This is a genomic window from Streptomyces sp. NPDC050416 (assembly GCF_044458845.1).
In the GTDB taxonomy this organism is placed as follows: domain Bacteria; phylum Actinomycetota; class Actinomycetes; order Streptomycetales; family Streptomycetaceae; genus Streptomyces.
On sequence record NZ_JBITII010000010.1, the window covers coordinates 286,849 to 344,519 of the forward strand.

Annotated in this window: 46 protein-coding genes (2 of these 46 only partly in view); 26 read left to right on the forward strand and 20 right to left on the reverse strand. The window is 70.5% G+C overall.

Features of this window, described 5'->3' with window-relative positions:
* Positions 1–1,900: the 5' portion of a TIM-barrel domain-containing protein gene (locus ACIBL4_RS29320; protein ID WP_399414796.1), read on the reverse strand. The gene continues 143 nt to the left of window position 1, outside the view; the window shows 1,900 of its 2,043 coding nt (coding positions 1–1,900); its start codon is at positions 1,898–1,900; its stop codon lies beyond the left edge, outside the window.
* A gap of 103 nt (positions 1,901–2,003) precedes the next feature.
* A complete protein-coding gene (locus tag ACIBL4_RS29325) occupies positions 2,004–3,017 on the reverse strand; it encodes a LacI family DNA-binding transcriptional regulator (protein ID WP_399414797.1) in 1,014 nt (337 codons plus the stop codon).
* A gap of 343 nt (positions 3,018–3,360) precedes the next feature.
* Between ACIBL4_RS29325 and ACIBL4_RS29330 the strand changes: the two genes are divergently transcribed.
* The 8 genes from ACIBL4_RS29330 (at position 3,361) to ACIBL4_RS29365 (ending at position 12,887) form a co-directional block, all read left to right on the forward strand.
* Positions 3,361–5,301 carry an acyl-CoA dehydrogenase family protein gene (locus ACIBL4_RS29330; RefSeq protein ID WP_399414798.1) on the forward strand — a complete coding sequence of 647 codons (1,941 nt, stop codon included), beginning with the start codon at positions 3,361–3,363 and terminating at the stop codon, positions 5,299–5,301.
* Between the two features lie 91 nt (positions 5,302–5,392).
* Complete coding sequence (locus tag ACIBL4_RS29335; RefSeq protein ID WP_399414799.1) at positions 5,393–5,536, forward strand: helix-turn-helix domain-containing protein; 144 nt, start codon at positions 5,393–5,395, stop codon at positions 5,534–5,536.
* A 106-nt stretch (positions 5,537–5,642) separates the two neighbouring features.
* Positions 5,643–6,899, forward strand: a complete 1,257-nt coding sequence (gene dxr / locus ACIBL4_RS29340; RefSeq protein WP_399414800.1) for a 1-deoxy-D-xylulose-5-phosphate reductoisomerase — start codon at positions 5,643–5,645, stop codon at positions 6,897–6,899.
* Between the two features lie 8 nt (positions 6,900–6,907).
* Positions 6,908–8,200, forward strand: a complete 1,293-nt coding sequence (locus tag ACIBL4_RS29345; RefSeq protein ID WP_399414853.1) for a M50 family metallopeptidase — start codon at positions 6,908–6,910, stop codon at positions 8,198–8,200.
* 168 nt (positions 8,201–8,368) lie between these two features.
* Positions 8,369–9,526 (forward strand): flavodoxin-dependent (E)-4-hydroxy-3-methylbut-2-enyl-diphosphate synthase, encoded by a 1,158-nt coding sequence (ispG, locus tag ACIBL4_RS29350; protein ID WP_399414801.1) that lies wholly within the window; start codon positions 8,369–8,371, stop codon positions 9,524–9,526.
* 181 nt (positions 9,527–9,707) lie between these two features.
* Complete coding sequence (locus ACIBL4_RS29355) at positions 9,708–10,556, forward strand: GNAT family N-acetyltransferase (RefSeq protein WP_399414802.1); 849 nt, start codon at positions 9,708–9,710, stop codon at positions 10,554–10,556.
* 30 nt (positions 10,557–10,586) lie between these two features.
* Entirely contained in the window at positions 10,587–11,117 is a 531-nt protein-coding gene (locus ACIBL4_RS29360) for a GNAT family N-acetyltransferase (RefSeq protein WP_399414803.1), read from the forward strand.
* A gap of 69 nt (positions 11,118–11,186) precedes the next feature.
* Positions 11,187–12,887, forward strand: coding sequence for a proline--tRNA ligase (locus tag ACIBL4_RS29365; protein ID WP_399414804.1), 1,701 nt, complete (start codon positions 11,187–11,189; stop codon positions 12,885–12,887).
* A gap of 39 nt (positions 12,888–12,926) precedes the next feature.
* Here ACIBL4_RS29365 and ACIBL4_RS29370 read toward each other — a convergent pair whose 3' ends face one another.
* Genes ACIBL4_RS29370 through ACIBL4_RS29380 form a run of 3 tightly spaced genes read right to left on the reverse strand, consistent with a single transcriptional unit; the run spans position 12,927 to position 14,842 of the window.
* Positions 12,927–13,826: an aminoglycoside phosphotransferase family protein gene (locus ACIBL4_RS29370; protein ID WP_399414805.1), complete on the reverse strand. Its 900-nt coding sequence runs from the start codon at positions 13,824–13,826 to the stop codon at positions 12,927–12,929.
* Between the two features lie 48 nt (positions 13,827–13,874).
* Positions 13,875–14,339, reverse strand: a complete 465-nt coding sequence (locus ACIBL4_RS29375; protein ID WP_399414806.1) for a ferritin-like domain-containing protein — start codon at positions 14,337–14,339, stop codon at positions 13,875–13,877.
* Positions 14,336–14,842 carry a hypothetical protein gene (locus tag ACIBL4_RS29380; RefSeq protein WP_399414807.1) on the reverse strand — a complete coding sequence of 169 codons (507 nt, stop codon included), beginning with the start codon at positions 14,840–14,842 and terminating at the stop codon, positions 14,336–14,338. Before ACIBL4_RS29380 ends, ACIBL4_RS29375 begins: the two co-directional genes overlap by 4 nt.
* Before the next feature lie 206 nt (positions 14,843–15,048).
* Between ACIBL4_RS29380 and rimP the strand changes: the two genes are divergently transcribed.
* The 9 genes from rimP to ACIBL4_RS29425 all read left to right on the forward strand — a co-directional run bounded on the left by rimP (position 15,049) and on the right by ACIBL4_RS29425 (position 27,072).
* Entirely contained in the window at positions 15,049–15,549 is a 501-nt protein-coding gene (gene rimP / locus ACIBL4_RS29385; RefSeq protein WP_399414808.1) for a ribosome maturation factor RimP, read from the forward strand.
* 2 nt (positions 15,550–15,551) lie between these two features.
* Positions 15,552–16,553 (forward strand): transcription termination factor NusA, encoded by a 1,002-nt coding sequence (gene nusA / locus ACIBL4_RS29390; RefSeq protein ID WP_356925800.1) that lies wholly within the window; start codon positions 15,552–15,554, stop codon positions 16,551–16,553.
* Between the two features lie 101 nt (positions 16,554–16,654).
* The gene (locus tag ACIBL4_RS29395; RefSeq protein ID WP_399414809.1) at positions 16,655–16,951 is read left to right on the forward strand and encodes a YlxR family protein; all 297 of its coding nucleotides are present in this window, start codon (positions 16,655–16,657) and stop codon (positions 16,949–16,951) included.
* A 148-nt stretch (positions 16,952–17,099) separates the two neighbouring features.
* The gene (gene infB, locus ACIBL4_RS29400; protein WP_399414810.1) at positions 17,100–20,198 is read left to right on the forward strand and encodes a translation initiation factor IF-2; all 3,099 of its coding nucleotides are present in this window, start codon (positions 17,100–17,102) and stop codon (positions 20,196–20,198) included.
* A 315-nt stretch (positions 20,199–20,513) separates the two neighbouring features.
* Positions 20,514–20,807 (forward strand): DUF503 domain-containing protein, encoded by a 294-nt coding sequence (locus ACIBL4_RS29405; protein ID WP_356929477.1) that lies wholly within the window; start codon positions 20,514–20,516, stop codon positions 20,805–20,807.
* A 44-nt stretch (positions 20,808–20,851) separates the two neighbouring features.
* Positions 20,852–21,304, forward strand: coding sequence for a 30S ribosome-binding factor RbfA (rbfA, locus tag ACIBL4_RS29410; RefSeq protein ID WP_351412812.1), 453 nt, complete (start codon positions 20,852–20,854; stop codon positions 21,302–21,304).
* Positions 21,301–22,206 carry a tRNA pseudouridine(55) synthase TruB gene (truB, locus tag ACIBL4_RS29415; RefSeq protein WP_399414811.1) on the forward strand — a complete coding sequence of 302 codons (906 nt, stop codon included), beginning with the start codon at positions 21,301–21,303 and terminating at the stop codon, positions 22,204–22,206. The genes rbfA and truB overlap by 4 nt, the downstream gene beginning before the upstream one ends.
* A gap of 256 nt (positions 22,207–22,462) precedes the next feature.
* Positions 22,463–25,948 carry a trypsin-like peptidase domain-containing protein gene (locus tag ACIBL4_RS29420; RefSeq protein ID WP_399414812.1) on the forward strand — a complete coding sequence of 1,162 codons (3,486 nt, stop codon included), beginning with the start codon at positions 22,463–22,465 and terminating at the stop codon, positions 25,946–25,948.
* A 167-nt stretch (positions 25,949–26,115) separates the two neighbouring features.
* The gene (locus ACIBL4_RS29425) at positions 26,116–27,072 is read left to right on the forward strand and encodes a bifunctional riboflavin kinase/FAD synthetase (protein ID WP_399414813.1); all 957 of its coding nucleotides are present in this window, start codon (positions 26,116–26,118) and stop codon (positions 27,070–27,072) included.
* 25 nt (positions 27,073–27,097) lie between these two features.
* Here ACIBL4_RS29425 and ACIBL4_RS29430 read toward each other — a convergent pair whose 3' ends face one another.
* Complete coding sequence (locus ACIBL4_RS29430) at positions 27,098–27,703, reverse strand: TetR/AcrR family transcriptional regulator C-terminal domain-containing protein (protein ID WP_399414854.1); 606 nt, start codon at positions 27,701–27,703, stop codon at positions 27,098–27,100.
* A 185-nt stretch (positions 27,704–27,888) separates the two neighbouring features.
* On the opposite strand from ACIBL4_RS29430, the gene ACIBL4_RS29435 reads away from it, so the two are divergent.
* The gene (locus tag ACIBL4_RS29435; RefSeq protein ID WP_399414814.1) at positions 27,889–28,605 is read left to right on the forward strand and encodes an NAD(P)-dependent oxidoreductase; all 717 of its coding nucleotides are present in this window, start codon (positions 27,889–27,891) and stop codon (positions 28,603–28,605) included.
* Positions 28,606–29,127: 522 nt separating this feature from the next.
* Here ACIBL4_RS29435 and ACIBL4_RS29440 read toward each other — a convergent pair.
* The 8 genes from ACIBL4_RS29440 to eccE all read right to left on the reverse strand — a co-directional run bounded on the left by ACIBL4_RS29440 (position 29,128) and on the right by eccE (position 41,396).
* The gene (locus ACIBL4_RS29440) at positions 29,128–30,129 is read right to left on the reverse strand and encodes an oligopeptide/dipeptide ABC transporter ATP-binding protein (RefSeq protein ID WP_399414815.1); all 1,002 of its coding nucleotides are present in this window, start codon (positions 30,127–30,129) and stop codon (positions 29,128–29,130) included.
* Positions 30,126–31,196 (reverse strand): ABC transporter ATP-binding protein, encoded by a 1,071-nt coding sequence (locus ACIBL4_RS29445; protein WP_399414816.1) that lies wholly within the window; start codon positions 31,194–31,196, stop codon positions 30,126–30,128. Before ACIBL4_RS29445 ends, ACIBL4_RS29440 begins: the two co-directional genes overlap by 4 nt.
* Entirely contained in the window at positions 31,142–32,056 is a 915-nt protein-coding gene (locus tag ACIBL4_RS29450; protein WP_399414817.1) for an ABC transporter permease, read from the reverse strand. Before ACIBL4_RS29450 ends, ACIBL4_RS29445 begins: the two co-directional genes overlap by 55 nt.
* Entirely contained in the window at positions 32,053–33,099 is a 1,047-nt protein-coding gene (locus tag ACIBL4_RS29455; protein WP_399414818.1) for an ABC transporter permease, read from the reverse strand. The genes ACIBL4_RS29450 and ACIBL4_RS29455 overlap by 4 nt, the downstream gene beginning before the upstream one ends.
* A gap of 19 nt (positions 33,100–33,118) precedes the next feature.
* Positions 33,119–34,972 carry an ABC transporter substrate-binding protein gene (locus ACIBL4_RS29460; protein ID WP_399414819.1) on the reverse strand — a complete coding sequence of 618 codons (1,854 nt, stop codon included), beginning with the start codon at positions 34,970–34,972 and terminating at the stop codon, positions 33,119–33,121.
* Between the two features lie 295 nt (positions 34,973–35,267).
* Complete coding sequence (locus tag ACIBL4_RS29465) at positions 35,268–38,993, reverse strand: SCO5717 family growth-regulating ATPase (protein WP_399414820.1); 3,726 nt, start codon at positions 38,991–38,993, stop codon at positions 35,268–35,270.
* A gap of 301 nt (positions 38,994–39,294) precedes the next feature.
* Positions 39,295–40,083: a hypothetical protein gene (locus tag ACIBL4_RS29470; RefSeq protein WP_399414821.1), complete on the reverse strand. Its 789-nt coding sequence runs from the start codon at positions 40,081–40,083 to the stop codon at positions 39,295–39,297.
* Positions 40,080–41,396 carry a type VII secretion protein EccE gene (gene eccE, locus ACIBL4_RS29475; protein ID WP_399414822.1) on the reverse strand — a complete coding sequence of 439 codons (1,317 nt, stop codon included), beginning with the start codon at positions 41,394–41,396 and terminating at the stop codon, positions 40,080–40,082. Before eccE ends, ACIBL4_RS29470 begins: the two co-directional genes overlap by 4 nt.
* 200 nt (positions 41,397–41,596) lie before the next feature.
* Here eccE and eccB point away from each other — a divergent pair, with 200 nt between their 5' ends.
* From eccB to ACIBL4_RS29515, 8 genes are all read left to right on the forward strand, one after another.
* Positions 41,597–43,123 carry a type VII secretion protein EccB gene (eccB, locus tag ACIBL4_RS29480; RefSeq protein ID WP_399414823.1) on the forward strand — a complete coding sequence of 509 codons (1,527 nt, stop codon included), beginning with the start codon at positions 41,597–41,599 and terminating at the stop codon, positions 43,121–43,123.
* 10 nt (positions 43,124–43,133) lie between these two features.
* Positions 43,134–44,405 (forward strand): type VII secretion-associated serine protease mycosin, encoded by a 1,272-nt coding sequence (gene mycP, locus ACIBL4_RS29485; RefSeq protein ID WP_399414824.1) that lies wholly within the window; start codon positions 43,134–43,136, stop codon positions 44,403–44,405.
* Positions 44,393–45,004 (forward strand): hypothetical protein, encoded by a 612-nt coding sequence (locus ACIBL4_RS29490; protein ID WP_399414825.1) that lies wholly within the window; start codon positions 44,393–44,395, stop codon positions 45,002–45,004. Before mycP ends, ACIBL4_RS29490 begins: the two co-directional genes overlap by 13 nt.
* Positions 45,005–45,167: 163 nt before the next feature.
* A complete protein-coding gene (locus ACIBL4_RS29495; protein ID WP_399414826.1) occupies positions 45,168–45,614 on the forward strand; it encodes a hypothetical protein in 447 nt (148 codons plus the stop codon).
* Positions 45,614–47,293: a hypothetical protein gene (locus ACIBL4_RS29500; RefSeq protein WP_399414827.1), complete on the forward strand. Its 1,680-nt coding sequence runs from the start codon at positions 45,614–45,616 to the stop codon at positions 47,291–47,293. Before ACIBL4_RS29495 ends, ACIBL4_RS29500 begins: the two co-directional genes overlap by 1 nt.
* A gap of 407 nt (positions 47,294–47,700) precedes the next feature.
* Positions 47,701–48,039, forward strand: coding sequence for a WXG100 family type VII secretion target (locus ACIBL4_RS29505; protein WP_399414828.1), 339 nt, complete (start codon positions 47,701–47,703; stop codon positions 48,037–48,039).
* Between the two features lie 88 nt (positions 48,040–48,127).
* Positions 48,128–48,430, forward strand: coding sequence for a WXG100 family type VII secretion target (locus tag ACIBL4_RS29510; protein WP_399414829.1), 303 nt, complete (start codon positions 48,128–48,130; stop codon positions 48,428–48,430).
* 506 nt (positions 48,431–48,936) lie between these two features.
* Positions 48,937–50,049 (forward strand): S8 family serine peptidase, encoded by a 1,113-nt coding sequence (locus ACIBL4_RS29515; RefSeq protein WP_399414830.1) that lies wholly within the window; start codon positions 48,937–48,939, stop codon positions 50,047–50,049.
* A gap of 865 nt (positions 50,050–50,914) precedes the next feature.
* Here the strand turns inward: ACIBL4_RS29515 and ACIBL4_RS29520 are convergent.
* The 6 genes from ACIBL4_RS29520 to eccCa all read right to left on the reverse strand — a co-directional run.
* Positions 50,915–51,238: a hypothetical protein gene (locus ACIBL4_RS29520; RefSeq protein WP_399414831.1), complete on the reverse strand. Its 324-nt coding sequence runs from the start codon at positions 51,236–51,238 to the stop codon at positions 50,915–50,917.
* 398 nt (positions 51,239–51,636) lie between these two features.
* Positions 51,637–52,254, reverse strand: a complete 618-nt coding sequence (locus tag ACIBL4_RS29525) for a hypothetical protein (protein WP_399414832.1) — start codon at positions 52,252–52,254, stop codon at positions 51,637–51,639.
* 24 nt (positions 52,255–52,278) lie between these two features.
* Positions 52,279–54,579 carry a DUF6571 family protein gene (locus ACIBL4_RS29530; RefSeq protein ID WP_399414833.1) on the reverse strand — a complete coding sequence of 767 codons (2,301 nt, stop codon included), beginning with the start codon at positions 54,577–54,579 and terminating at the stop codon, positions 52,279–52,281.
* Positions 54,579–55,094 carry a hypothetical protein gene (locus tag ACIBL4_RS29535; RefSeq protein WP_399414834.1) on the reverse strand — a complete coding sequence of 172 codons (516 nt, stop codon included), beginning with the start codon at positions 55,092–55,094 and terminating at the stop codon, positions 54,579–54,581. Before ACIBL4_RS29535 ends, ACIBL4_RS29530 begins: the two co-directional genes overlap by 1 nt.
* Before the next feature lie 327 nt (positions 55,095–55,421).
* Entirely contained in the window at positions 55,422–55,652 is a 231-nt protein-coding gene (locus ACIBL4_RS29540; protein WP_399414835.1) for a hypothetical protein, read from the reverse strand.
* A gap of 20 nt (positions 55,653–55,672) precedes the next feature.
* On the reverse strand, positions 55,673–57,671 hold the 3' portion of the coding sequence (eccCa, locus tag ACIBL4_RS29545; protein ID WP_399414855.1) for a type VII secretion protein EccCa. 1,976 nt of this gene lie beyond the right edge of the window; 1,999 of the gene's 3,975 nt are visible here — the last part of the coding sequence; its start codon lies off the right edge, out of view; the stop codon is at positions 55,673–55,675.

The following is a 57,671-nucleotide window of genomic DNA, read 5'->3' on the forward strand; positions in this document are numbered from 1 at the left end:
CCGTACGGGCGGTGGCGCCGGCGGTGAGCACCGGGGCGACCAGCAGGTCCGGGCCGAAGAGGTAGGAGTCGTCGACCGACCAGGCGGCCTGGTCGTCCGGGAACTCCAGGAACAGCGGCCGCATCACCGGCAGGCCCTCCTCGTGCGCCTCCCGCATGACCCGCAGCACGTACGGCTTCAGCCGCTCGCGCAGCCGCAGGTACTTCTCCAGGACGGCCCCGGCCTCCTCGCCGTACGACCACACCTCGTTCGGGCCGCCGGTCATCGCGGGGCCCAGCGGCATGCCCGGGTCGCGGAAGCCGTGCAGGCGCATCAGCGGGGACAGCGCGCCGAACTGGAACCAGCGGACCATCACCTCCCGGTACGCCGGGTCGTCCGGGTCGCCGCCGTGGAAGCCGCCGATGTCGGTGTTCCACCACGGGATGCCCGACAGCGCGGTGTTGAGGCCGGCCGCGATCTGGCGGCGCAGGGTCGGGAAGTCCGTGCCGATGTCACCGGACCACAGGGCGGCGCCGTAACGCTGACTGCCCGCCCAGGCCGAGCGGTTGAGGCTGACGACCTCCTCCTCGCCGGTGGCGACGAGGCCCTCGTAGAACGTGCGGGCGTTCTCGGCCGGGTAGATGTTGCCGACCTCCAGGCCCGGGCCCGCCCAGTAGCGCAGGTTCTCCTGGAAGCCCGGCTTCAGCTCCGGCTCGCAGGCGTCCAGCCAGAACACCGTGATGCCGTACGGGTCGAGGTAGTTCTCCTTCACCTTCGACCACACGAACTCCCGGGCCTCCGGGTTGGTGGCGTCGTAGAAGGCCACCTGGACCGTGGAGGCGACCTCCTTGTCGGGCCAGTCGGCATGCGCCATCGGGCCGTACTGCGTGCCGATGAAGTAGCCGCGCTGCTCCATGACCGGGTGGTTCTCGCTCAGCGGCGACACCGACGGCCAGACGCTCACCACCAGCTTGATGCCGAGCTCCTCCAGCTCGCGCACCATCGCCGCCGGGTCCGGCCACTCCTTCGGGTCGAACTTCCACTCGCCGAGGTGGGTCCAGTGGAAGAAGTCGCACACGATCGCGGAGATCGGCAGGCCCCGCCGCTTGTACTCCCGGGCCACCGCCATGAGTTCGTCCTGCGTGCGGTAGCGCAGCTTGCACTGCCAGAAGCCCGCCGCCCACTCCGGCAGCATCGGCGTCCGGCCGGTCACCGCGCTGTAGCGGCGCTGGGCTGCGGCCGGGTCGCCCGCCGTGATCCAGTAGTCGATCTGCCGGGCCGAGTCGGCGACCCACCGCGTGCCGTTGTGCGCGAGCTCCACGCGGCCGATCGCCGGGTTGTTCCACAGCAGGGTGTAGCCGCGGCTGGAGGTCAGCACCGGGATGCCGACCTCGGCGTTGCGCTGCACCAGGTCCAGGACCAGGCCCTTCTGGTCGAGGCGCCCGTGCTGGTGCTGGCCGAGGCCGTACAGCTTCTCGTCGTCGTACGCGGCGAAGCGCTGCTCCAGGCGGTGGTGGCCGTTGCCGACGGCCGTGTAGAGGCGGGAGCCGGGCCACCAGAAGTGGGCGCGGTCCTCGGCGAGCAGTTCGGCGAAGTCCTCCGTCCGCAGGAAGCGGATGAGGCCCTCGGCGTTCACCTCGACGGTGAGCGTGCCGACGGTCAGCTGCCCGCGCCCGTCCTCGATCTTCACCGTGGACGGGGTCGCGGGGGCCTCGTGGAGGAGGGCGCCCGGGAGCCCTTCGAGCACCGGGCCGCCGAGCCGGGCCCGCACCCGGACCGCGTCCGGGCCCCACGGCTCGATCCGTACGGTCTCCTGGCGGCCGCTCCACTCCAGCGCGCCGCCCCGCTCGCGGAACGTGCCGACGGTGGGGGAGGACTGCGCCAGACTCACCTGGGGCTGGGTTTCAGCAGGCTGATTCACGTGGCGGGCTCCTGTGCTCCTGGGGGAGTGCAGACAGAGGTGTTCAGGCATGACGGTGCCGTGGGAGGACGGCGGTGGTCGGTGAGCGGGAGAAGGGGGTGGGCTACGACCGGGTGGGCGCCGGCCCCGTGCTGCCCCGGACCGTCAGCTCGGGCGCGATCAGCACGACCTCGTCGCTGCCGCGTCCCTCGAACTTGGCGACCAGGTGTTCCACGGCGTTCCGGCCCATCTCCTGCGCGGGGATGGCGACCGACGTGAGCCGTACCGAGGCCTGCGTCGCGACCTGGTCGGGGCAGATCGCCACCACCGACACGTCCTCCGGCACGGCCCGGCCCTGCTGCCGCAGCAGCGCGAGCAGCGGCTCGACCGCCGACTCGTTCTGCACGATGATCCCCGTGGTCCCCGGGCGTTCGTCGAGGATCCGGGCGAGCGTCACGGCCATCGCGTCGTACCCGCCCTCGCACGGCCGGTGCAGCAGCCGCACGCCCAGCTCCCGGGAGCGGGACCGCAGCCCGTCGAGCGTGCGCTCGGCGAAGCCGGTGTGCCGCTCGTAGACGGCCGGGGCCTCGCCGATGACAGCGATGTCCTGGTGCCCCTGCTTGGCCAGGTGCTCCACGCACAGCGCGCCCGTCGCCCGGAAGTCCAGGTCGACGCAGGTCAGCCCGGTGGTGTCGGCGGGCAGCCCGATCAGCACGGACGGCTGGTCCGTCGCGCGCAGCAACGGCAGCCGCTCGTCGTCGAGTTCGACGTCCATCAGGATCATCCCGTCGGCGAGCCCGCTCCCGGCGACGCGGCGCACCGCGTCCGGGCCCTCCTCACCGGTGAGCAGCAGCACGTCGTACCCGTGCGTCCGCGCGGCGGTCGCCACCGCGATGGCGATCTCCATCATCACGGGCACGTACATGTCCGTGCGCAGCGGGATCATCAGCGCGATGATGTTCGACCTGCTGCTGGCCAGGGCGCGGGCCCCGGCGTTCGGGTGGTACCCGAGCTCGCGGATGCTCCGCTCGACCCGCTGCCGGGTGTTCGCGGAGATGGACCGCTTGCCGCTGAGGACATAGCTCACCGTGCTCGCCGAGACTCCGGCGTGCTGGGCGACCTCGGCGAGGGTGACCATCCGCTCTCCAAGCTTTGTGAAGCGCTTCGACAATGCGCGTTGCTGATATGGGGGGTGAGGGTGGTTCGACAGTAGCTCCAGCGGGAGTACGTGTCCATAGGTTGTCGAAGCGCTTCGATACCGAATTCCGGAACGGCACCAGAAGGGTGGGCCGTTCCCGGGAGGACACCTTGATGCAACACCGTCCTCAGGCCCCCGACAAGTCCGGGAGCTTTCCGTCCCCTTCGGCTGAACGGATGCGTGAGGACTGGTGGGAGCGTCCGGTTTCGGGTACCAACGATCCAGTAGCACTGATCGGTAACGTACGGTCCTCAACATCCCTATATGCGGCGAGGTGGCCCTCATGTCCGCTTCCACCACCCCCTCTTCCCGTCCCGCCGTCACCGAGCGGGAGGCCCGTGAGGTGGCGGAGGCCGCCCGGGAACAGCACTGGCGCAAGCCCAGCTTCGCCAAGGAGCTCTTCCTCGGCCGCTTCCGGCTCGACCTCATCCACCCCCACCCCCTTCCGGCCGACGAGGCGGTTCAGCGCGGCGAGGAGTTCCTCGCCAAGCTCCGCGACTTCGTCGAGACGAAGGTCGACGCGGCCCTCATCGAGCGCGAGGCCCGGATCCCCGACGAGGTGATCGACGGGCTGAAGGAGCTCGGCGCCTTCGGCATGAAGATCGACACCAAGTACGGCGGTCTGGGCCTCACCCAGGTGTACTACAACAAGGCGCTCTCCCTGGCCGGCTCCGCCAGCCCCGCCATCGGCGTGCTGCTCTCCGCGCACCAGTCGATCGGCGTGCCGCAGCCGCTGAAACTGTTCGGCACCCAGGAACAGAAGGAGCGCTTCCTGCCCCGCTGCGCCCGCACGGACATCAGCGCCTTCCTGCTCACCGAGCCCGACGTCGGCTCCGACCCGGCCCGCCTCGCCACCACCGCCGTGCCCGACGGGGACGACTACGTCCTCGACGGCGTGAAGCTGTGGACCACCAACGGCGTCGTCGCCGACCTGCTGGTCGTCATGGCCCGGGTTCCGAAGAGCGAGGGCCACAAGGGCGGCATCACGGCCTTCGTCGTGGAGACCAACTCGCCCGGCGTCACCGTGGAGAACCGCAACGCCTTCATGGGCCTGCGGGGCATCGAGAACGGCGTCACCCGCTTCCACCAGGTCCGCGTCCCCGCCGCCAACCGCGTCGGCGCGGAGGGCCAGGGCCTGAAGATCGCCCTGACCACCCTCAACACCGGACGGCTCTCCCTGCCCGCCTCCTGCGTCGCGGCCGGCAAGTGGTGCCTGAAGATCGCCCGGGAGTGGTCGGCGGCCCGCGAGCAGTGGGGCAAGCCCGTCGCGCACCACGAGGCGGTCGGCTCCAAGATCTCCTTCATCGCGGCCACCACCTTCGCCCTGGAGGCCGTGACGGACCTGGCCTCCCAGATGGCCGACGAGGACCGCAACGACATCCGCATCGAAGGCGCCCTCGCCAAGCTGTACGCCTCCGAGATGGCCTGGAAGATGGCCGACGAACTCGTCCAGATCCGCGGCGGGCGCGGCTTCGAGACGGCCGAGTCCCTCCGGGCCCGCGGCGAGCGCGGCGTCCCCGCCGAGCAGCTCCTGCGCGACCTGCGCATCAACCGCATCTTCGAGGGCTCGACGGAGATCATGCACCTCCTCATCGCCCGCGAGGCCGTCGACGCCCACCTCTCGGTCGCCGGCGACCTCATCGACCCCGAGAAGTCCCTGGGGGAGAAGGCCCGAGCGGGCGCCAACGCGGGCGTCTTCTACGCCAAGTGGCTGCCCAAGCTGGTCGCGGGCCCTGGCCAGCTCCCGGCCACCTACGCCGAGTTCAAGCACGGCGTGGACCTCTCCGGGCACCTGCGCTACGTCGAGCGCACGGCCCGCAAGCTCGCCCGCTCCACCTTCTACGCCATGTCCCGCTGGCAGGGCCGGATGGAGTCCAAGCAGGGCTTCCTCGGCCGGATCGTCGACATCGGCGCAGAGCTGTTCGCCATGAGCGCGGCCTGCGTCCGTGCCGAACTGCTCCGCACCCAGGGCGACCACGGCCGCGAGGCCTACCAGCTCGCCGACGTCTTCTGCCGCCAGTCCCGGATCCGGATCGAAGAACTCTTCAACCGCCTGTGGACCAACACCGACGACCTCGACCGCAAGGTCGTCAAGGGCGTCCTGTCGGGCACGTACGAGTGGCTGGAGCGCGGCATCGTCGACCCGTCGGGCGAGGGACCGTGGATCGCGGACGCGACACCGGGACCGAGCCGGAAGGAGAACGTGCACCGGCCGATCCGCTGACCGGCCACTCCGGGGGCGCGTGCCCATGCGGCGCGCGCCCCCCGTGTCGGAAGGAGCCGGTCGAAATGATCAGGCGGAACAGGATGCGCCCATGCGATCCGATGCGCCGCCCGACTGGCTCGGCCGCAGCCGCGTCGACCGGATCGAGCACGGCGCTTACGACACGAGCTTTGACGACCTGCTGCTCATCGAACGCATCCTGGATGTACCGCTCGCAGACCTGGTCGCCGACTGAGGCGGGGAGCTCGCCCGGGGCATGAGCCGCCGGGTCGGCCGGCAACGCGCCCCCGCGAGGGGGATGCGCTGTCCTCACACGCCACGCTTACGGCAACAATGGAGCAATGAGCGACAGTCCAGCCCCCCTCGCCGACCCGCACCTCGTCTACGACCCCGTAGCGGGCGACGGCCCGAAGGACGTGGTGATCCTCGGCTCCACCGGGTCCATCGGCACGCAGGCCATCGACCTCGTGCTGCGCAACCCCGACCGGTTCCGGGTCACCGGCCTGTCCGCCAACGGCGGCCGGGTCGCCCTCCTCGCCGAGCAGGCGTACCGGCTGCGGGCGCGCACGGTCGCGGTCGCCCGCGAGGACGTCGTACCGGCCCTGCGTGAGGCGCTCACCGCGCAGTACGGCACGGGCGAGCCGCTCCCCGAGATCCTCGCCGGCCCGGACGCGGCCACCCAGCTGGCGGCGTCCGACTGCCACACCGTCCTGAACGGCATCACCGGCTCCATCGGCCTCGCCCCGACCCTGGCCGCCCTGGAGGCGGGCCGCACCCTCGCGCTCGCCAACAAGGAGTCGCTCATCGTGGGCGGCCCGCTGGTCAAGGCCCTCGCCAAGCCGGGGCAGATCATCCCGGTCGACTCCGAGCACGCCGCCCTCTTCCAGGCCCTGGCCGCCGGCACCAGAGCGGACGTCCGCAAGCTGATCGTCACCGCCTCCGGCGGCCCGTTCCGCGGCCGTACGAAGGCGGAGCTGGCCCACGTCACCGTCGAGGACGCCCTCGCGCACCCGACCTGGGCCATGGGCCCGGTCATCACGATCAACTCCGCGACCCTCGTCAACAAGGGCCTGGAGGTCATCGAGGCACACCTCCTCTACGACATTCCCTTCGACCGCATTGAGGTGGTCGTGCATCCCCAGTCGTATGTCCACTCGATGGTTGAGTTCACGGATGGATCGACACTGGCCCAGGCGACCCCGCCCGACATGCGCGGGCCCATCGCCATCGGCATCGGCTGGCCCGAGCGGGTCCCCGACGCCGCGCCCACCTTCGACTGGAGCAAGGCCTCGACCTGGGAGTTCTTCCCACTCGACACCGAGGCCTTCCCGTCGGTGAACCTCGCGCGGCACGTCGGCGAGCTCGCGGGCACCGCCCCGGCGGTGTTCAATGCGGCCAACGAGGAGTGCGTGGAGGCGTTCCGCCAGGGCGCACTGCCCTTCAACGGGATCATGGAGACGGTCACCCGGGTCGTCGAGGAGCACGGCACCCCGCGTACGGGAACCTCACTCACCGTGTCGGACGTCCTCGAAGCGGAGACCTGGGCGCGGACCCGGGCCCGGCAACTGGCGGCACAGACGGCGGAGGCCCGTGCATGACGACCCTGATGTTCATCCTCGGCATAGGTCTCTTCGTGGTCGGTCTGCTGTTCTCGATCGCGTGGCACGAGCTGGGGCACCTGTCCACCGCCAAGCTGTTCGGCATCCGCGTGCCGCAGTACATGGTCGGTTTCGGCCCGACGGTCTGGTCGCGCAAGAAGGGCGAGACCGAGTACGGGCTCAAGGCCATCCCCTTCGGCGGCTACATCCGCATGATCGGCATGTTCCCGCCCGGCCCCGACGGCCGGCTGGAGGTCCGCTCCACCTCCCCGTGGCGCGGCATGATCGAGGACGCCCGTTCGGCCGCGTACGAGGAGCTCAGGCCGGGCGACGAGAACCGCATGTTCTACACGCGCGCGCCCTGGAAGCGCGTGATCGTGATGTTCGCGGGCCCCTTCATGAACCTCGTCCTGGCCGTGGCGCTGTTCCTCACCATCCTGATGGGCTTCGGTATCACCCAGCAGACGACCACGGTCAGCTCGGTCTCCCAGTGCGTCATCGCGCAGAGCGAGAACCGCGACAAGTGCGCGAAGGGCGACCCGGCCAGCCCGGCCGCCGCCGCGGGCCTCAAGGCGGGCGACAAGATCGTCTCCTTCAACGGCGTGCCGACCGACGACTGGAACAAGCTGTCCGACCTGATCCGCGCCAACCCCGGCAAGGAGGTGCCGATCGTCGTCGACCGCAAGGGCCAGGACGTCACCCTGCACGCGAAGATCGCCACCAACCAGGTCGCCAAGAAGGACTCCGGCGGACAGATCGTCGAGGGCGAGTACGTCCGGGCCGGATTCCTCGGCTTCAGCGCCGCCACCGGCGTGGTCAAGCAGGACTTCGGCGAGTCCGTGACCTGGATGGGCGACCGGATCGGCGAGGCCGTCGACTCCCTCGCCGACCTCCCCGGCAAGATCCCGGCCCTGTGGAACGCGGCCTTCGACGGCGCCCCGCGCGAGGCCGACTCCCCGATGGGCGTGGTTGGCGCGGCCCGCGTCGGCGGCGAGATCTTCACCCTCGACATCCCGCCGACCCAGCAGCTGGCCATGGCCCTCATGCTGGTCGCCGGCTTCAACCTCTCCCTGTTCCTGTTCAACATGCTCCCGCTGCTGCCGCTCGACGGCGGTCACATCGCGGGCGCCCTGTGGGAGTCGCTGCGCCGCAACACGGCCAAGGTCCTGCGCCGGCCGGACCCGGGCCCCTTCGACGTGGCGAAGCTCATGCCCGTCGCCTACGTGGTCGCCGGGATCTTCATCTGCTTCACGATCCTGGTCCTGATCGCGGACGTGGTTAACCCGGTGAGAATCTCCTAGTCACACGGCGTTCGTGGCGGCTCGGCATACTTTCTGCCGGGCCGCCTCCCATCGAGTGGCAACCCGGGTGGGATGTGCCCGCGCCAAGGCATGTGCCGTAATCTCGAAGCTCGGAGCCCGCTGCTCACGGGACCGGACCTTGATCCACGACTTGGGGTTGCACAGCAGATGACTGCGATTTCTCTCGGCATGCCGTCCGTTCCGATCAAGCTCGCCGAGCGCCGGAAGAGCCGGCAGATCCAGGTCGGATCCGTGGCCGTCGGCGGAGACGCCCCCGTCTCGGTCCAGTCGATGACGACGACGCGTACGTCCGACATCGGCGCGACCCTCCAGCAGATCGCCGAACTCACCGCCTCCGGCTGCCAGATCGTCCGCGTCGCCTGCCCGACCCAGGACGACGCCGACGCCCTCGCCACCATCGCCCGCAAGTCGCAGATCCCGGTCATCGCCGACATCCACTTCCAGCCGAAGTACGTCTTCGCCGCGATCGAGGCCGGCTGCGCGGCGGTCCGCGTCAACCCCGGCAACATCAAGCAGTTCGACGACAAGGTCAAGGAGATCGCCAAGGCGGCCCGGGACCACGGCACCCCCATCCGCATCGGCGTCAACGCGGGCTCCCTCGACAAGCGCCTGCTCCAGAAGTACGGCAAGGCGACCCCCGAGGCCCTGGTCGAGTCGGCCCTGTGGGAGGCGTCCCTCTTCGAGGAGCACGACTTCCGCGACATCAAGATCTCCGTCAAGCACAACGACCCGGTCGTGATGATCGAGGCGTACAAGCAGCTCGCCGAGCAGTGCGACTACCCGCTCCACCTCGGCGTCACGGAGGCCGGGCCCGCCTTCCAGGGCACGATCAAGTCGGCGGTCGCCTTCGGCGCGCTGCTCAGCCAGGGCATCGGCGACACCATCCGCGTCTCCCTGAGCGCGCCCCCGGCCGAGGAAGTGAAGGTCGGCCTCCAGATCCTGGAGTCGCTGGGCCTCAAGGAGCGCGGCCTGGAGATCGTCTCCTGCCCGTCCTGCGGCCGCGCCCAGGTCGACGTCTACAAGCTGGCCGAAGAGGTCACGGCCGGCCTCACCGGCATGGAGGTCCCCCTCCGCGTCGCCGTCATGGGCTGCGTCGTCAACGGCCCCGGCGAGGCCCGCGAGGCCGACCTCGGCGTCGCCTCCGGCAACGGCAAGGGCCAGATCTTCGTCAAGGGCGAGGTCATCAAGACCGTCCCCGAGTCCAAGATCGTCGAGACCCTGATCGAAGAGGCGATGAAGCTCGCCGAGCAGATGGAACAGGACGGCGTCGCCTCGGGCGAACCGTCGGTGGCGGTAGCGGGCTGAGGTTTTCAGAGTCGCCGGGTTTCCCTGCGTCCTGCTTGGGGGCGCGGGGAACTGCGCGACAAGCCACAACGAACCCGCACCCGCCGACAAACCCCCCGCTCCCGAGCTCGAAGGCGCCCCGCCCAAGCAGCGCAGCTATAGTGCGGAGACCAAGCAGACCCGAGTGTGTGAGGCCCCGCCCGTGTTGACGCAGACGACCTCCCGGGTCCTCGAACCGAGCGACCTGGACGCCGCGCTCGCCATACTCGACCGCGAGCCCGTCACGAACGCCTTCGTGACCTCCCGCGTGCAGATCGCCGGCCTCGACCCCTGGCGGCTCGGCGGGGAGATGTGGGGCTGGTACGAGGACGGCATGCTGACGTCCCTGTGCTACGCGGGCGCCAACCTCGTCCCCATCTGCGCCACCCCGCGCGCCGTCCGCGCCTTCGCAGACCGCGCCCGCCGGGCCGGCCGCCGTTGCTCCTCCATCGTCGGCCCGGCGGGCTCCACCGCCGGCCTGTGGCGGCTGCTGGAACCCCAGTGGGGCCCGGCCCGCGACGTCCGCCGCCACCAGCCGCTCATGGTCACCGACCGCCTGCCGGACGGCATCGCCCCGGACCCCTACGTCCGTCGCGTCCGCAAGGACGAGATGGAGAAGATCATGCCGGCGTGCGTGGCGATGTTCACCGAGGAGGTCGGCGTCTCCCCGCTGGCCGGCGACGGCGGCCTCCTCTACCAGGCCCGCGTCGCCGAACTCGTCGGCTCCGGCCGCGCCTTCGCCCGCTTCGACGCGGACGGCAAGGTCGTCTTCAAGGCCGAGATCGGCGCCGCGACCGACCGCGCCTGCCAGATCCAGGGCGTCTGGGTCGCCCCCGAGTACCGGGGCACCGGCCTGGCGGCCCCGGGCATGGCAGCGGTCCTGCGCTATGCCCTGGCCGACGTGGCCCCGGTGGCGAGCCTGTACGTCAACGACTTCAACACGGCAGCCCGCAGGACGTACCAGAGGGTGGGCTTCCAGGAGGTCGGCGCCTTCATGAGCGTGCTGTTCTGACAACTCGAAGCCCCCTGTAGGCTCCCCGCCATGGACCTGGTGATCGGCCCCCTCGACCTCTCCGCCCACGTCGACGAGGCCCTGGAAGTCCAAGCCGTGGCATTCGGGCTGGGCCCCGACGAAGTCGCAGTCCGCCGCCAGATCGTCCTGCGCCACATGACCTACCCGGGCGCCCGCGCCCTCGGCGCGACAGCGGGCGGCAAGCTCGTGGGCTTCGTCTACGGCATGCCCAACGACCGCGCCCACTGGTGGTCCACCGTCGTGGAGCCGTACCTCAGGGCGAACCACCACGACCACTGGCTCGACGACGCCTTCGTGATCACCGAACTGCACGTTCACCCGGCTCACCAGAACCGCGGCATCGGGCGTTCCCTGATCACCACGATCACCGACGACGCCGCGGAACCCCGCTCGATCCTCTCCGCGATCGACACCGAGAGCCCCGCCCGCGCGCTCTACCGCTCCCTCGGCTACCGGGACCTCGCCCGCCAGGTCCTCTTTCCGAGCGCCCCCAAGCCGTACGCGGTGATGGGCGCTCCGCTCCCGCTGCGCCGCCGTTAACCGATTTCCGCCGCCCGGTGCCCCCCGGATAACCTCCTGCCATCACCCACACGCAGCAGGAGCAGATCCATGGCGAACGTACCGGTCCAGCGCATGTCCCAGTTGATGGCGAAGACGTTGCGCGACGACCCGGCGGACGCCGAGGTCCTCAGCCACAAGCTCCTCGTCCGCGCCGGGTACGTGCGTCGCACCGCCGCCGGGATCTGGAGCTGGCTGCCGCTCGGCAAGCGCGTCCTGGCCAACGTGGAGCGCATCGTCCGTGAGGAGATGGACGCCGTCGGCGCCCAGGAGGTGCTGCTCCCCGCCATCCTGCCGCGCGAGCCCTACGAGGCCACCGGCCGCTGGGACGAGTACGGCCCCGAGCTGTTCCGCCTCCAGGACCGCAAGGGCGGCGACTACCTCCTCGGCCCCACGCACGAGGAGATCTTCACCCTGCTGGTGAAGGACCAGGCGTCCTCCTACAAGGACCTGCCGGTGATCCTCTACCAGATCCAGAACAAGTACCGTGACGAGGCCCGGCCCCGCGCCGGCATCCTGCGCGGCCGCGAGTTCCTCATGAAGGACTCCTACTCCTTCGACACCGAGGACGAGGGCCTCGCCCGCTCCTACGCCCTGCACCGCGAGGCCTACCAGAAGATCTTCGCGCGCCTCGGCCTCGACTACCGCATCTGCGCCGCCACCGCCGGCGCGATGGGCGGCTCCAAGTCCGAGGAGTTCCTCGCCCCGGCCGAGGCCGGCGAGGACACCTTCGCCGACTGCCCGAACTGCGACTTCGCAGCCAACACCGAGGCGATCACGTACGAGCTGAAGCCCGTCGACGCCGCGGACGTCCCCGCCGCCGAGGACATCCCGACCCCCGACACCCCGACCATCGAGACCCTCGCCGCCTCCCTCGGTGTCCCGGCCTCGGCCACGCTGAAGAACCTCCTCGTCAAGGTCGACGGCGAGATCGTCGCCGTCGGTGTCCCCGGCGACCGCGAGGTCGACATGGACAAGGTCGAGGCGCACTTCGCCCCCGCGGTCGTCGAACTGGTCACCGAGACGGACTTCGCGGCCCGCCCCGACCTGGTCCGCGGCTACGTCGGACCGCAGAGCCTGGACAAGGTCACGTACATCGCCGACCCGCGCGTCGCCCCGGGCACGTCCTGGATCACCGGCGCCAACAAGCCCGGCACCCACACCAAGAACGTCGTCGCGGGCCGCGACTTCGAGGTCGACCGTTACGTCGACGTCGTGGTCGTGCAGGAGGGCGACCCCTGCCCGAAGTGCGGCACGGGCCTCGTCCTCGACCGCGCCATCGAGATCGGCCACATCTTCCAGCTGGGCCGCAAGTACACCGACGCCCTCAAGCTCGACGTCCTCGGCCAGAACGGCAAGCCGGTCCGCGTCACCATGGGCTCCTACGGCATCGGCGTCTCCCGCGCGGTGGCCGCCATCGCCGAGCAGAGCGCCGACGACAAGGGCCTGTGCTGGCCCAAGGAGGTCGCCCCGGCCGACGTCCACGTGGTCGCCGCCGGCAAGGCCCTCCAGACCGAACTGGCCCTCGACATCTCCCAGAAGCTGGCCGCCGCCGGTGTCCGCGTCCTGGTCGACGACCGCGCCGGCGTCTCCCCGGGCGTCAAGTTCACCGACTCCGAGCTGATGGGCGTACCGCAGATCCTGGTGGCCGGGCGGCGCGCGGGCGACGGTGTGGTGGAGCTGAAGGACCGCCGCACCGGCGAGCGCGAGGAGCTGACGGTCGAGGAGGCCGTCGCCCGGCTCACCGCCTGAGTGCCCCGGCCCTGTGAGCGCTCCGGGCCTGCGGAGCGCTCACAGCCAGCCCGCGAACTCCAGCAGCAGCTCCGCGTCCCGCGGGCGTCCGACCCGCCCCGCCCGCACACCCGACTCCACGGCCCGGAACAGCGTCCAGCCGCGCAGCCGCTCCTGGTCCACGTCCAGCGACTCGGCCAGCCGCTTCACCCGTCTCCGGGTCGTCGCCGCGCCGGACGGCTGGGCGATCAGGTCCTCCACCCGGTCGCGGACCAGCCGGGCCAGATCGAACGCGCACTCGCCGACCACCGGGTCGGGCCCCACTGCCAGCCACGGCATCCGCTCCCCGGCGAGCACCTTGCTCTGCCGGAACGTGCCGTGCAGCAGCCGGTGTTCGGGCGGCGCGGCCAGCAGCTCCGCACGCGCCGCGAGCGCCACGTCGACCAGCGGCGCCACCTCGGGATCGACCCGGGCACGCGCCCGCATCGCCTCGGCCTGCCGCCCGGTCCGCTCGGCCACGGTCTCGAAGGGGAAGCCGGCGGGCGGCTCCACCCACAGCCGCCGCAGCGTCCCCGCCGCCTCCAGCAGCGCCTTAGCCTCCGGCAGCGACCGCACCGACACGTCCGGATGCAGCCGCTCCAGCAGCAGCACGCCCTCGGTCCGACAGGGTTCGAGCAGCTGTACGGCACCCCGCCCGGCCCAGTGCGCGAGCGCGGCCCGCTCCGCCTCCGGGCGGGCCCGGCCCGGCGCCAGCTTCAGCACGGCGGGCGTCCCGTCGGCCGTCCGCACCAGCACGACCAGGCTGCTGCGCCCGCCGGGCACCTGCACCCGCTCCACGGTCAACTCGCGTAGCGCGACGGCCTGCTGCGCCGCCCGGGGCAGCTTCTCCAGCCAGTCGTCACCGTCCGGTGCCGTCTCACCGAGCGCCCTGACCAGACGCTTCGGCGGTTCGAAAACCATGCGCGAGTCGTTCCCTTCGTGCTGTCCGCGGTGCGTGCCCTGCGCGGGTCACGCCGTCGGCGCCGCCAGGGGCGGGGCCGTGCCGGCCCGCTCGGCGAGCCCAGGGAAGGCTACGCTCTCGCCGCGCCAGCGCACCGCCCGCACGGCCGCCTCCCGCAGCGCCTCGGCCGCCAGGGCCCGCCGGGCGCCGCCCGCCGCGCGCACCAGGTCCGAGTACACCCCGGCCACCCGGTCCTCCAGCTCGGCGGCGAGCCGCACGGCCGCCGCCGCGTCCGGCACCGGGAACGGCAGCGCGTACCCGGCGGCCGCCGCCACGGGCCTGCCGCCCAGGTCCTTCACCTCGCGCACCAGCGCGTCCCGGCGCGCCCGGTGCGCGTCGTACGCCGTCCGTGCCTCGGCGCGCTGCCCCTCGCCGATCCGGCCGCCGACCACGCCGTAGCCGTACACCGCCGCGTGCTCGGCAGCCAGCGCCGCCTGCAGGGCCCGCAGCTCCCGGTCCTTCGCCTCGCTCACGCGCCACCCTCCGTCAGCAGATACACGTGCGCCGCCCCGGCCGCCGCCACCGAGGCCATGAGCCGCGCCAGCTCCCCCGGCACGTCGAGCAGCGCCTTGGCCCGCCGGTCGGCGAGCTCCCGCTCCGCGGCGGCGAGCGCGGCGAGCGCGTCCTTGTCGCTGCCCGGCACGGCGGTGGCCGAGGGGGAGGGAGACGTTTTCCGGCCCGGGCCCCCTCCGAAGGCCCGCGCATGCCGCACGGACTCCTCCCGCAGCGGGCGCAGCCGCTCCGCGAGCCCCGGATGGGCGGTGATCACGGCGTCGTACCGCTCCACCAGCCCCTCGCTGTCCCGAGCCGCACGCGCGCGTGCCCTGCGCTCGGCCACCGACGGGCCGCCCTCCGGGGCATCCGGACCGTCGCCCCCGGCGGTGCAGCCCGCCAGGGCGAGAGCCGCCGGGCCGACGGCGAGCAGAGTCCTTCTGCGCGGCCCCGACCGGGCGCGCGGCGATGAGGGGAACGGCACGTCAGACGTCCTCGGGGGGCTCGTACGAGAAAGAAACGACTCCAGGGGCTGAACGCCCGTGATCACGGTACCCGGGCCCCCGCCCGGGACCACTCAGCGGCACCGTTCGTCACCGGGTGGACGGCAACACACCCCGCGACCGGATACCCTTTGACCAGACACGCGACCCATCCCACAACAGCACACGCGGCCGAGGAGTCACCCGGATGAGCACCACCCAGAGCGAGAGGCTGCGAAAACTGCTGGAACCGCTCGTCACATCCCAGGGCCTGGATCTCGAAGAGATCGAAGTGGACTCCGTCGGACGCAAGCGTGTGCTGCGCGTCGTCGTCGACTCGGACACGGGCGCCGACCTGGACCAGATCGCCGATGTGAGCCGCGCGCTCTCGGCGAAGCTCGACGAGACGGACGCGATGGGCGAGGGGGAATACACCCTCGAGGTCGGCACCCCGGGCGCGGAGCGCCTCCTCACGGAACACCGGCACTACGTCCGCGCCACGGACCGCCTGGTGAAGTTCCAGCTGGCCGAGGGCGGCGAGCTGGTCGCCAGGATCCTCAAGGTCGACGACGACGGAATCGACACCGAGGTGCCCGGGATGAAGGGCCGCAAGGCCACCGCGCGCAGACTCGCCTTCGACGACATCGTCCGGGCACGCGTCCAGGTCGAGTTCAGCCGCAAGGACAACAAGAAGGAAGAGGAGGCGTAGCCGTGGACATCGACATGAGTGCCCTGCGGGGCTTGGTTCGGGAGAAGGAGATCTCCTTCGACCTGCTGGTCGAGGCGATCGAATCGGCCCTCCTCATCGCCTACCACCGCACCGAGGGAAGCCGCCGTCACGCGCGCGTGGAGCTCAACCGGGAGACCGGCCATGTGACCGTGTGGGCGAAGGAGGACCCCGACGACCTCGAGGAGGGCCAGGAGCCCCGCGAGTTCGACGACACCCCGTCCGGTTTCGGCCGTATCGCCGCCACCACGGCCAAGCAGGTCATCCTGCAGCGCCTGCGCGACGCCGAGGACGACGCGACGCTCGGCGAGTACGCCGGCCGGGAGGGCGACATCGTCACCGGCGTGGTCCAGCAGGGCCGCGACCCGAAGAACGTGCTCGTCGACATCGGCAGGCTCGAGGCCATCCTGCCGGTCCAGGAACAGGTGCCGGGCGAGACCTACCCGCACGGCATGCGGCTGCGGTCGTACGTCGTCCGGGTGGCCAAGGGCGTCCGCGGCCCGTCCGTGACGCTGTCGCGGACGCACCCCAATCTGGTGAAGAAGCTCTTCGCCCTGGAGGTGCCGGAGATCGCCGACGGTTCCGTGGAGATCTCCGCGATCGCCCGTGAGGCCGGTCACCGCACGAAGATCGCCGTACGGTCCACCCGGTCCGGCCTGAACGCCAAGGGCGCCTGCATCGGCCCCATGGGCGGCCGTGTGCGCAACGTGATGGGCGAGCTGAACGGCGAGAAGATCGACATCGTCGACTGGTCGGAGGACCCGGCCGAGATGGTGGCGAACGCGCTGTCCCCGGCCCGTGTCTCCAAGGTGGAGATCGTGGACATGGCGACCCGGTCGGCCCGGGTGACCGTGCCCGACTACCAGCTGTCCCTGGCCATCGGCAAGGAAGGGCAGAACGCCCGCCTCGCGGCCCGGCTGACCGGCTGGCGGATCGACATCCGGCCGGACACCGAACCGGCCGGGGACGACCGGGCCGGGGAATAGATCCAAGCCGCGGGTCGTTCAGATCACGACAGGTTCGGGCCCGCAACTGTTCGAATCCTGCCCCAAAGGGGTGAGGCGCCTACGGGGAGGTAGACTTAACGGTGTCTGGCCGGACGCGCACCCGAGTATGCCCTGAACGCACTTGTGTGGGATGTCGGGAGCGAGCGGCCAAGGCCGATCTTTTGCGGGTCGTGTTGATCGAGGGTGCATGCACCCCTGATCCACGCGGTACGCTGCCCGGCCGGGGTGCGTATGTGCATCCCACACCGGTCTGTCTGGACCAGGCGGTTCGCCGCCGGGCGTTCACGAGGGCACTGCGCGCCCCGGGAGCGCCCGACACAAAGGCGTTGCGCCGATACGTCGAGCAGACAACAGTTGCCGATCAGGCAACACGGTAAGAACGTGCCGTACGGAACCCCCCGTGCGGTCTAGGTACCTCGCGAGTCGAAAGCAGGTCGAGATTGCGATGAGCACTCGATGAGTACGCGATGAGTACGCCCATGAACTAGCGACGGTCCGGCTTCACCCGGACCTCAAAGGAGCGAAGTGGCTAAGGTCCGGGTCTACGAACTCGCCAAGGAGTTCGGTGTCGAGAGCAAGGTCGTCATGGCCAAGCTCCAGGAGCTCGGTGAATTCGTCCGTTCGGCGTCTTCGACCATCGAAGCGCCCGTTGTACGCAAGCTGACGGACGCCCTCCAGCAGGGCAACGGAGGCGGCAAGCCCGCCCCCGCACGCAAGGCTGCCCCGGCGAAGCCGGCAGCCCCTTCCCCGGCGCAGGCTGCCCGTCCGGCCGCCCCGCGCCCGCCGGCCCCCAAGCCGGCAGCCGCCGAAAAGCCCGCGGCTCCGGCCGCACCGGCCACTCCCGGCCCCCGTCCCACCCCGGGCCCGAAGCCCGCGCCGCGGCCCGCCCCGGCGTCCCCGGCTCCGACCGCGCCCGAGTTCACGGCACCCCCGTCGGCTCCCTCCTCGCAGGGCTCGTCGCAAGGTTCCGGTCCGCGTCCGGGCGCCCCGCGTCCGGCCGGCCAGTCGCCGCGCCCGGGTGCCCCGCGTCCGGGTGGTTCCGGCCAGGGCCGTGGTGACCGCGGCGAGCGCCCCGGCGCCTCGCGTCCGGGTGGCGGCGCCCCGCGTCCCGGTGCCCGTCCGGCGGGTCCCCGCCCGGGCAACAACCCGTTCACCTCTGGTGGTTCCACCGGCATGGCGCGCCCCCAGGCGCCCCGTCCGGGCGGTGCCCCGCGTCCCGGCGGCCCCGGTGCCCCCGGCGGCGCGCCGCGTCCGCAGGGCCAGGGCCAGGGCGGTCCTCGTCCGCAGGGTGCGGGCGGCGGTCCTCGTCCGCAGGCTCCGGGCGGCGCGCGTCCCACTCCGGGCGGCATGCCCCGTCCGCAGGGCGGCGGTCCGCGTCCCGGCGGCGGTCCCGGCGGCGGTCCCGGCGGTCCGCGTCCCAACCCCGGCATGATGCCGCAGCGTCCGGCTGCCGGTCCGCGTCCCGGTGGCGGTGGCCCCGGCGGCCGCGGTCCCGGTGGCGGAGGTCGTCCCGGTGGCGGCGGCGGTCGCCCGGGTGGCGGCGGCTTCGCGGGTCGTCCCGGTGGCGGCGGTGGCGGTTTCGCCGGCCGTCCCGGTGGTCCCGGTGGCGGTGGCGGCGGTTTCGCCGGCCGTCCCGGTGGCGGCGGTGGCCGTCCCGGCTTCGGCGGTCGTCCCGGTGGTCCCGGTGGCCGTGGTGGCACGCAGGGCGCCTTCGGCCGTCCCGGCGGTCCCGCGCGTCGTGGCCGCAAGTCGAAGCGGCAGCGCCGTCAGGAGTACGAGGCCATGCAGGCCCCGTCGGTCGGCGGTGTGATGCTGCCTCGCGGCAACGGCGAGACCGTTCGCCTGTCGCGCGGTGCCTCGCTCACCGACTTCGCGGAGAAGATCAACGCCAACCCGGCGTCGCTCGTCGCGGTCATGATGAACCTCGGCGAGATGGTCACGGCCACGCAGTCCGTCTCCGACGAGACGCTCCAGCTCCTCGCCGACGAGATGAACTACACGGTTCAGATCGTCAGCCCGGAGGAGGAGGACCGCGAGCTCCTCGAGTCCTTCGACATCGAGTTCGGCGAGGACGAGGGCGACGAGGAGGACCTGATGGTCCGCCCGCCGGTCGTCACCGTCATGGGTCACGTCGACCACGGTAAGACCCGGCTCCTCGACGCCATCCGCAAGACGAACGTCATCGCGGGCGAGGCCGGCGGCATCACCCAGCACATCGGTGCCTACCAGGTCGCGACCGAGGTCAACGACGAAGAGCGCAAGATCACCTTCATCGACACCCCGGGTCACGAGGCGTTCACCGCCATGCGTGCCCGTGGTGCGCGGTCGACGGACATCGCGATCCTCGTCGTCGCGGCCAACGACGGCGTCATGCCGCAGACGGTCGAGGCGCTCAACCACGCCAAGGCGGCCGACGTCCCGATCGTCGTCGCGGTCAACAAGATCGACGTCGAGGGTGCGGACCCGACCAAGGTGCGCGGTCAGCTGACCGAGTACGGCCTCGTGGCCGAGGAGTACGGCGGCGACACCATGTTCGTCGACATCTCCGCCAAGCAGGGGCTGAACATCGACTCCCTGCTGGAGGCCGTGGTCCTCACGGCCGATGCCTCGCTCGACCTTCGGGCCAACCCGAACCAGGACGCGCAGGGCATCGCGATCGAGTCCCGTCTCGACCGCGGCCGTGGTGCCGTGTCGACGGTCCTCGTCCAGCGCGGCACGCTGCGGGTCGGCGACACCATGGTGGTCGGCGACGCGTACGGCCGGGTCCGGGCGATGCACGACGACAACGGCAACCTCGTCACCGAGGCCGGCCCGTCGACGCCGGTGCAGGTCCTGGGTCTGACCAACGTCCCGGGTGCCGGCGACAACTTCCTCGTCGTCGACGAGGACCGTACGGCCCGTCAGATCGCGGAGAAGCGTGCGGCGCGCGAGCGCAACGCGGCCTTCGCGAAGCGCACGCGCCGTGTGTCGCTGGAGGACCTGGACAAGGTGCTGAAGGCCGGCGAGGTCCAGCAGCTGAACCTGATCATCAAGGGTGACGCTTCCGGTTCCGTCGAGGCACTCGAGTCCTCCCTGCTCCAGCTGGACGTCGGCGAAGAGGTCGACATCCGCGTCCTGCACCGCGGCGTCGGTGCGGTCACGGAGTCCGACATCGACCTGGCGATGGGCTCGGACGCCATCGTGATCGGCTTCAACGTGCGCGCCGCCGGGCGTGCGCAGCAGATGGCCGAGCGCGAGGGCGTGGACGTCCGGTACTACTCGGTCATCTACCAGGCGATCGAGGAGATCGAGGCGGCCCTCAAGGGCATGCTCAAGCCGGAGTACGAAGAGGTCGAGCTCGGTACGGCGGAGATCCGCGAGGTCTTCAAGTCGTCCAAGCTGGGCAACATCGCGGGTGTTCTCATCCGCTCCGGCGAGGTCAGGCGCAACACCAAGGCCCGCCTCATCCGCGACGGCAAGGTGGTCGCGGAGAACCTCAACATCGAGGGCCTGCGTCGCTTCAAGGACGACGTCACCGAGATCCGCGAAGGGTTCGAGGGCGGTATCAACCTCGGCAACTTCAACGACATCAAGGTCGACGACGTCATCGCGACGTACGAGATGCGCGAGAAGCCGCGGGTGTAACCCACGGTTCCCAGACCGGCCGACGGGGCCCCGCCCCGTCGGCCGGCTGGCCGTTTGTCCCTCCTGCGGAGCTGATCGACGCACACCCGCCCTGGTACGCGGCGCGAAGCTCCGCGAGGGGTGCGGGGGACGCAGTCCCCGCCGGGTTCCGGGGCGGAGCCCCGGGGGCAGCGCCTCCTGGCCGACCGTGTCGGGCGGGTGGGCGGGCAAAGGAAAACCCCGTCGAGCCACCGGACGGTACGCGGTACCGTTCTTGATGTCCCTGCCCCAACCGCAGGGCCATCGATCCCGTACCGGCGGGTCATCCGGATACACATGTACGTGGGGACTCTGTCCTTCGACCTGCTCCTCGGCGACGTACGGTCGCTGAAGGAGAAGCGCTCCGTCGTCCGCCCCATCGTCGCCGAGCTCCAGCGCAAGTACGCGGTGAGCGCGGCCGAGGTGGATCACATGGACCTCCACCGCAGGGCCGTCATCGGCCTCGCGCTGGTGTCCGGCGACGCGGGGCACGTGAGCGAGGTCCTCGACCGGTGCGAACGGCTGGTCGCCGCCCGCCCCGAGGTGGAGCTGCTGTCCGTGAGGCGGCGCTTCCACGGCGAAGACGACTGACGAACCGAGAACGACCCAGACAGGAAAGAACGGGAGACGGACCAGTGGCCGACAACGCGCGGGCCAAGAGGCTGGCGGACCTCATCCGGGAAGTGGTGGCCCAGAAGCTGCAACGTGGGATCAAGGACCCGCGGCTCGGCTCGCACGTCACCATCACGGACACGCGGGTCACGGGCGATCTGCGGGAGGCGACCGTCTTCTACACCGTGTACGGGGACGAAGAGGAGCGGAACGCCGCCGCGGCCGGGCTGGAGAGCGCCAAGGGCGTCCTGCGCTCCGAGGTCGGCCGGGCCGCCGGCGTGAAGTTCACGCCGACCCTGACCTTCGTCATGGACGCCCTCCCGGACACCGCGCGCGCCATCGAGGACCTCCTCGACAAGGCGCGCCAGTCCGACGAGAAGGTGCGGGAGGCCTCCGCGGGCGCGAAGTACGCCGGCGACGCCGACCCGTACCGCAAGCCGGACGAGGACGACGAGACGGACGACACCGCCGAATGACCCAGAAGCACACCACGCCCGACGGCCTCGTCATCGTCGACAAGCCGTCGGGCTTCACTTCGCACGACGTCGTCGCCAAGATGCGCGGCATCGCCAGAACGCGACGCGTCGGGCACGCCGGCACCCTCGACCCGATGGCGACGGGCGTGCTCGTCCTCGGCGTCGAGAGGGCCACCAAGCTCCTCGGTCACCTCGCGCTGACCGAGAAGGAGTACCTGGGCACGATCCGGCTCGGGCAGAACACCCTCACCGACGACGCCGAGGGCGAGATCACCTCCTCCACGGATGCCTCCCAGGTCACCCGCGACGCCATCGACGCCGGCATCGCCAAGCTGACCGGCGACATCATGCAGGTGCCGTCCAAGGTCAGCGCCATCAAGATCAACGGCGTGCGCTCCTACAAGCGGGCCAGGGACGGCGAGGAGTTCGACATCCCGGCCCGGCCCGTCACGGTCTCCTCCTTCGGCGTGTACGACGTCCGGGAGGCAGTCGCCGAGGACGGCACGGCCGTACTCGACCTGGTCGTCTCCGTCGTCTGCTCCTCCGGCACGTACATCCGGGCCCTCGCCCGCGACCTGGGCGCCGACCTCGGCGTCGGCGGGCATCTCACCGCCCTGCGCCGCACCCGCGTCGGCCCCTACAAGCTGGACGCGGCCCGCACCCTGGACCAGCTCCAGCAGGAGCTGACCGTGATGCCGGTCGCCGAGGCCGCCGCGGCCGCGTTCCGCCGCTGGGACGTCGACGCCCGGCGGGCCAAGCTGCTCACCAACGGCGTACGGCTGGAGATGCCCGAGGAGTACGCGGGCTCCGGGCCCGTCGCCGTCTTCGACCCGGAGGGCCGCTTCCTCGCCCTCGTCGAGGAGCACCGGGGCAAGGCCAAGAGCCTGGCCGTCTTCGGCTGACGGACCGACCGGGACCGTCCGCCCGTGGAGCGGCGACCACGGGGTACCTCCACTGCCGCCGCTCCACGGTCCCCCCTCGGTTCCCCCACCCCTAGGGTGTATCCAGCCTCCCCTCTCCGTTCACCCGTCCGTGCGGGCGCTCGGAGTGAACCGGGGGAGCGGAAGGGGGCGCTTTCGCCGAGCGATCTGTCCGGCTGATCATCCCGGCCCTACCGTCGAACACAAGGGCACGGGTGTACGGCGGGGAGGCTCGACGATGACGTCGCGGAACCGGTCCGGGGAGACACAGGACAGCGCATCAGGATCCCAGGACCGCCCCGAAGCAGCGGAGCAGACGACCGAGGGGACCGACGCCGGGGCATCCGGCCCGGCCCTCGTCCGCATCCACGACCTCGCCGGCCGGCCCCGGGGCACCGGCTTCCTGGCCGACCACCACGGCACGCTCGTCACCAGTCACGAGGCGGTCGACGGCCTGCCCCGGCTCGTCCTGCACGGGGCCGGGGACCGGCGCCGGGTCGTGTCCGCCGACGCGGTGACCCCGCTGCCCGCGCTCGGCCTGGCCCTCGTACGGACCGAGGGCCTCGGTGTCCCGCCGCTGCCCGTCACCGTGCGGGGCGGGGCCGGGACGGGCGCCTATGTGCGGATCGCCGCCGGCGGCTGGCGCGAGGCCAGGGTGCTGGGCTCGACGGCCGTGACGTACACCGCCACGGACCGCCTCCACCGCCTCGACGGCGCGCTGGAACTGGCGGTCGGCACGGCAGGGCGGGACGCGCTGCGGCTGGGCGGGGGAGCGGCCGGCGGCCCGGTGCTCGACGCCGCGAGCGGCGCGGTCGTCGGGGTCCTCGGCACGGCGCTCAGTTCCGACCACAGCGACGTCGGGTTCGCCGTGCCGCTGCATCCCCGGGACCCCGGCGCGGCGGGCCCGCTCGCCGAGCTGCTCGCCGAGAACGCGGCGACGGTCCCCGCGTACGGCGCCGACCTCAACCTGGCCGGGGTGCTGGAGCTGACCGGCACGGCGGTGGGGCTGGACGGCCCGCCCGGCGGCACGGGACTCCCGGAGCCGGTGGAGCGGGCGGCTGTGGTGGCCGAGTTCGGCGCGTTCACGGCAGGACCCGCGGCGGTGCTCGGCCTCGTCGGGCCGCCCGGCAGCGGCCGTACGACGGAACTCGCGGCGCTCGCCGCGCGCCGCGCGAGCGCCGGGCATCCCACACTGTGGCTGCGCGGCTGCGAACTGCGGGGCGACGACGCCTCGGTGGCCGACGTGGCACGCCGGGCGCTGACCCGGGCCGCCCCTGTCGTGGCCGCGTCCCGGCCCCGTCACCTGCCGGCCGACCTGGGTGACACCACGCCCGAGCGCCTCGCCCGACTCGCCGGCGCCCTCGGCCGGCCCCTGCTGCTGCTCCTCGACGGCCCGGAGGAGATGCCCTTGGCACCGGCCCGCCGCCGGGCCGACTGGACGGACGGGACGGTGCGGTGGCTCCGGGAGACGGGAGTGCGGCTGGTCGTGGCGTCCCGGGCGGAGTACTGGGAGGGGGCGGGCTTCCCGGCGGACGTCCTGCACCGGCCGGCCGGTGCCGACGGCGGGCCCGCCTGTGTGCGCCTCGGCGATCTCACCGAGGACGAGGCCCGCGAGGCCCGCCTGCGCCACGGCATCCCGGAGAGCGCCCTCCTCGACACCGACGCCCGGCACCCTCTCACCCTGCGACTGCTCGCCGAGGTCCGGGCGGCCCTCGCCGGCGCAGGCGACAGTCCGACCAGTCCCCACGGCCCCGGCGCCACCGTCGGCCGCGACGACGTCTTCGCGGCCTACCTGGACCTGATGTCCCTGCGCATCGCCCAGCGGCTGGCTGCCGGGAACGGCCTGCGCGGCACGGCCGTCCGGCGCCTGGCCGCCAAGGTCGCCGGGCAGGTGCACGAGGCCGCCCGGCGCGGGCTCGGGCCCGGGCTGGGGGACCTGGACCGGGAGGCCTTCGAGTCGGTGTTCCCGTGGGGGCCCGCACCGGAGCGGCTCGGCGGTGGCACCGGCTGGGCAGCGGCCGTCCTCGCCGAGGGCCTGCTCGTGCCCGCCGGATCCGGCTACCGCTTCGCCCACGAGGAGCTCGCCGACTGGCTCCAGGGCATGCACCTCGACCTCGACGAGGCCCTGCACGTCCTGGTCCACCGCCGGCCGGACGCCCAGTCCGACCCCGTCCCGCACCACCGCATCGGGCCGGTCGTCCAGGCCCTGCTGTTCGTCGCCCGCCAGCACGGCACCGGCCGGCTGGCCTCCCGGCTGGCGGACCTGGTGTACGCCCTGGACGCCGATCCGCGGTCCTGGTGGGCGGCCCGGCTGCTCGCCGGGACCCTGTCGGCCGTGCCCGAGGCGACGCCGTACGCGGAGGTGCTGCGGCTGCTCGCCGACCGGATCGTGGCCTGGCGGCGGCAGGGGAGGCCCCTGTCGGAGGAGGTCGGGCCCGCGTTCTGGGCCGGCGTACGGCTGCCGGAGGACGAGCGATTCGCGCTGCTGAGGCGGCTGGTGCACGCCGACGGCCCGCCGTGCGAGGCCGGTCCCCGGTTCCTGGACACCGTCGCGCGGCTGCTGGCCGCCGATCCCACCGCCGTGCAGCCGCTGCTGGCCCGCTGGTTCGACGACGAGCAGCCGCTGCCCGCCACCCCGCACGCGACCGTGGCCACGGCCGCGCAGGCGCTGCTGCACACCCACCGGCACAGCGCTCTGGACGACCTGGTGGACGTGCTCGTCGACCGCGCCCATCGCAGGGCCGACGAACTGCTCGCCGTGCTGGCCGAGGAGGAGCCCTCCGCGGTGTGCCGGGCCGTCGACCGGTGGGCGCGCGACGAGCGCCCGGCGCGACGCAGTGCCGCGATGGCGCACGGTCTGCGTGTCGCGCCGCATGTGAGCGCCGGAGGCGACCGCGCCCTCCTGCGCTACGCGGCCCTCACTCTGCTCGCCCGCCCCGCCGACCGCGCCCTGCACGGCGGCGCACTCGCCCTCCTGGTCCAGGATCCGCACACCCGGGACCGTTATCTCCCCCGGGCGCTGGAGCACTTCGCGGCGGGCGACCCACATCTCCCGCCGGACGCGCCGGCCGCCGCCCTCGCGGCCCACCCCGAGCCGGTCCTCGGCGCCTTCGCGGTGCGGCTGGAGCGGCCGGACCCGGAGGAGGCGCTGTGGGCGCTCGCCGACGCCACCCCGCCCGGCCTGGCCCGGCGGGTCGCCGCGCTGGTCGGGCAGGCGGCACAGCGGCGGCCGGAACTCGCCGGGCACGTGGCCGCGTACGTCGACCAGCGGATCGACCGTGGGCCTACCGCCCGGGCCGTGCTCCTGCCGCTGGTCAGCGGCCTGCTGGAGGACGGCCCGGTGCGGCTGCGGTGCGCCCTCGCCGCGGTGCTCACCCCGCCCGGCATCCCCGCCTCCCGCCCGCTGCGCCGCGAGCTGCGCGACGCGCTGCTGGACCGCGAGCGCGACACCGACGTCCTGGACGCGCTGCTGCACGCCGCCGCCCGGAACGGCGGCGACGACCTGCGCGACCTCGTCCGCCGCATCGGACTGCTCCTCGTGCGCACGCCGGAGGGCGCCGGCCGCTTCGACCGCGCCCTGGTCGACCTCGGCCGGCACGTGCCCGGCTTCGCCGCCCGCGTGGCCCGCTGGCTGGCCGCCGCGCCCGAGGAGTGGGCGGCGCTGGTCGGGCCGAGCTCGCACCGGACGATCGAGAACCTGGCGGGCGCAGGCGTCCCGGCCTGACGGGATCCGGCGCAGGCCGGAGGGGACGCGGCCTCGTGCGCCCGGTCACACCCCCATGCCGATGCGGGCCGGAGGCACCCGGCATGGCACCCTTAGACCTGCGTACGAGGCAACCAGGAACAACCACGGACACGGGTTCGACGAGCTTTCGACAAGGAGCAGGCACAGTGCAGCGCTGGCGTGGCTTGGAGGACATCCCCCAGGACTGGGGGCGCAGCGTCGTCACCATCGGCTCCTACGACGGAGTCCACCGCGGACACCAGCTGATCATCCGGCATGCCGTGAACCGGGCCCGGGAGCTGGGCGTGCCCGCCGTCGTCGTCACCTTCGACCCGCACCCCAGCGAGGTCGTCCGCCCCGGCAGCCACCCGCCGCTGCTCGCCCCGCACCACCGCCGCGCCGAACTCATGGCCGATCTCGGTGTGGACGCCGTGCTGATCCTTCCCTTCACGACCGAGTTCTCGAAGCTGTCCCCGGCCGACTTCGTCGTCAAGGTGCTCGTCGACAAGCTGCACGCCAAGGCGGTCGTCGAGGGCCCCAACTTCCGCTTCGGCCACAAGGCCGCGGGCAACGTGGAGTTCCTGGCCGAGCAGGGCAAGATCTACGACTTCGAGGTCGAGGTCGTCGACCTGTACGTGACCGGCGAGGCGGGCGGCGGCGAGCCGTTCTCCTCGACGCTGACCCGGCGTCTGGTCGCCGAGGGCGACGTCCAGGGCGCGGCGGAGATCCTGGGCCGTCCGCACCGGGTGGAGGGCGTCGTCGTCCGGGGCGCCCAGCGCGGGCGCGAACTGGGCTTCCCGACCGCCAACGTGGAGACGCTGCCGCACACGGCCATTCCGGCCGACGGTGTGTACGCCGGCTGGCTGCACGCCCAGGGCGAGGCGATGCCGGCCGCGATCTCCGTCGGCACGAACCCGCAGTTCGACGGCACCGAGCGCACGGTGGAGGCGTACGCCATCGACCGGGTGGGCCTCGACCTGTACGGCCTCCATGTCGCCGTCGACTTCCTGGCGTTCGTGCGGGGACAGGCGAGGTTCGACACGCTGGACGCGCTGCTGGAGCAGATGGCCGAGGACGTCAAGCGCTGCCGGGAACTGGTGGCGGAGGCCGAGCGGTCCGCCTGACGGCCCTGACACATCCGGCCACCCGCTATGCGCTCGCGGCCTCGTCCGGGTGGAGGGCGTCGAGGATGAGGGTGAGGCCGAAGGCGAACTCGCCGGCGTAGTCGTAGCCGGGCTTGAGGACGTGTTCGGTGGCCAGTTCGGTGAGGTGGGGGTAGGTGTCGGCGGGCATGTCGCGCAGGATGGCGCCCGCGACCTCGTCCAGCTCCGCCGCGCCCTTGAACGGCAGGCTCAGCTCCTGGAGCACGAACCCGTACAGGTAGCTGTCGATCAGTGAGACGGCGTGCGCGGCCATGGGGACGGAGAATCCTCCGGCGCGCAGCGTCCCGATGACGGCGTCGTGATGGCGCAGGGTCGCCGGGCCGGGCTGGGAGCGGGAGTCCATGAGCCCGACGGCCCAGGGGTGGCGCAGCAGGACGGCACGGGCGGAGTCGGCGCGGTGGCGCAGGGCGCTCTTCCAGTCCATCTCGCGCGGCGGCAGGTCGATCTCGCCGAACACCGCGTCCACCATGCCGTCGAGGATGTCGTCCCGGCCCGCGACGTGGTGGTAGAGCGACATCGCCTCGACGCCCAGCGGTTCGGCGATGGCCCGCATGGTGAGCGCGGCCGCTCCCTTCTCGTCCGCCACTGCCATCGCCGTGCGGATCACCCGCTCGCGACTGAGCGGAGTACGCGCCGACGCTCCCCGCCGGCCCTTGTTTCCCTCGCCCACCCGGGGCCCTCCTCTGACTTCCTCGTGCGCTCCCTTGACCGCCTTACGGCATAAGGCTAGCTTGCCTTACAACATAAGGTAGGCATCCCGGTGAAAGGGGCCGCGCCATGTCCGTGGACACGGATCGCGTGAAGAGGGTCTGCATCATCGGGGCTTCGGGGAAGCTCGGGCAGTACATGGTCGGGCACGCCCTGGAGCGCGGCTACGAGGTGGTCGGGGTGTGCCGGGAGCGCAGCGTGCCGAAGCTGGCCGCGTTCGCAGGCCGGATGACCGTCGTCCCCGGAGACACGAACGACCCGGAGGTGATCCGGCGGGCGGTCGCCGGGTGCGACGGCGTGCTGACGGTACTGGTGCCGTGGGGTGTGCGGCAGTACGCGTCGGGCACGGCACAGGCGGTGCTCGACCACGCACGGCCGGGCGCGCGCCTGGTCTTCTCCTGCGGCTGGCACATCACCCGCGACGGCAAGGACACGTACTCACGGCTGTTCACCCTGGGCGTCCGGATCGCCACCGTGCTGGCCAAGCTCGTCCGCGCCGTCGAACTCGACGACCAGGTCGAGGCGTGCCGGCGGGTGTTCGCCAGCGACACCCGGTGGACCGTGGTACGCGGCAGCTCCCTGGAGGAGGGCGAGAGCCAGGGCCTGCCCGTGTGGAGCCGGCACGTGGGCGACCCGGTACTGGCCGGCAACCTGACGCGCCGCGTGGACTTCGCGCTGTTCATGGTGGCAGCGCTCACCGACGACACGCTCGTCCAGGAGGCCCCGGCGATCGTCGGCTGCCGGACGCCCAGCGCTCTCGCTCATGCCGGGGGGACTCGCAGCTAGAGCAGCCGACCGTGCTCCGGAACGCGTGTCTCGCACCGATCACACAGCACCAGAAGGATCCGCCGGCTCTCACGCAGTGAGCCGACTGCACCGCATCGCTCACAGGTGCTCTCACTGCGGTCAGCGAACGCTTCAGTCACAGCACTGACACGTGCGGACTCGGCATCCGTCCAGTTGCCGCCGTGCCTCCATGGCCGCGGAAACGCCTGGAAGGACAAAGAGCCCCACTTCTGCTTCACGGCAAGGAGCTCATACTCGGGGAACTCCGCGGCAACCGCCTGATGGCACTCAAGCACCGACAGACGCCAGCCGGGCCCCACGTCGAAGTCGTACGAAGGGTCTCGCAAGTGTCGCCTCACCGGCTCCAGTACGTCGCCTGAAGCCGGGGAAGTCCCAGCCATCCCGCCCCCCCTCACACAGCGATGACCCCCGATCCTACGGTCCACGGCTCGCGCGAGGTGATCCGCCGGAGAAGCCCTGCCGGGCAACGCAGTGAGCGGGGAGGTCCCGTCCGGGTTCCCCTCAGCGCGTGGCCCAGTGGCATGCCACCTGGGCCGTGCCGGTGCCGTCGAGGATCTCCGGGTCCTGGTTGCGGCACGCGTCCGCGACGCCCGCCCGGTCCGCCTCGCCGCTCGCGAGGATCTGGCAGCGGGCGTGGAAGCGGCAGCCGGACGGCACCCTTGACGGGTCGGGCGGCTCGCCGGTGAGGACCACCGGGTCGCCGGGGGCCTCCGGCAGCACTGACAGCAGGGCCTGCGTGTACGGATGACGGGGCGCGGTCAGGACCTGCTCCACCGCGCCCGTCTCCACGATCCGGCCCAGATACATCACGGCGACCCGGTCGGCGATGTTCCAGGCCAGCCCCAGGTCGTGCGTGACGACCAGCGCGGACAGGCCCAGCTCGGTGCGCAACCGCAGCAGCAGGGCGAGGATCTCGCCGCGCACGGAGGCGTCGAGGGACGCCACCGGCTCGTCGGCGACGAGGAGTTCGGGTTCCAGGACGAGCGCGCCCGCGATGACGACCCGCTGGCGCTGCCCGCCCGACAGTTCGTGCGGATAGCGCAGGAAGAAGCGCTCCGGGGGGCGGAGGCCTGCCCGGGACAGGGCCTCGGCGACCGCCGTCCGTTCATCGCCTCCGTAGCCGTGGATGCGCAGGCCCTCGGCGACCGCGTCGTACACCGTGTGCCGCGGGTTGAGCGAGCCGCTCGGGTCCTGGAGGACCAGCTGGACGCGCTTGCGGTAGGCCTTGAGGGACCGGCCGGAGTACTCCAGCGGGCGGCCGTCGAACGTGAGCCGGCCGGAGGTCGGCTCGACCAGGCCCAGCAGACAGCGGGCCAGGGTCGTCTTTCCGCAGCCGGATTCGCCGACCAGCGCGACGATCTCGCCGGGCCGGATGTCGAGGTCGACCCCGTCCACCGCGCGGGCCCGGGGGCCGCCGTGCCGGCCGGGGAAGGTGACGTGCAGGTCCTGGGCGCTCAGCAGGGGTGCCGTGGTGACCTCGGGGGCCGTGGGGGACGTGGTCATGGCGTACTCGGCCTCGCTTCTTCCATGGCGTCCGGATCCTCGTGGGCCTCGCGGGGCTCCAGGGCCGGCGACCCGACCAGGACGCACGCCGCCCGGCGCTCCGGCCCCGCCTCGGCGAGCACCGGGTCCTCCTCCGGGCACGACTCCAGCGCCACCGGGCACCGCGGATGGAACGTACAGCCGGACGGCAGCGCCGCCGGGTCGGGCGGGTCGCCCGCCAGCCCCCGCGGCGCGAACCGGGAGGACGGGTCGCCGATGCGCGGGAACGCGGCCGACAGGGCCCTGGCGTACGGGTGCCGGGCGTCCTCGTACACCTGCCGGGCCGGGCCCTCCTCGACCACCCGGCCCGCGTACATCACCGCCAGCCGGTCGCAGGTGTCGGCGAGGACGGCCAGGTCGTGGCTGATCATGATCAGGCCCAGGCCCTGGTCCGCGACGAGCTGCTCGATGAGCCGGAGGATCTGCGCCTGGATCATCACGTCGAGCGCGGTGGTCGGCTCGTCGGCGACGATCAGCCGCGGATCGCAGGCCAGCGCCATGGCGATCATGACGCGCTGGCGCTGTCCGCCGGACAGCTCGTGGGGATAGGCGTCCGCGCGGGCGGCGGGCAGGCCGACCTGCTCCAGCAGCTCCCCGGTCTTCTTCTTCGCCCCCGCCGGGGTCGCCTTCTTGTGCAGCAGGATCGGCTCGGCGATCTGGTCGCCGATGCGGTGCACGGCGTTCAGGGAGTGCATGGCCCCCTGGAACACGACGGAGGCCCCGGCCCAGCGGACCGCCCGCACCCGGCCCCACTTCATCGTCAGCACGTCCTCGCCGTCGAACAGGACCTCGCCCGTGATGGGGGTCCCGGCGGGCAGGAGCCGCAGCAGGGCCAGCGCCAGCGTGGACTTGCCGCAGCCGGACTCCCCGGCCAGGCCGAGCTTCTGCCCGGCGTCCAGGCGCAGGCCCACCCCGCGCACGGCGGCGGCCCCGCCCGGGTACGTCACCGTCAGGTCCCTGACGTCGAGCAGCGTCACCGCGACACCCCCAGCCTGGGGTTGAGGACGGACTCCACGGCCCGCCCGCACAGCGTGAACGCCAGCGCCACCACGGCGATGGCGATGCCCGGCGGCACCAGGTACCACCAGTCCCCGGCACTGACCGCGCCCGCCTCCCGAGCGTCCTGGAGCAGCCCGCCCCACGACACGACCGTGGGGTCGCCGAGCCCGAGGAAGGCGAGGGTCGCCTCGGCGAGGATGGCCGAGGAGATGATCAGGGTCGTCTGGGCCAGCACCAGCGGCATCACATTGGGCAGGACGTGCCTCGACATGACGTGCCAGTGCCCGCCGCCCAGCGCCCTCGCCCGCTCGATGTACGGCCGGGTCTCCACGGCGAGGGTCTGCGCGCGCACCAGCCGGGCCGTGGTCGGCCAGGTGGTGACGCCGATCGCCACGACGGTCGTGGTCAGCGAGCGGGACATCACGGTGGCCAGGGCGATCGCCAGCACCAGCGTCGGCATGACCAGGAACCAGTCGGTGATCCGCATCATGACGGTCGCGTACCAGCCCTTGAAGTGCCCGGCCGTGACCCCGATCAGCGTGCCGATCGCCACCGACAGCGCGGCCGCGAGCAGCCCGACCAGCAGCGACACCCGCGAACCCCAGACCACCAGGCCCAGCAGATCCCGCCCGAACTGGTCCGTGCCGAGCGGGAACTCCGCGCTCGGGCTCTGCATCGGACGCCCCGGCGCGTCGGTCACACTGCTCACGTCGGAGCCCACGAACAGCGGCGCGAACAGCGCCAGCAGCGCGCACAGGGCGAGCGCCGTCAGGCCGTACAGCCCCGCCCGCTCGGAGCGGTACTGCCGCCAGAAGCGCGCGACGGAGGCCCGGCGCCGCTGCCGGGCGAGGGCGCGCGGGCTCAGGCCCGTGCCGGTCGTCGTCGTCATCGGGCCACCCGGGGGTCGAGCAGGGGATACACCAGGTCGGCGAGGGTGTTCATCAGGATCACCGCGGCGGCGAACACGAAGAACAGCCCCTGCACCAGCGGCAGGTCGGGCACGCTCAGCGCCTGGTAGAACAGCCCGCCGAGGCCGGGCCAGGAGAACACCGTCTCCACGAGGATCACGCCCGCGACCGTCCGGCCGAGGTTGATGAAGATCAGCGTGACGGTCGGCAGCAGCGCGTTGGGCACGGCGTGCCGGCGCCGCACCAGGTCGTCGCGCAGCCCCTTGGCCCGCGCGGTCGTCAGATAGTCGCTGCCCATCTCGTCCAGCAGCGCCGACCGCGTGACCAGCAGCGTCTGCCCGTACTCCACGGCCACCAGCGTCACCACCGGCAGCACCAGATGGTGCGCCACGTCGACGACGTACGCGAAGCCCTCCTCGCCGCCCGACTCCATGCCGCCGGTCGGGAACATGCCCGGGACCGGGCCGATGCCCACCGCCAGCACGATGATCAGCAGCAGCCCGAGCCAGAAGGACGGGATGGAGTACAGCGTGAGCGCCAGGCCGGTGTTGACCCGGTCGCCGAGCCCGCCGCGCCGCCACGCCGAGCGGGTGCCGAGGAAGACACCCAGCGCGGTGTAGAGGACGAAGGCGGTCCCGGTCAGCAGCAGGGTGTTCGGCAGCGCCTCGGTGATCTTGTCGACGACGGGGGCCCGGAACTGGTACGACGTCCCGAAGTCGCCGGTGAGCGCCTTGCCGCAGTAGTCCGTGAACTGCCGCCACAGCGGCAGGTCGAGCCCGAACTCCTCGCGATAGGCGGCCAGCTGCTCGGCCGAGACCTGACGGCCGCCCGTCATGGTCTTCACCGGGTCGCCGGGGATCAGCCGGAAGAGGAAGAAGCTGGTGACGAGCACGGCCAGCAGCGAGACGACCGCGCCCGCCACCTTGCCCGCGAGGTACCGCGGGTACGCGGAGCTCTTGCGTCCCCGCGGCCCGGCCGCCGCGTGCTTGTCCTCGACCAGCGCGGGTGTCGCGTCAGCGGTCATGAGTGTCCGTTCGCCCGCTCTACTCGCGGTCCTCGGCGGTGGAGCGCCGCCGCAGCGCCGCGAAGACACCGAGCCCGGCGAGGACCACGACACCTCCGACGATCCCGGCCACGACCCCCGTCGACGACGCGTTGTCCGAGGAGCCGCTCGACTCCGCCGGGACCGCAGACCACCAGCTCCAGTAGCCGTCCTGGCCGTAGATGTTCCCCGCCTTCGCCGGCATGGTCGTGATGGACTCGATCTGGTCCGTCCGGTAGGCCTCGACCGCGTTCGGATACGCCATGACGTTCATGTACCCGAGGTCGTACAGCCGGGACTCCATCTGCTTGACGATGTCCGCCCGTTTGGCGGGGTCGTACTCGGCGAGCTGCCGGGCGTAGAGCTCGTCGTACTTCTTGTCGCAGATGAAGTTGTCGGTCGCGCCCGTCTCCTCCGGGGTCGCCGGGAGCGCGCCGCAGGTGTGGATGGACAGCACGAAGTCCGGGTCCGGGTTGACCGACCAGCCGTCGAAGGCCAGGTCGTACTTGCCGGCGAGCCAGGGGTCGGTCACGTTGTCCAGGCAGTTCAGCTGGACGCCGATGCCGAGCTCGCCCCACCACTCCTGGAGGTACTTGCCGACCGCCTTGTCGTTCGGGTCGGTGGCGTGGCACAGGACGCGGTAGGTGATGGGCTTGCCGTCCTTGCCGACGCGCTTGCCGTCGCCGTTCTTCCGGTAACCCGCCCGGTCGAGCATCCGGGCCGCCTCGGCCGGGTCGTACGTCAGCTTCTGGCCGGCGGACGGCTTCCAGAAGTACTGCGAGAAGCGCGGCGGGATGTAGCCCTCGCCCTCGACGGCGTGCCCCTGGAACACCTTGTCGATGACGGCTTTGCGGTCGACGGCCTTGAACAGCGCGTTGCGCACCCGCTGGTCCAGCAGGGACGGGTGGCCGTCGCCGAACTTCTCGCCGTTCTTCGCCTTCGCGCCCGGGTTGGTGGCGAGCGCGTAGAAACGGCGGCCGGGGGCGTCGTTGACCTTGATGTTCTCCGCGCCCTCCAGGGACGCCGCCTGAGCGGGTGTCAGGGACGGCGAACCGGCGACGAACGACACCTCGCCCTTGCGCAGCGCCGACACCGCCGCGTCCTGGTCCTTGTAGTAGCGGAAGACCAGCTCGTCGAACTTCGGTGCCCCGCGCCAGAACCTCTTGTTGGCCTTGAGCCGGACGTAGCTGTCGGCCTTGTACCCGGTCAGCACGAACGGCCCGTTGCCCACCACCGGGAAGCTCTTGTCGTTGTTGAACTCGGAGAAGTCCGAGACCTTCTCCCACACGTGCTTCGGCACGATCGGCACATCGAGCGCCGTCATCGTGGCCTGCGGCTTCTTCAGCTCGATGACCAGCTTGGTGGGGCTGGGTGCCGTCACCTTCCTGAAGTTCCCGACGTAGCTGCCGTTCGCCGTGGCCGCGCCGGAGTCGGTCATCATCTTGTTGAACGTCCACGCCGCGTCCTCGGCGGTGGCCTGCTTGCCGTCCGACCACGTGGAGTTGGAGCGGATCGTGTACGTCCAGGTCAGCTTGTCCGGCGACGGCTCCCACTTGGTGGCCAGGCCCGGGATGGCGTGGTTGTCCTTGGGGTCGTAGTTCGTCAGGTACTCGTACATGAGCCGGTGAATGCTCGTGCTGAGCAGCCGGACCGCGAGGAACGGGCTGAGCGAGTCCACGCTCTGCGCCACGGCGACGGTCAGCGTCTTCTTGCCGTCGTCGGCCGCCCGGGCCTGCCGGGGCGCCGGGTCGAGCGGGGTCGCGAGACCGGCGGTGAGGGTGAGCGCCGCCGCACCGGCCACGGCGACGAGCCTGAGGCCGCGCGGGAGGCTGCGTGTCTGATCTTTCGTGTCCATGGTCGGACCTCGCGTCATCGCTCGGACGGGAAGGACGGGTTGATCAGCTGTCAGTGGATGCTGAGTATGTATCAGCGGCCGTCTCCACCCGTCAACGGCGCGTTCACCCCTTGTGGCCTGCGGAAATAACGAATTGGCGAGCTTTTCACGGCCATTGGTCGAGACCACTGACGCGCCCCTGGCCAGGGCCTGGCAACGGATTTGGCCCCGAACGCGCCGTGGCCCGCGCCGAGTGGGAACGGCGCGGGCCACGAAGGGGACCGGCCCCTCGAAAGGGGCCGATCGGGTGAGGCGATTACTGCGTCGGAGGCGGGGGCGGCGGCGTCTGCCCCTGCCCGTCGGGCTGCCCGGGGTGGCCGGACTGGCCCGGCTGCGGGTAGCCGTAGCCCGGCTGCGGAGGGGCGGCCGGGGGCTGCCCGGGCTGGGGTTGCTGGGGGTACGGCTGCCCGGGCTGGCCCTGCTGCCCCGGCTGCGGGTAGGGCGGCTGGCCTGCCGCTTGCGGATACGGCTGCTGCCCCGGCTGGGGGTAGGGCTGGCCGGGCTGGGGGTACGGCTGCCCAGGCTGCTGCGGGTAGAGCTGTCCCGGCTGCTGTGGATACGGGCCCGGCTGCTGCTGGCCGGGGTACGGGGGCTGGCCGGGGACGGGCTGGCCGGGGACCTGCTGGCCGGGCAGCGGCGGGGCGGCCACCGGCGGCGGGTTGCCGTCGGAGGTCCACAGGCCGTGGGCCTGCTGGTGGCGGGTGAAGTCCTCGGCGACCATCGCCGCGAGGTTGAAGTACGCCTCCCGCACCTTCGGCCGCATCATGTCCAGGTCGACCTCGGCACCGGCGGCGAGATGCTCGTCGAACGGCACGACGATGACGCCGCGGCAGCGCGTCTCGAAGTGCGACACGATGTCGTCGACCTTGATCATCTTGCCGGTCTCGCGCACACCGGAGATGACGGTGATGGACCGGGCGACGAGGTCGGCGTACCCGTGCGCCGACAGCCAGTCCAGCGTCGTACTCGCACTGCTCGCACCGTCCACCGACGGCGTCGAGATGATGATGAGCTGGTCGGCGAGGTCCAGCACACCGCGCATGGCGCTGTAGAGCAGACCGGTACCGGAGTCGGTGAGGATCACCGGGTACTGCTTGCCCAGCACGTCGATCGCGCGCCGGTAGTCCTCGTCGTTGAACGTCGTGGACACGGCCGGGTCGACGTCGTTGGCGATGATCTCCAGGCCCGACGGCGCCTGGGACGTGAACCGCCGGATGTCCATGTACGAGTTGAGGTGCGGGATCGCCTGGACGAGGTCACGGATGGTGGCCCCGGTCTCGCGCCGCACGCGACGCCCCAGGGTTCCCGCGTCCGGGTTGGCGTCGATCGCGAGGATCTTGTCCTGCCGCTCGGTGGCGAGCGTGGAGCCGAGCGCGGTGGTCGTGGTCGTCTTGCCGACACCGCCCTTGAGGCTGATCACGGCGATCCGGTAGCAGGAGAGCACGGGCGTGCGGATCAGCTCCAGCTTCCGCTGCCGCTCGGCCTCCTCCTTCTTCCCACCGATCTTGAACCGCCCGCCACCGGCCACCGGGCGGCTGCTCTTCGCCTTCTGCTTCTTGCTGTTGAGCAGCCGGTCGGACGACAGCTCCACGGCAGCGGTGTAACCGAGCGGCGCGGCACCCGGGTTGGTCGGCTGCCGCTGGTCGTGCTGCATGGGCTGCGGCCAGGCGGCCCCGGTCCGCGGGTCCACGGGCTGCTGAGGCGGCTGCCCTTCGGGCTGCGGCTGGCCCTGCGGGGGCACGCCGGGGTGGGGGAAGCCGTATCCCTGGGGATGGGGAGCAGCCGGCGCGGGCGCCCCGGGGTGCGGGAAACCGTAACCGTCCTGCGCGTTGGGCGCGGGGGCGGGCGGGGTGTGGGGCTGCTGGGCGGGGGGTTGCGCGGCCGGCGGCTGCTGTGCGGCCGGGGGCTGGGCGGGGGTGCCGGGGTGCGGGAAGCCGTAACCGGCTTGGGGGTTGGGCCCGGGCTGCGGGAAGCCGTAGCCGTCCTGCGTGTTGGGGGTGGGGGTGGGCGGGGTGTTGGGCTGCTGGGCTGGCGGTTGCTGTGCGGCTGGGGGCTGGGCGGGGGCGCCGGGGTGGGGGAAGCCGTAGCCGTCCTGCGTGTTGGGGGTGGGGGTGGGCGGGGTGTTGGGTTGCTGGGCCGGCGGTTGCTGTGCGGCTGGGGGCTGGGCGGGGGCGCCGGGGTGGGGGAAGCCGTAGCCGCCCTGGGCGTCGGGTGCGGCCGGGGCCGGAGCGCCCGGATGCGGGAAGCCGTAGGCCCCGGGCTGCGGTCCGGGCTGGGCGGGCGGCTGGTTCGGCGGCGGCGTCGGTGCGGCCGGCGGGTTCCAGGCGGCGGGTGCGGGCTGCGGCGCCTGCGGCTGGAACGACGGCTGCCCCTGCGCGGGAGCGTTCGGGTCCGTGGGCTGTGCCTGGGGCTGCGCCTGCGGCTGAGGCTGGGCCTGCGGCTGTGCGGGCCACTGGCTGGCCGGGGCCGGGGCCGGGGCGGCCGGCTGATACGACGGCGGCAGCGGCGGCATGGCCTGCGGTGCCGGGGGAGTCCAGGCGGGCTGGACGTCGGCCGGTCCGGGCACGGCGGCGTCCTGCGGAGCGGCGCCCTCGGGAGCGGCGTCGGCGGGCACGGCGTCGGTGGGCGGGGGGTCGGTGGGCTGTGCGTCGGCCGGCTCGGGAGCAGCCGGAACCTCGTCCGCAGGAGCTGCGTCGGCCGGGGCCTCGTCCGCAGGCACCGCATCCGCAGGCGCGGAGTCCTCGGCCGCGTCCGTCTCCGCCTCCGGAGCCGCTTCCTCCGCAGCCGCAGCCGCGTCCTCGGGAGCTTCCTCCTCCGGTGCGGTCACCGCAGCGTCCGCGTCCCCGCTGTCGGCGTCGTCGGAAGCAGGACCGTCCGCACCGGGCGCGTCGGCCACGTCAACCGCGACGGCCGTGTCGGAGGAAACGTCCTCATCGGCGTCGGCGTCGGCCTCGGCGTCCCTGGGAGCCTCCTCGACGTCACCGCCGGACTCGTCACCCGGCTCCGCCCCATCGCCCGGGCCGGAAGCGACGGCGAGACCGTCCTCGTCCCCGCCCTTGTCCTCGTCCTGGTCGTCGTCGGCCGACTCCAGCCGCGCCTCGACCTCGGCGGCGCGCTCCTCGATCTCCCGCTTCAGGGCGACGGCGGAGAACCGCATCGTGGCACCGCTCTCCAGGTCACCGTTCTCCGGCTCCGCATCCTCGGAAGCAGGAGCGGCCGGAGCGGCAGAAGCAGCCGAAGCCTCGGGAGTGGCCGGAGCAGCCGGGGGTTCCGACACCTCCGACGGAGCGGCCGGCGCCCACTGCGCCTGATACCCGCCGACGGGGATGTTCGGCACGGCCGTAGGAGAGGCCGAATCCGCCGCAGGCGCCTCGGTCCGCCCCTGCGGCTCGAACCCCACCGGAAGCCGGGGCACGGCAGCCGGCCCTCCGGCAGACGGCCCCCCGGCAGCAGGCGGGGGCGGCGTGAAGGGCGTACCCGGCGCGGGCGCGGGAGGAGCGGGAGGCGTGAACGGAGCGCCCGGAGCAGGCGGCGGCGCGGGCGGCGTGAAAGGCGCCCCTGGAGCCGGAGAAGGAGCCTGCGCCGGAGCCGAGCCGGCGGCCTGCCCCTGCCCGTTTCCTTGCCCCTGCCTCGGAATGGACGACGCCGCACCAGAAGGATTGGCATGCGGCGGCGGAGTGAGCCCCGGCAGCGGCGGAACCGGCCCCCTCGGCCCCCCGGAACCCCCCTGCGGACGTGACCCCCCGGGTGCCCCGGAAGCACTGGAGCCCTCGGACTGGCCCGCCCCCTGCCCCGAACTCGAACTCCCCGAGGCGTTCTGCGTGTACCAGGCCGGCGGCGCGTAGTCGATGGTGAACTCGCCCGTCACCTCTGCCGCGGACTCCGCGTCGGGCTGGTCATCGCCGGGTGTCGCCCAGCCCCCGCGGTTCCCGTCCCGATCGCTGCTCACAGTGTTCCTCCTGGTGTGGTCGAGCACCCTCATGCCGTGCTGGGGCGACCCTTGCTTGTCGTCCGACGTCGTGCGATGTCGTTTGAGGCGTATGGAGGTCGTCCGAGGTCGTCCGATCCACAGGCGCCCCCGCTTCCCCCTGGGACGCCGACGCCCACTCCACGGGTTCTGACGTCGCGCCCCGTACCAGCCTAATCACCACACGCCTCACCCCGGCAGGCCCGTCTGCCCCTCCACAGCAACGGCGGCCCTTGAAAGCCCCGCAAATGCGACGTAATTCCAGGCGCAACAGTTGACAAACCGGGTGCTACGAGCGCTTCCGCTACGAGATCCGTCAGTCCATCCGACGTGGCGTACCCAACAGCCCGGTCTCCGCGTCCGTGGGCTGTGTCATCACGTACTGCCGATCGCGATCGGTACACCACAGGGTAAGACCGTCGGAGAGTCCCGGCAGGGAGTCCATCTCGGCTCGGGTGAGTGCCATAGTGCGGCTCAGTTCCGTGGCCTCGTCCGGCGATACCCTCTGAATCCCGACCAGCCGCGACTGCCGCACGAGCCGCGGAGCGACAGGGCTGACGTACGGCAACAGGGTCAGCACCGACTGCCAGGGACCGGAGACCACGCGACCGCGAGGCGGCCGCATCCCGCAGTCCCGCACCACCAGCACCGGCGTACCGGCTGAGGCACCCAGCGGCGGCACCCGCCCGACGTCGTACACGGCCATCCCGTTCTGGCCGCCCCCCATGGCGTGCACCATCTGCATCCAGACCTGTGCCCGCCCCGTCTCCACGGCGACCCGCGCCCCCGTCGCTGCCGCCCTGAGCGCGATGACCTGTGCGGTCCACAGCCCACCGATGAGGACGACGTCGTACGGCAGCGGCCGATTGAGCCCGAGTACCGCGGGCCGGTTCTCCGCGTCCACACCGATGACGACGCCGTCGTCGGCGACGGGGAGGGCGAGCGTGTCCAGTTGGTCGACGGTCACGGAGTGCCGCGGGTGTCTCGGGCCGATCAACCCGAAGCCGCGGCGCAGTAGTTCACGCGCCCGCTCGGGGGCAGATGTCTGCCGCGCGCCCCGGCCGGTGGCCGCCGCCTGTCCCACGCGCGGGGTCGTCGCCGTCACCGGGCACCTCCGAGGGGCAGAGTGGCGAGCATGCCGGGTACCTGTTCCCGGTCGAGTCGGGCGAGCCCCATGCCCGTGTGCCGGGCCGCGGCCTGCACTGCGCGCCGGGCGGCGACGAGTTCGTCGTCGCTGCGCCCGGTCACCCGCAGGTGCCCGCACACGGACACCTCCTTCCGCTCCCCGCGACTGAGCGTGAGGCTGAAGGTGGTGGCGAGGGTGGGGACGGCAGTGATCAGAGCGACGAGCTGCGGCAAGGACGGCGCCCTCTCGCCACCCAGTGCGGGCCACCGACGGATCCAGTACGTGGTGTGTCGGCGGTTGTCACAGCGCCAGTTCCGGCCTGACTCCTCAGTCCGCCGCTCCTGTGTGTCCCTCCGCCCCGCCTCCGCCGTCACCAGCGGGTTGGCGCAGGCCGAGGTGGCGATGGCGGAGATCAGCTGCTCTTCGTCGAGGAGGGTCGCCCGGAATCCGGCTCCGGTCAGCCGGCTCGCGAGATGATCTGCGGCACGCACGACGCACTTCTGCGCTCCGACCAGGCCGCCCCCGCGCGCGGCCACGGCTTCCGGACACAGTTCCGGGTCGAGCTTCAACGCGATCCACGTGATGCGTACGGCCGGTGCGCCCGTCTGCTCCTGCAGAGGCGCGTAGTTGGCGACGGCCACGGACTGCTGGGGCAGATGGATCGCGGGCGCCGGCTGGGTGTGGAGCACGACCTGCGCCGACTCCAGCCGGACACCGTCCACCTCGAGGGCGTCGTATACCAGAGAGAGCGGCAACGGCTGTCTGTTCCGCTCCGCCCGCAGCGCGGTGGCGTCGGCCTCGACATGCAGGACCGCGGTCACGAACGTACCGTCCCCGACGATTCCGACAGGCCGGCGGTCACGGCCGGCGTACGTGTACGTCCGCAGACTCGGGTCGCACTCCCAGGCCGGCGCCAGCCCGGGCTCCGTGCCCTCCGGTATCGGCGTGCTCGCCGCCCGCCGCTGCCGCGCACGCAACGCCTGCGCCGTGGCCAGCCATTCGGTCAGGGAACGGCTGCGGCGACGGAGGAAGGAGACCAGCACCAGACAGACGGCGAGGGCGGCCGCGGGCACCAAGGCCACGGGATCGATCACCCACCCGACGAGCAGGACGGCAGCCGCGATCTCGAACAGGACAAGGCGTTGCAACCGGAATGCCCCGGCCTGCCCCGAACGCACCTTGGAGTGGAGGGCGCCCGGCGAGGCCGACCGCTGCGCCGGTCTCTGTGGGGGCGCCGCAACGCCCCGTGTCCGCGATCGGTCACGGGACCGGGCGCGCGTTCCGGATGCCATCACTCCATCCCCCCGTTTTGCTAGCAACTCGCCGGTATTTCAGCACCGCACAAGGCCCTTGATGGCCCAGGTACCCTACCCGCTCCGCAAGTCCCCGCGGATACCAGGCATAGTAGGGGGCCGCTCTGACACCGGGGGCGGGGGACCATGTCACACCTGGCGAGCGCGGCACATGTGAACACGGGGAGAGACAGGCACAGATGGCATCTCGGCGCGACCAGCTCAATGCCTACACCTTCGCGAAACGCCGCATGCTCGCGGCCTTCCTGCAGTCGTCGCCCGACGGTTCGGAGGAGGGGGCGCCTCGTCCGCTGCGCGCGATCATCCCCGGCGTCATCGTGGGTGTGGTCGTCATGGCCGTGTTCGGGGCCTGGGGCATGTTCAAGCCCACCGCGCCCAAGGGCTGGAACGAGCCCAACGCCAAGGTGATCGTCGCCAGCGACTCGACCACGCGCTACGTCGTCCTGAAGACCGGCAAACAGGTCCAGCTGCACCCGGTCCTCAACATGGCGTCCGCCAAGCTGCTCCTCAACGAGGGCCAGGGCGAGGTGGTGACCGTCGCCGAGTCCGTCCTCGACAACGGCAAGATCCCGCACGGCGTCACCATCGGCATCCCGTACGCGCCCGACCGCCTTCCCCCGGCGTCCGAGGCGGGCAGCGAGAAGCGCTGGGCGGTCTGCGAACGCCCCAGTGCGGGCGGCGAGTCCATCCAGAAGGCGGCCCTGGTCCTGGCCTCCCGCGACATGAAAGCGACCGAGGGCAAGGGAGAGAAGCTGACGGGCGGTCAACTCCTCTACGTCGCGGCTCCGGACGGGAACCACTACGTGGTGGACGCGAGCGGACGCTCGTACTCCATCGACAAGAGCGACGAGCTACTACTGCGCGCCGTCGTCGGCTCCGGACGCAAGCCGCAGAAGGTGTCCGAGCAGTGGCTGGAGACCCTGCACACCGGCGACCCGATCTCCTTCCCGGAGATCCCCGACCAGGTCGGCATCGCGGCCGACGCCCCTGGTCAACTGGACGAGAAGACCAACAAGGTCGGCATGGTGCTCAAGGCGTCCGACCTCAACAGCGACCAGTACTACGTGGTGCTGCCCGGCCGGGTCGCCCCCATCTCGGCCTTCGTCGCCCAACTTCTGCTGTTCAGCGAGGACCTGGCCTCCCTCGGCCAGGCCGGTGAAGCCAAGGGCATGAGCCCCGGTGCGATCGTCCCCGGCAAGCCGTTCGGCACCGAGCACCGCTGGCCGACCGAGGACCCCCAGCCCGTCAACGAAGCCTCCGGCGCTGCGGGAAGCCGCAGCACCGTCTGCAACGTCCTGCACGGCGTCAACACCGGCTCCGGCGCCACGACCCTGAGCACCTGGGCGGGCACGGACTTCCCGGCCAAGCTCCCCACCGGCTCCTCCAGCGCCTACGTCACGCCCGGCTCCGGCCAGCTCTACCGCCAGTTCCAGGGCAGGGAGACCAAGGCCGGCCCCGTCTTCCTCGTCACCGACACGGGCCTGCGCTACGTCCTGCAGTCCAACGCCGACAGCGGCGCGGACGACGCCGGCATCGGTACCACGGCCAAGGAGCGCGAGCAGGCACAGCAGGAGGCGCGGCAGGCCCAGACCCGGCTCGGCTACAAGGACGTGGACCCCGCGCCGATCCCCGCCGCCTGGTCGGAGTTCCTGCCCACCGGCCCACGCCTGTCGACGACGGCGGCACGCCAGCCGCAGGGTTCCTGAGAGGGCCGGCATGCCACACGTGCCCTCCTTCTTCCGTACGGCGACCACGGTGGTGGCCGCGACCCTGCTCACGACCGCCCCCGTCGTCCTCGCGCCCCCCGCGGCGGCGGCCGACCTCCCGTACTCGGACCAGTGCTCGTTTCCCAACGGCAAGTACCCGGGCCGGCCCTGGTCCCTGCAGCGTGTCCTCCTGGACGAGCTGTGGAGCCAGTCCAAGGGCAAGGGCATGCGGGTGGCGGTGATCGACACCGGCGTCGACGTGACGAATCCTCAACTCACCGACGCGGTCGACGTGAAGAGCGGCCGCAACTTCCTGCCCAGGAACCTCAAGGACGACGACGGCAACGCGATCGAGCGGGGCAAGGAGAACGGCACAACCGACACGGTCGGCCACGGCACCAAGGTCGCCGGCATCATCGCGGCCCGGCCCGCCAAGGGCACCGGCTTCGTGGGCCTGGCCCCCGAGGCGACGATCATCCCGATCCAGCAGAACGACGCGGAGGGCCACGGCGACGTCGACACCCTGACCGCCGCGATCCGCTACGCCATCCAGGCCGGGGCCGACGTCATCAACATCTCCCAGGACACCACGAAACCGATGAAGTCGACGTCCGCTCTGGCCCTGGCCATCGACCAGGCACTGGCCCGCAAGATCGTGGTCGTGGCCTCGGCCGGCAACGATGGCCTCGGCGGCAACGTCAAGGAGACCTACCCGGCTTCCTACGAGGGCGTCCTCGCGGTCGCAGCGTCGGACCGCAACAACGAGCGAGCCTCCTTCTCCCAGTCCGGCGAGTTCGTCGGCGTCGCGGCCCCCGGCGTCGACATGATCTCCACCGTTCCCAAGGGCGGCCATTGCTCCGACAACGGTACGAGCTTCTCGGCGCCGTACGTCGCCGGCCTCGCGGCGCTGATCAAGGCGAAGCACCCCGACTGGACGGCCCGGCAGATCGTCTCCCAGATCGAACAGACCGCGGAGCGCACCGTCGCGGGCCACGACCGCCTGGTCGGCTGGGGAGTCGTCGACCCGGTACGCGCCCTGACGGAGGACGAACACCCCATAGAGTCTCCGAAGCCCCAGGCAGGCCTGGGCAAACAGCAAGCCCCCACCCCGGCCGAGTTCCAGATCGGCGAAACCGCCGAGGAACGCAACGCCCGCCTCGCCACGTACGTGGTCGTGGGCGCGGTGGTCCTCGTCGCGGCGCTAGGGGGCACGGCGGTGGCGCTCCGCGACACGCGGCGCAGGCAGAAGCGACGGGTGGAGGCCGGCTCATGGACGCGCTGACCCAACTGAATGTCCTGGGCCTCATCCTGTCCGCCGTGCTGCTGGCCATGGCCTGCGTCAAGGCGGACCGCGTCCGGGCGTGGCGCGCCGGCATCAACCCGTCGGCCGAGGAACTGCCCGACGCCGCCTTCATCGCCGCTCGCGTCGTGTTCGTCGCCCTGGCCGGCGTCGGCATCTACCTGTGTGTGCAGGGCTTCGGAGTCTCCGACGACACGACCTGGGACGACACCGAGTTCACGACTGCGGTGCAGGGGGCCACGGACGCCTTGGACGGCAGTTCCGGTTTCGGCGACATCTATGCCGAGGACAACGACACCGGCTGGATCGACGAATACGCGACAAAAATCGAGCAGGAGGTCGTCGAGCACGGCGGCGGCGACGCCCCGCAGTACGGCGTGAACGCGACGCCCGCCGACTCGAACACGCCCTCCGAGGCGCGTTACACGGTCACCGGCGGCGACTCGGCCTTCTGCATGCAGGTCACCCGCACCCGGTCGAAGGACGGGGACTATGAGCCGCCGGGAATCGCGGGAGGCCAGGGGACGGTGACGGTCCCTTCGTATGACTTTGCGGTGAAGACGCACGAGGGGGGTTGCTGACTTCGTGGCTCGGCTGGGACTGGTCCCTCTGTTAACTCACATACCACGAAGTTCAGTTGGTCGCGTCTCACACGATGACTAGAGTGGTGATCGAGTGTGCCGATCGGTTCAACACCTGTGCACCGCTCAACGACTTCATCAACGGGGAACGGGGAGGGAAGGCATGCTGCCTGCGGAGGGTTTCAAGGTCGGCTTGGAGGCGCTGGGAACCTTCAAGAAGCGCGTCGATGCCGTGCTCTCCACGTTCGAGGGCTCACCCGGCAGCCCTCAGCAGATCGCGGCGCACGCCCTCTCCGAGGCCTCCTTCAGCGGTTCGGGCGGCTTCGCCGAGGCCAAGGGCCTCCACAGCCAGTACGAGCGTGTCCACGAACGTCTCACCGCACTCTCCAAGAACCTGGGCCTTCAGATCGAGGCGATGCAGATCGCCGTCATGGGCGCGGGCGGAAACTTCAGCAACATCGACGAGGAGGAGCGGCGGCGGTTCTGGGAGATCAGGACTGAGATCAGCCGTCAGCACGAGGAAGCGGAGCGGGAGAGGGCAGCGGCGGAGACGGAGAAGCAGGGCGAGTCCGCACCGAAGAGCAACAACGAGCGGACGGTCACCTACTAGTGAGCGACAAGCAGAAGCCCCAGGATTCGCACCAGTCGGAGAGGGAGCAGGCCGCGGCGCAGGTCAGCGCCATCGACATGGTGAGCGGAGCGACGGGGGTCGCCCAGCTCCTCCCCTTCGGCTGGAACGTCCCCCGTGTCTTCGGCAAGACGAACTTCGAGGGCCACGCCCTGAACGACATGATCGACATGGTCGAGTCCGCAAAACCGGAGGACTTGGAACTCGCGGGCACTGCCCTGCTGAACGCCCAGACCGCCATCGAAGACGCCGCCGAGGAACTCGAAGGCCACATCACCCGGGTCGACTGGGAAGGCGAGTCGGGCGAGGCCTTCCGCAAGTGGGGCGCCAATCTCGTCATCCACGCCCGCAAACTCGCCGCCTTCGCCGACGCCGCCGGCACCCAGATCACGGCAGCGGCCACGGGCCTCGCCTCCGTCCGGAGCGCCATGCCACCCCGCGACACCCGAGAGGACCCCAAAGCGGTCGCGGACATTCCGACGCCCAAGCAAATCGAAGGCAACGCGGAGTACGCGGCTGCGGTCAAGGCCGAGAAGGACCGCCAAGAGGCGATCAACCAGATGAACCGGCTTGCGTCCTTCTATGCGGTGTCGGAAGAGATCATGGCGGCGCAGGAGCCGCCGACGTTCGAGCCTATGCCGGATGTGGGGGTGCCTAAACCGGTTCCGAGCTACGGGGTCCCCCGCGGCGATGGGGAAGTGCAGAGCTCCGGGGAACTTGCGGGCGTTCGTGAGTCCGTGGGTGCCGGACACGACGCTCCGAACAGGGGAACAGAACACTCGCGTTCGGGAGACACCACGCCGCCGCTGAGAAAAGTGGACGACTCGGCCATTCCGCAGGATGGGAACGTTGGCACGAGGATCGACAGCGTGGGCACCCTGCCGCCCCAGGAAACCACAAGACCGTTGACCAATGCGCCGCATACGGTGACGGGTCCGAGTGGCAACGGCGGGACGGCCCCTCCCTTTCCCTCCGGCACGGTTCCTCCTGCCCCAAGCGGGCCGGCAGGCCGCACATCACGCTTCGGCGGAGCGAACGGCAACAAGGCCCCGATCTCGGCTCAGGGTCGTACAGGCACTTCGAGCGGCACCGTCGGCGGTCGCGGCGGCTCAGGCCCGATGGGGCACGCCACCACCACGGGGCAGTCAGGTGCTCGAGGTGGCAGCGCGTCCCCCATGGGCCGAGGCATTTCCGGCGGAATGCCACGCACCGTCGGAGGACCGGCGAGCGACCGCGCGGGCGGTGCGAGTGCCACAGGTGCGGCGCGCGGTAATGGAATTGTCGGAGGAAGACCTGCCACAGGTCCTCAAGGGGCGACCGGTTCCAAGGTCCCGCGCGGTACGGTCGTCGGCGCCGGCGGCACCACCGGCTCCCGTGCGCCCGTCGGCCAAATCGGGCAGCGCGGAGTGATCGGAGCGCCGAACTCCACCCCTGGCGCGCGTCCGGGCCAGACTGCGCGTCCAGCCGCGGGCAATGCCGACGGCGTCGTCGGTACACCCAAGGGGCGAGCCCCAGCAGGGAGAAGCGGTGGACCGGCCGGAGGCGGTGCAGGCGCGCCGCATGGCCGCACGGGAAACCGACGAAGCACGAACCGCAGGGATCGTGAGAGTGATTCTCAACCGGAGACCCCGCGACGCAACACGCCACCAGTGACTGACTGATCAGAGCGAGGATCTACAGAGGCATGACGGGGGTCAGCCCATGTGGCGGATTGACGGCGTTCTTCGCGGGACGTGCCGGAAGACGGGTGTCCACCGCGTGCGCGGCACTCGGGCGTCACCGTCTCACCCTCCGCTCCCGCATCGACCTCGTCACAGGTCCCAAGAACACTTCTGGCGGCCAGACTTCGGCGGCAGGATCAAGCCCGGAGCCGTCCGACAACACCACGATGTGGGTCGCCCTCGGAGCCGCAGGGGCTGTCCTGGTAATCGGGGGCGGAGCCTTCGCGGTGATCCGCTCGCGCCGAAAAACATGACGACTCACACACGTCAACCGGTCACACACGACCTCTCCGACGCGGTGACGCGCTCGGAAACGAACCATAGCTCTTACGAAGGGGAGTGCCGAAATGGTCGACCGCAAGCTTAATGAAAGCGACGTACAGAGGCTTCAGACTGAGGTCGTCGATCGATACGACAACATCAGGGGGTCGCTCGCGAAGCTGCAGGGCACGATCGACATGATCGAGAAGGCCTGGAGGGGACAGGGCGCCCAGGCCTTCAACACGAAGCAGACGGAAATCAACCAGCACATGGTCGCGATCGGCAAGATGCTCGACGACTTCCTCGAGGGCATCAACCTGAACAAGATCGACAAGCGCAACCTCGAAGATCAGATCGAGGCCGACCTTAAGCAGATCTCGGTGGACGATCTCGGTGGAAAGACTTCGGCGCTCAACAGCTACTGAAGCTACTGACGAGCCATCGGCGGCACTGAGCCGCACCGTGGTCCGGGCTGCGCAGTCCGGCTGAAATCTTCACAGAAACGAGGGAAAAATGTCCGGAGCCCACTACGACGAACTGGCCGTTACGTACGGCACCATGGATGCGCTCGCCACCGAGCTCGGCAACCAGGCCAAGAAGCTCGAGGAGGACCTCGAGGCCCTGAAGCAGGCCGTGCTCAACGTGTCCTCGGGCTGGGGCGGCGAAGCGTACGAGGAGTTCCAGGAGAAGTCCAAGCAGTGGGACACGCACGCGCGGGGCATCCACACGGCGCTGGTCCAGATCTCCCAGCGCGTCCACACCGCCGGCGGTGACTACCGAGGCGGCGACCTGAAGGGCGCCAGCTACTTCCAGTAGGAGCGCACGGTCTGCAGAACCAGGGTGGGCACGCACGGGAGGTGCCCACTCTGTGCGGTACCGCGCCCTCAGAAAGCCCGCACCACACGTCCGCGGTGTGTCCCGAACGAAGCGTTGGCTACTCCGGCTTATGCCAGGGAACCCCTCCAACGTGCCGGGAGAACCGCTGCCAAGTCCGCCTACTGTCTTCTCGTCATGACGCCTCATACCGGAGTCACTCATGACCACAACCCGGTTGTCCCTAGCAGCTTCGATCCTCTCGGCCTGAAGGACGACCACCGATGGAGCGGAACGCATTCGCTCGAGCAGCGCATCGCCGAGACGGAGTGCTCGCTTCCCTCCGGGAAATTCCGTACCAGTGTCTCCTTCAGAGTGAACGAAAAGGGATCATGCACCGAACTCTTCGAGCCTGCGCTGTGTCCGTCGCCTGCCTGTTGGGTATCGCCGGCCCGTCCCCCCTCGCCGTGGCAGCGGACACGGCTCCCAGGCAGTGGTACCTCGGAGTCATGAAGGCCGAAAATATGTGGAAGGTCAGCACGGGCAAGGGCATCAAGGTCGCCGTCATCAGCACTGGCGTGAACCCTGCTACGCCCTCTCTGCGGGGACAGGTCCTCACGGGGGTGGACGCCTCGGTGCGATCCGGGAACGTCAAAGGCAGCGTGACGGACACTACCGACACCACCGGTGCAGGGACCACAGCCGCCGAGCTCATCGCCGGAACGGGCCGCGGCGGCGGGCTGCAGGGACTCGCCCCCGGCGCCAAGATCATCCCGATCCGTGTGCCGCCCGTCGCACACGACGATGCTCCTCACATCAACTACCCGCTGGCCACCGCCGTGAAGGCCGCCGCCGACAGCGGCGCGCAGATCATCTACTTCTCCATCAACAACCAGTACCCCCTCAGCAACGTGTTCGGGGACAGTGATGCATTTGAGTACGCGGTCAAGAAGGGAGCGCTGCTGATCGCCGGCACCGGCGACGTAGCGAAGCTGGGAAACAAGCCGCAATACCCCGCCGCGTTCCTTGAAGTGGTGGGCGTGGCGGCCGTCGATCGGTTCGGGAAGGTCGCCCCCACGTCTCAGCATGGTGAGGATGTCGACATGGCTGCTCCAGGGGTCGACATACCCCGGTGGTGCGACGCGACTTTCCAGCGGTACTGCAAGGACGGAGGCGGCACCGCCGCAGCGGCTGCGCTGGTGTCGGCCTCGGCTGCCTTGGTGTGGTCCAAGCACCCCACGTGGACTGCTGCGCAGGTTTGGCGCGTTCTTGAGGAAACTGCTGGCCGTGACTGGCCGTCGGACTCCGTCAGCACATACCTCGGTTACGGTCTGGTCCGCCCTCGGCAGAGCCTCCTAGACGGCAAGGGTCAACCTGGGAGTGCCGATCCGGATAGCGATCCTTTCTTCGTGCGCCCGGTCACCGGAACCTCGAGCGCCTCGTCGAGGCCCACAAAAGGTGCCGAACCGGTGCACGAGACAGCGAACTCCGCTTCGTCCGCTGCAGCGGACGCCTCCGACGGCGACAACGGCGCGCCCTTGGCGGGGATTGCCGCTGTGGCTGCCGTAGCTGTGCTGGTTGGGGGCACGGCGTGGGTGCTGGTACGGCGTCGGCAACGCTGACCACAGGGCGATCCCGCATCGGTCCGGCTCGCCGACTGCCGTGCGAAGGCCGTTTGACCACAGGGACGATGGCATCAGGTACTGGCCAGCCGACGAGTGGTGTTGGAGCTGTCGAGGCCAGGCCGGACCAGCAAGCGGCGGACTGGCTCAACGCCACGTATCGATGCCCGCTCGAACTGTCCATACCTGGCCGGTACACACGACTGTCAGCTGGAGGCTGTCCTGAGCGCGGGCTGACTTCACGTCGTCAGGAGAGCCGCCCTCCAGAGACGGCCAGAATGGGGCGGGCGCCGACGTCAGGGCCGCGTCCAGACTCCGCCTTTCCGCTCGTAACCCTTGGGCACCATCTGTTGTCCTGCGTCTGAAGATCGAGATCGCTGCTGGGAGAAGGCGTTATCGCCATGCCGTCAGCCTCACCGATCCACGCGGTCGAGTCCCCGAGCGCTCCTACTCAGGCCGTTGCCCTAACGTCATTCCGACGAAGAATCCGGGGTGAGGGAAGGCGGAGGCAGGTAGGGCGGACGGGACGGGATCCGGTGCCCGGGTGGCGGCGGTGGAGGCGGTTGTCTTCGTAGGCCTGGCGGCTCCTTAGCAAGCTCCACTGCTACACAAGCCGGACCACGAGCCTCGTCCAAGCTGTCCTCAGCTCCATTTGGCCAGTGCGGTGAGGAAGGAAAAGGCTCAGCGATCGCAGACTCCTCCGCGCGCTCCGTTTTTCATTCGACGATCAGAGCTTGAACACGCCCCGCCAGGTCCATCCGAGGCCGAGGACTACGTTCCACAAGGGGTCCGTCATCTCCCTCGTGTGGAAGCGGAACGCCTCGACCCTGCGCCGACGGCCGTCGGGACCCCGCTTCGTCTCCCACTAGCGGTACACCGTGGGCGCGTGCCCACGTCCGTACTTCGCATTGGCGCTGTCAGACGAACGGTTCTCCCACCGCTCATCGAGGAAACGTACCTCGCGCTTCTCCGGGATCAGGCGCATCCGGGTCTTGAGGGTCACGCCCACCTGCCGGACCTTGCACACCGCCACTAGGTCGGCCTTCTCGTCAGGGAGAGCATTGCGCACGCGGTACGGCATGTCCGGCCGGTTGAGCGCGAGCAGTGCGGCCCGGACCTTGTCGATAGAACGCGGTTCGACACCGCTGTCTGGGCGCTCGGTGCCGGTCAGTCTGTCGAAGAGACCCATCTCTATGCCGCTCTCCCGGTGTTCGGGCCAACAGTGGGGTCATCGCCCCCGTCAGCTCGATTGGCGTGCTATCGCCAGACTGGCAAACTGTCCACCTTCCATAGGCGGCCGAGATACTCCCGCGAGCGCCGCTCCATTGTGCGTCCGTCGCCAATCCGACGGAGGCTGGGTCCTTCGCCGGGACACGAAGGCCCCTCGTCCGGTAGGCATCGGCAGTGACCGAACCACGCCGAGCATGGTCGTCGCCCTGGCCGGGGTTGCCGGCCAGCCCGCCCCCGGTGCGAATCTTAGCGAGGACCAGCCCCCGGGGGCGGGTGGGCTAGCTACTCACATGCGTACGTGATGCTTTCGTGTCATGATTGCGTGTCATTACGGCGAAGTCGTTGTTGCGTCTGGAGCTACTCGTCGATCTTTGGCGTCATGTCACACTTCGCTTTGGCGTGAGTATACGAAGAGGCAGTCCTTGTGAGCTTGATCAGCTCATCGCGCACCGCGTCATCGCTGGAGTTGCCCGCCTGCTTCAGCTCAGTGGAAACGCTGAGATTGTATTGTCCACCTGGAGCCTTCCCGGGTGAAGTGCATGGTACGAAGATGGCCGCGAACCTACTAGAGGCGACGGCTTTATCTCCGGCCGTGAAGGGTGTGAGTGATTTGGTGGATTCCTCGTTCGCAGCTGTTCCTTTGACCCACTGAGTCCAGCTTTTTGCCGGCTCGTATTCCATCAAGCGTGCTTTCACGACCAGTAGCTGTTTGTCGCCCCCAGAGACGAAACATGAGGACTCATAGTTGGTGTCCGTGACGTCAACGCGAAGGCTCGCATTTTCGTCGAAGGAGTACGAGGGTTCCTCCGGTAGTACCTCCGTCAAAGCGTTGACCACGCTGGATGAGGGGCCCAGTGAGGAGCATACCTCTCCCGCTTCAATCTCACCCTTCTCTCTGAAAGGCCAGATTTTGTAAGTGTAGGCAAGACCTGCGAAGAGAGCCAAAGCGACCACAGCTCCGACGATGAGAATCATCTTTGGACGAGTGAGTCTCACTTTTCAACCTTCCGAATCGAGTTGCCTGGGAATTCCCTCGCCATCGAAATAGTCATGAATCTTCGTGCGAGCGCTGTCGAATCCACTCTCTGCTGAAGTTCCCACGGAGGCCTCGATGAGTGGATATCTGTGGCCGGAATTCTTTCCTGCTTTTTGAGCTGCTGCTTCGACGGCGGCATAGGTCGAGGACTTGGTGTCCTCAACCTTTTCACCGTTGCGGTAAACGACCTCTCCCGAGCTGTCCTTCAGAGAGCCCTCGGTGATGCCGCTGATGATTTCGTCGGCAGCTGTGCCGGCCAAATCTCCGATGATGACGCCACCAGGGCCAGTGGCCGGTGTTGCGGCCATACCGATCCCAATGCCGACAATGGCGCCGCCCCAAGTGCCGACACTCTCGATCTTGGCGTTGTAGTCGGCATCCTTGACGCCGCCTTCGAGTTCGCTCTCGTAGGCGCGACCTGCGCCGATCATGCCCTCGATCTGCCCGGCGGTTCGGGCGATATCGTCAATTCCTTGCTTGAGGCGATCTTGCTGATCAAACGCAGGGTCGTTGGCGTACACCTCGGGATGCTCGAAGTGGTACTGCATCAAGTGCGTCGTGTAGCTGGTCTGCCCCAGATTCACAGCTGCGTAACTCTCAGGATTTCGGCCGAGTGTGTAGAGGAAGCGTGTGGTGTCCCTTTCGCTCAACTCTGCTGCTGTGCCTGCAATGGGGAAGAGCTGTGCCTCGCCCTTAGTTCCGGCATGAAGTCCACGATGAATATCAGGCATGTATTCAGCAGCAATTTGTCCCATGCTGTCCGACATGTAGCCGTTCTTGGTGAGACGGGTCGGATCTTCCGAGATGGATGACACGAGGCTCTGCGTGAGCTTGGCCTGCTCGGCATTATGAGGCGGTGTGTCCTTCGTCGGATCTTCTCCCGCCGGATGCCCCGTAGTAGCCGCCTCCAACGCAAGCGCCAAATTGTTCCGCCCGGCGATGCTGTCCTCGCCCTTGTCATCCGTGTCCTGCGGCCAGTCGCGCTCCTCGAACAGGTAGTCGAAGTTACTGAGAGTCCTCTTTCCCTCCTTCCCGTCACCATCAGTGTCGTGCGTGAAGTCATGGTCCTCGTCCTTCGTGACGAAGGTGCCGTTGAAGAACTCCGTTGCCGCATCCGGGCTGTTGGACAGCGCCTTGAGATACCCAGTCATCGGGTCCCAGCCCGAGTCGGTGCCGGTGCGGTTGAGGAGTGGGTCGCCACCCGTACGAGTCCACGCCCCGTGGCGCCCGTTGCCCGTGAACTTCTTCTCCGTCTCGATCAGCTTGTCGCCGTAGTCGGCGAGGAATCTGTCGTCGTAGTTGCCGAACCGCATCAGGTTGGTCATGACCTGCGCCCCGAGGGGGAAACCGCCGTTGCGGCCCACAGGCTTGTCGGCCAGGTCGGTCATTCTGTACTTCCAGTCCGACATGTCGGCGCTGTCGCTCTGCGATGCCGTAGCAAGGGTGAGGCTGAGGTTCTTCTGTAGGTCGTCGTACTTGTCGGACCGCTTCTGTCCCAGTTCCCAGGCGCTGTTCGGATCGTTGACGCCGGTCCAGAAGTTGAGAGTTCCATCCGGTCCGAGGCGCGTGGCGAAGCGTTCCGCGAACAGTTCGTCGTCCGCGTAGTCCTTCAGGCCCTTGTTGAGTCGGTCGAACTCCGCAGGGGTGAGGTCCTCGGGCTTCTTCTTGGCCAGCCTGGCCAGCTCGTCGGCTTTCTTGATCGCGTCGGCCGCCTCGTCCCGACTGTCGTAGTCGGCGTCCGAGAAGCCCAGCTTGCTCTGGTCGGCAATGGACGTGAGGACCGTGCTGGCTGACTTGTCGCTCTCGGTGGCCTTGTCGAGGATTTTCTGGAGCTCGTCTCGAAGCGCGGTGATCTCGCCCTTGTTGTCCTTGTCCTCCTGGGCGCGGCCTTCCGGCGGGACATTCGTGGTGACGGTGAAGCCGCCTTCGTAACCGATCACCGTCAGATTCTTCTGACGGCCGCGTTCAATGGCGTCGACGAGCTGCCCCTTGTATCCCTTCAGCTCGTCCCGGGTGTCCCTAAGGATCTTGTAGATGGAGTCCGCCTGGCCATGTGCGTCCTTGAACTCCTCGGTCGTCTTGCCGATGAATTCCTTGGAGACGTCGGCGTTGTAACCCGCCCACTCGGCCTTATTGGCGGTGCCTCGGAGGCCCTTCTCGGCTTCCTCCTTCAGTGTCTCCAGGTCCTTGACCATCGTCGACCAGTCGTCGACGGCATCGTCGAGCAAGCTGAAGTCGGCTTTCCGAAGGGCGTCGAGATCCATCAGTTCTTGCCCTTCTTGTCATCCGGTTCGCCGTAGATCGAGTTCTGCTTGCCGGGAGGACCGACACGCTCGTCGAAGCCCGCGTCCAGCAGGTCGATGCTGCTCATCTGCCGGCGGATGTAGTCGTCGTCATCGGCATGCAGGTTCTTGGTGACCCTCATGTGGTTCGAGATGTGTGCGCACGCGTCTCGCAGGGAGGACAGCTGCTGGTCCCAGCGGAGCGCCACGTGTTGGAGCGCGCTGCCGAGGGCGAATCCGCCCTTTGTCAGGGCTCCAGCGGCGCTCTCGCTGGTGGGGACCGCTCTGCGTCCCTTGTTCCACAGATCGTCGTACAGGTCGAAGGCGTTCTGGCCGATCTTCGCCAGATCCTTCTGGCTGACCTTCAGGTCGCCGTACTGGCTGGGATCCGGCGCGGGCCGACCGCCGTTGCCGGGGTCCAGCTGGTTCAGTTGCATCCGGGTTGAGCCGTCCTGAGCTGCCTGCGACTTCAGCTGCTCCCATTCATCCCACGCCATCGCGCGGACCCCTTCCCCGTGTCCCCGTAAAACCGTCCGATGGACGGACCATTCTGCCGAACTTGTACCAGGCCAGGTCCGTGACCCAGTTCAAAACCAGTCCACGGACCTCACCACACTTTCCCCTCAAGTCATATCTGAGCCGCGGTCGAAAACGTCCACGCAGCCATCCCTACCATCGCCCTAGCCCAGGCGAACGCCACGATCCGCTTCGACCGATACGCCGAGCCCGACGGCTCGTTCGCCTCAGGATCCCGGACCGACGCGCCTGGATCGCCAGCGCAGCGCCCGCTGGTCGGCCCCCCCCCGAGGCGCTACTCGTCCCCCTCAATCCTCAAGCCCACCCGACTCGATGTAGTCAATGCCGGTGAACCACCACACGGCCATCACGACCATCACCGCCGCGAGTGAGAGCAGCAGAATGCGCCGGGCTCTGTACCCCGCTTCTGACGGTTCGTTCGCCTCCGGGTCGCTGAAGCGGCGTGCCTGGAAGCGCCACCAGAGCGCCTTCTGGTCGACCAGGCCCATCCCGCCGAGCCAGAGGGCGAGCAGAAGCATGAAGATTCCTACCCCGACCATCAGAACGTCCCTTCCGGACTCAACCCGATCTGCACCAACGGCTTCCCCCGCCGCCGAGACACAAAGACCCCTCGCCCCGCAGGCATAGGCCGCGGCCGCACCCCACCGAGCAGGTCGCCCTCACCCGGGTCGCCGGCCAGCACCACACCCTGCGCGCCCAGCTCCTTCACTCGCTGCATGAACGCCTCATACGACGCCCGCCCCGCGCCAGCTGTCGACCGCGCGATGATGAACCGCACCCCGACATCCCGGGCGAACGGCAAGAGCTCCGTCAGTCCCGCCAGGGGGTTCCCGCTCGACGTGGCCACGAGGTCGTAGTCGTCGATGACGACGTACACCGTGGGTCCGCGCCACCAGCTCCGGTCCCGCAGCTGCTGGGCCGTGACGTCGGCCGTCGGTGTGCGGCGCTTCATCAGGTCGGCCAGGGCGGCCATGTGGTGGTCCATGGAGTTGGACATGGGGATGTACTCGGCGAGGTGGGACGACGGCGTCACGTCCAGCAGCGAGCGCCGGTTGTCGATGACGAACAGCTTGGCCTCGTCGCCCGAGTACCGCTGTGTCACCTGCTTGATCAGCAGCCGCAGCAGGTTCGACTTGCCCGACTCGCTCTCGCCGAAGACGAGGAAGAAGGGGTCCTGCTCGAAGTCGACGAAGACCGGTTCGAGGTTGTCCTCGTCGAGGGCGAAGGCGACTCCGCGGCGCGGGAAGCGACCGCCCGGAGGCAGCTGATCGGCCGGGAACTCGCGGGGCAGCAACCGGACTTCGGGAGCGCCGGGCGCCTGCCAGTGCCGGGAGACCTCGGTTGCGAGGGCCTCCGTGGCGTCGGCCAGATCCGTGTCGGAGGTCAGACCGTCTATGCGCGGCACCGCCGCCATGAAGTGCAGCTTCTGCGGGGCCTGTCCGCGGCCGGGCACGCCCGCCGGAACGTTCGCGGCCACCTTGCGGTCCAGCTCGGAGTCCATCGTGTCGCCGAGCCGCAGCTCCAGGCGGTTCATCAGGTGGTCCTTGAGGTTGGCCCTGACCTCCATCGAGCGTGACGCCGTGAGGATCAGGTGGACGCCGTAGCCGAGACCACGCGCGGCGATCTCGTGGATCACCTGGTCCATCGCCTCGTAGTCCGCTCGGAAGTTGCCCCAGCCGTCGATGACCAGGAACACGTCGCCCCACGGCTGATCCGTGACCGAGATCTCGCCCCGGGCCCGCCTGGCCCGGTAGTCCGCGATCGACGCGATGCCGGCGGAGCGGAAGTACTCCTCGCGGCGAGTCAGCACGCCGTACACCTCGGCCACCGTGCGCCGCACCCGCTCCGGATCCAGGCGAGAGGCGACCCCGCCCACGTGCGGCAGACCGGCCACCGCCGCCATACCGCCACCGCCGAAGTCGAGGCCGTAGAACTGCACTTCGTACGGCGTGTGCGTGAGCGCGAAAGCCGAGATCAGGGTGCGCAGCAGCGTCGACTTGCCGGACTGCGGGCCGCCGATGATCTGCATGTGGCCGGCCGCGCCGGAGAAGTCGACCCAGAGCGGGTCGCGGCGCTGCTCGTACGGCTTGTCCACCAGGCCCGCCGGTACGATCAGGCGGCCGGCGCCCTCGTAGCCCGGCTGTGTGAGGCCGCGGCCCCGCACCGCCGTGAGGCCGGGCAGGAGCGCGTCGAGCGGCGGCGGGCTGTCCAGCGGCGGCAGCCACACCTGGTGAGCCGCCGGACCCTGCGCCTCCAGCCGGCGCACGATCACGTCGAGCACGGTGTCGGCGAGCGCGTCGTCGACCTCCGGACCGTCCGAAGCGGAAGGGCGCTGCTGCGGCACAGTCACGTACTGCACCGGCACCTCGGCCGCCGTGAACAGCACCGGCCGCCGGTCCACCGGCAGCGGGCCGCCCCCCAGCGTCGCCCGCTGTGTGCCCGAGCGGTACACGCCGGAGACGTACGCCGCCTTGAAACGCACCATCTCGCCCGTACCGAACTTCAGAAGACCGGAGCCCGGGACGTTCGGCAGCTCA

Excerpts from the sequence above, each read along its gene's own strand:
- ACIBL4_RS29495 (WP_399414826.1), top strand. The coding sequence starts at position 45,168 with ATGCTGCCTGCGGAGGGTTTCAAGGTCGGCTTGGAGGCGCTGGGAACC.
- ACIBL4_RS29515 (WP_399414830.1), top strand. The coding sequence starts at position 48,937 with ATGAAGGCCGAAAATATGTGGAAGGTCAGCACGGGCAAGGGCATCAAG.
- ACIBL4_RS29370 (WP_399414805.1), bottom strand. The coding sequence starts at position 13,826 with ATGGTTTTCGAACCGCCGAAGCGTCTGGTCAGGGCGCTCGGTGAGACG.
- ACIBL4_RS29325 (WP_399414797.1), bottom strand. The coding sequence starts at position 3,017 with ATGGTCACCCTCGCCGAGGTCGCCCAGCACGCCGGAGTCTCGGCGAGC.
- truB (WP_399414811.1), top strand. The coding sequence starts at position 21,301 with ATGACCCAGAAGCACACCACGCCCGACGGCCTCGTCATCGTCGACAAG.
- ACIBL4_RS29540 (WP_399414835.1), bottom strand. The coding sequence starts at position 55,652 with ATGCTTCTGCTCGCCCTCTGGCTCGGCGGGATGGGCCTGGTCGACCAG.
- ACIBL4_RS29530 (WP_399414833.1), bottom strand. The coding sequence starts at position 54,579 with ATGGATCTCGACGCCCTTCGGAAAGCCGACTTCAGCTTGCTCGACGAT.
- ACIBL4_RS29535 (WP_399414834.1), bottom strand. The coding sequence starts at position 55,094 with ATGGCGTGGGATGAATGGGAGCAGCTGAAGTCGCAGGCAGCTCAGGAC.
- ACIBL4_RS29460 (WP_399414819.1), bottom strand. The coding sequence starts at position 34,972 with ATGGACACGAAAGATCAGACACGCAGCCTCCCGCGCGGCCTCAGGCTC.
- ACIBL4_RS29440 (WP_399414815.1), bottom strand. The coding sequence starts at position 30,129 with ATGACCACGTCCCCCACGGCCCCCGAGGTCACCACGGCACCCCTGCTG.
- ACIBL4_RS29330 (WP_399414798.1), top strand. The coding sequence starts at position 3,361 with ATGTCCGCTTCCACCACCCCCTCTTCCCGTCCCGCCGTCACCGAGCGG.
- ACIBL4_RS29345 (WP_399414853.1), top strand. The coding sequence starts at position 6,908 with ATGTTCATCCTCGGCATAGGTCTCTTCGTGGTCGGTCTGCTGTTCTCG.
- ACIBL4_RS29430 (WP_399414854.1), bottom strand. The coding sequence starts at position 27,703 with ATGGCAGTGGCGGACGAGAAGGGAGCGGCCGCGCTCACCATGCGGGCC.
- eccE (WP_399414822.1), bottom strand. The coding sequence starts at position 41,396 with ATGGCATCCGGAACGCGCGCCCGGTCCCGTGACCGATCGCGGACACGG.
- ACIBL4_RS29360 (WP_399414803.1), top strand. The coding sequence starts at position 10,587 with ATGGACCTGGTGATCGGCCCCCTCGACCTCTCCGCCCACGTCGACGAG.
- eccB (WP_399414823.1), top strand. The coding sequence starts at position 41,597 with ATGGCATCTCGGCGCGACCAGCTCAATGCCTACACCTTCGCGAAACGC.
- ACIBL4_RS29405 (WP_356929477.1), top strand. The coding sequence starts at position 20,514 with ATGTACGTGGGGACTCTGTCCTTCGACCTGCTCCTCGGCGACGTACGG.
- ACIBL4_RS29455 (WP_399414818.1), bottom strand. The coding sequence starts at position 33,099 with ATGACCGCTGACGCGACACCCGCGCTGGTCGAGGACAAGCACGCGGCG.
- ACIBL4_RS29365 (WP_399414804.1), top strand. The coding sequence starts at position 11,187 with ATGGCGAACGTACCGGTCCAGCGCATGTCCCAGTTGATGGCGAAGACG.
- ACIBL4_RS29525 (WP_399414832.1), bottom strand. The coding sequence starts at position 52,254 with ATGATTCTCATCGTCGGAGCTGTGGTCGCTTTGGCTCTCTTCGCAGGT.
- dxr (WP_399414800.1), top strand. The coding sequence starts at position 5,643 with ATGAGCGACAGTCCAGCCCCCCTCGCCGACCCGCACCTCGTCTACGAC.
- ACIBL4_RS29420 (WP_399414812.1), top strand. The coding sequence starts at position 22,463 with ATGACGTCGCGGAACCGGTCCGGGGAGACACAGGACAGCGCATCAGGA.
- ACIBL4_RS29335 (WP_399414799.1), top strand. The coding sequence starts at position 5,393 with ATGCGATCCGATGCGCCGCCCGACTGGCTCGGCCGCAGCCGCGTCGAC.
- ACIBL4_RS29450 (WP_399414817.1), bottom strand. The coding sequence starts at position 32,056 with ATGACGACGACGACCGGCACGGGCCTGAGCCCGCGCGCCCTCGCCCGG.
- mycP (WP_399414824.1), top strand. The coding sequence starts at position 43,134 with ATGCCACACGTGCCCTCCTTCTTCCGTACGGCGACCACGGTGGTGGCC.
- ACIBL4_RS29435 (WP_399414814.1), top strand. The coding sequence starts at position 27,889 with ATGTCCGTGGACACGGATCGCGTGAAGAGGGTCTGCATCATCGGGGCT.
- ACIBL4_RS29520 (WP_399414831.1), bottom strand. The coding sequence starts at position 51,238 with ATGGGTCTCTTCGACAGACTGACCGGCACCGAGCGCCCAGACAGCGGT.
- ACIBL4_RS29490 (WP_399414825.1), top strand. The coding sequence starts at position 44,393 with ATGGACGCGCTGACCCAACTGAATGTCCTGGGCCTCATCCTGTCCGCC.
- ACIBL4_RS29465 (WP_399414820.1), bottom strand. The coding sequence starts at position 38,993 with ATGAGGGTGCTCGACCACACCAGGAGGAACACTGTGAGCAGCGATCGG.
- ACIBL4_RS29510 (WP_399414829.1), top strand. The coding sequence starts at position 48,128 with ATGTCCGGAGCCCACTACGACGAACTGGCCGTTACGTACGGCACCATG.
- ACIBL4_RS29505 (WP_399414828.1), top strand. The coding sequence starts at position 47,701 with ATGGTCGACCGCAAGCTTAATGAAAGCGACGTACAGAGGCTTCAGACT.
- ispG (WP_399414801.1), top strand. The coding sequence starts at position 8,369 with ATGACTGCGATTTCTCTCGGCATGCCGTCCGTTCCGATCAAGCTCGCC.
- rimP (WP_399414808.1), top strand. The coding sequence starts at position 15,049 with ATGAGCACCACCCAGAGCGAGAGGCTGCGAAAACTGCTGGAACCGCTC.